Raw genomic sequence first — 56,038 nt, forward strand, 5'->3', positions numbered from 1 at the left:
CGCTACCAACTGCGCATCGCCGCCCGCGCCCGGGAACTCGTCGACCAGGGCACGCCCATCGAGGCCGCCTGCCGCATCGTCATCCTCGAAGACCAGCTCGAGGAAGCCCAGCGCATCAACGCCGAACACCGCCGCGCCGCCGGATCGGCGAATCCACCGGCAGCGGCCTGACTCGGATGGGCGTGATGCGCCGCCGTGAGCAGCAGGTTCTTGGGGAGCCGGGCGTGACCCCAAACCCCTGCCTGGCCGCCCGCCCCCACGCCCGGACCGCTGTCCTGACGGGCCGCTAGGGTCTCACCCACCTCACCGGTGAACCCGACCTGGACACCGCGCCCGCCGTCCGCGACGCAGTCCGCCGATGCCTCGACAACCGCCCCGCCCGCCTACGCATCGCCCTTTTCTCTCCTCCTGATGTCCGTACGGGAGGAGATCAACGGGTTCTGGGCGGGCCAGCGCCCGCTCGGAACGCCCCGCTCCGCCCGCAGGTACGTGACACGGTTCGCAGGCGCGGCAGATCAGGAGGCAACTCGGACTCCTGTTTCTGTTCGTCGCTCGGAGTGCAGACCCCCACCAGGACGGAGCCCGATGTCCTCTCTCACGCAACCTTGAGCGCATCTCCTCGCCGAAGGTTGGTCAAAGGCGCGGAACACACCATGCGGAGACGTCGGCACGCCCGAACGGCCCGACGTTTACCAGCCAGACGCCTCGAACTCCGCAACCTTCGTCCCGTCACCGGGGATGATCAGCTCATCGGGCGGTCCTGCACGACCAACCCGAGCACGTGATTCGAGCAAGTGATTCGAGGGAGTGGCTATGGCGGAGCGGCAGTCCGGCACCGTGAAGTGGTTCAACGACGCGAAGGGGTTCGGTTTCATCACCCCCGAAAGCGGTCCGGACCTCTTCGTGCACTTCAGGGCGATCCAGGGGAACGGCTTCAAGAGTCTTCAGGAAGGCCAGAAGGTGTCCTTCATCGCGGTGCAGGGCCAGAAGGGCATGCAGGCGGACGAGGTCATCGCGGAGGGCTGAGCCCCTGATCAGGGAAGCGCCGAAGCTGCTGTCGGCCCGGAGCTGAAAAATCGGCTGCCGAGCCGTGCGCAGCACACGATGCTGCCGCGGTGGTCAAACATCGGCAGGACGCGCTCAAGGTTGCGTGAGACCAAACACCGATGGCCACACCTGCCCCGCGTTGCACGCTGTCCCGTCTCCGCTGATGTGGTCCGCGTCTCCAGCGATCTGGTCCGACACGCCTCTGATCTCAGGCCTTCGAGTTCAGCGGCAGAGTTCCATGATGGTGTCGTCGAACTCGGGAAACTCTCGTGTGGCCTGCTCGATGACGGCAGTTGCCGGCGCGCGGTGGTCGGGTGCGAATTGTGTCGCGATGGCCGCCAGATCGCGATTGGATCCATGTCTCAACTGATCTGGTCGCCGCAGGTCACTCGCCTGGGCGTGGGCCGGTTCACTTGGGACAGGACACACGCCCGCGACGTGGGCGCCTTCCCAGACCGGTCCGCGCGCACGCTGCCATCTTCTGAGCTGCTGCCGGACTGGTGCGCGGGGCATGACTCCCGTTACGGGACCGGGAAGAGCTCGTTCACCGGGTTATGAGCCTTTCTGATTCCGCGGTGTCTGCAGGTGTGTGTGACGACTCGAACGAAGCCGTGGTCGTGGCGGTGCGGCAGCTGACCCGGAGCACTCCCTGGACGGTGGACGGGCAGGTGCCGCTGAGCTTCCCCGCTCACCACCCTCAAGGCGTCACGCGTGGCCCGGGCCAACGCCTGTACGTGTCAACGGCGGAGATCACCGAGGCGACCCGCTTTTACGACACTCCCGTGGACGGCTACGACCGAACTCCCGGCCAGGGGCAGGGCCATGTGTTCGTCATGGACGCCGACGGTGCGGAGCTGGGCCGTGTGAGCGTGGGCGAGGGGACGATCTACCACCCGGGCGGTATCGACTTCGACGGCGAATCGCTGTGGGTTCCGACAGCGGAGTACCGGCCCGACTCCCATTCCATCGTCTACCAGGTGGACCCCGACACCCTGGAGGTACGGGAGGCCTTCCGGTTCGACGACCACATCGGCGGGATCGTACGCGACCGCCACAGCGGCCTGCTGCACGCCGTCACCTGGGGTTCCCGGCGGCTGCTCACGTTCACGGTCGACGGGAAACTCACCCACCGGGTCGAGAACAAGAGCCACTTCGTCGACTACCAGACCTGTGTGAGCGCGGGCGGCGGCCACATGGTGTGCACGGGCATCGCGGAGTACCCCCTGGCCGGGGCGGGCGTCTTCAGCCTCGGCGGGATCGCCGTCGTCGAGATCGCCTCCGGCCGCATCGAGCACGAAGCGCCGGTGACCGTGCTCTCACCAGCCGGCCGCGTGGTCACGTACAACGCGGTGCACCTGGAGACGGACGGGCACGTCCTTCGGATGCTCGCCGTCCCCGACGACGGGGAAACAGCGGGCGAGTCGCACCTGATCACCCTTGAGACGCCGCTGACCCCATGACGACCCGAACGGCGAGGAAGTACAGCCCCTCGTACATCAGCTCGCCGTCCAGCTCCGAGCCCAGGCTCCGCGGGGTGAACCGGCGCCGGTAGATCGGATACGTGGTGTCGGCCACCGAGCGCAGCTCTATCTTCTCCTCATGCAGGTCGCCGTCGCTGCGCAGGTCGATCACGATCAGCTCGCGCGCCGTACGACGTGCCTCGGCGAGGAACACGGCACGCTCCTCGGGCCGCAGCAGCCCGTAGAAGTTCGCGGTGACGATGCGGTCGAAGGCTCCGGTGGCGAACGGCAGGGGTGGAAACAAGGCCCGCACACGCTCCACCCAGGGCGCCCGGGCGTGCGTCAGCTCCAGCATCTCCGCGCTCTGGTCCAGGGCGACGGCCGGGCCGCGGAGGAACTGGGTCCACAAGCCGGTCCCGCATGCCACGTCGAGCGCCCGACCTTCGGGCAGCGCGGTGAGCAGTTTCCCGATGTCGGCGGTTTCCCGGTCCAGGCCGGCGTTCACCACGGGGTCGCCGCGATAGCTGGTCTCGTCGTACACCGGGGCACGATGCCGGTAGTACTGCTCCCGCACTAAGTCACGCATGCCCCGACAGCTACCCCCGCCCGAACAACAGGCAAACAACAGGCGCTCTCCCCTTGCGGAACGGCCGGAAAGAGTCTTTGGCCGAAGGCGCCCAAGTCCGCCCTCGGGCGGAAGGTTCCCTAGGCCCTGTCGTCAAAGTCCCGCCTGGCCCGCGCCGCCTGGCACCGCACCTCGCCGCGTTGTCGGAGCGCCCAAGTACGTCCAGTACTCGGGCGCTCCTCCGCCTTGCGATGCACGGCGCCAGACGACGCGGGCCTTACCGGCGCTACTTTGACGACAGGACCTAGGGCCGTCCAGAAGTATGCCGTAGAGGGCAGGGCCACCGCAGTAACACCACTGTCACCGTCTCGTTGAACCACGCATGAACAAGATCTCGATGCTCGAAGCACCTGCTGATGGCGCCACCGCGCCGATGCGCTCCCGGGGCCGGCGCCTGGCCACAGCCGTGACCGCTCTCGCCGCCCTCGTACTGCCCATGACGAGCGCGGCACCGGCCCACGCCGTCACCCGCAAGGTCGACGTCTACTACGGACACACGCACTACGAGGTCCACTTCACCGGCACCGTCAAGCCGAAGGGCGCGACCGGTTACATCGTCGAGGGCGAGCTCAACGCGTGGTGCGGTGCCGGCGCAGCGACTTCGCAGTCGGTCAACCTCCGTCATGCCGGCTCGTCCAAGAGCTGGTCGCACAAAGCATTCTGGTGCGATGACATGCCGCAGCACCTCACCTTCGAGGGGAACCGCAAGAGCGGAGAGACGGTGGAATTCCAGGTCGGCGCCACCAGCGAACCCTTCAACCTCTACGGGTACGGCAAGAAGATGGTCTACGACATCGGCACCAGCTGACAGACGGTCGCATCCATGTGGCCAGTGATTCGCGCGCCCGTCCGCTGGCGATCGTCGTGACGGCCCTGCAGTGCACGACGGCCACGATCGGCTGGGAGCAGCACGGTCCGCGCGTGGACCCCGAGCTGCTGGGAGGTCTGGCCGCCACCTGCACAGTCGACTGCTCCAGCAGCAGCCCCCGCAGGGGCGCAGAAGCAAGGCCGCCGTCCGTCCGCCGACTACAGGGTCAGCACCAGCAGGATCGCGGTCGTCGGCGGTACCAGCGCGGCCCATCCCGCCCAACGGCGGGCCCGGGCCAAGGCGGGGCGGCCGAAGGACAGCCGGGAGGTCACCACGAGCAGCGGGGTGGCCGTCCACGACGCCCACCAGCAGGCCATGACGACCGTCACGGTCTCGGGGTGAGCGTCCGTGGCCATCGGGGCCAACGCGCCGAAGAAGAAGGCCACGGGGATCAGGACCACCGTCAAGACCGTGGTCCACACCGGCACCGCGTGGCTGGCAGGCACCCCGGCGGCGCGGCCCGCGGTCGAGGCTGGAGTTGTTTCGTGCATGGGGACAGTCAAGCGGTGTCGAACGCCGGTTCGCCTGCGCGGTCGTACTCAGAGCCGGCCGGTCCCCGTACTCATCACCGGCCGGGCTCGGTCGACGACAGTGTCGTGCGTGCAAGCGAGAACGCCTGTGAAGGCCCACTCGGCACGAACGGTCAGGCGCGTCGCATGGGCGTGATTTCGACATAGCCGCTGGAATGGTCGGCCTGCCGGCTTCGGGCCGCCACCGAACGTGCTGTGCCTGCCGGCCTACCGGCACGACTCCCCGCCCTTCTGCCGCGGGTCTCCCTCACCGAGCGACGCCGCCTGACCTCCGCCCGCGGCGATGTGCGCCCAGCGCGCCGCCACCGGCTACGAGCAGCAGAGCGGCGGTGGCTGCCGCGCTTGCCGTGAGGCCCAGTCGCAGGCCCGGGGGGCGGAAGGTGCAGGAGAGCGATGAGGCGCCGTCGCCCAGGTGCACGGCGATCAGTCCGCCGAGTGTGCGTGGTGTGGTGGCCCGGGCTCCGTCGACCGAACACCGCCAACCTGGTGTGGCCGGTACGGAGACGACGGCGGTCCCCTTGGTCCCTGGCTTGAAGACGGCGTCGATTCCGTGACCGCTCGCGCTGACCCTCTGGGGGCCGGTTGCCTGCATGTGCCGGACGGCGCGGTCAAGCGCGGTTCGGTCCAGGCAGCCGATCGGATTCTGCGGAAGGTACTGCCTGCGTCCCGAGACGACGGTGGCGGTGATCGTACCGTTCGCCGGTACGGGCCCGAGGTCGGCGATGCCGTTGCTGGTCATGCTGTAGTCGCCGAAGCCTTTGACGGTTGTGCCGTGTGCCTCGACCTGTCCGAGGAACCAGGGCGCGTACCAGTACGCCCGTGTGCCCGGGGAGCAGAGCGCGGTGTAGGTTCGGCCGGCGCCGCCTGTCTGGTCGGCGGCGAGCGCCCAGCCCCGGCCACGGACGATTCCGGTGGAGGACCCGCCCGAGGGGCGCAGGTCGGGTACCTCGTACACGCGCGCACCCAGTACGCGCTCCTGGCGGGCGAAGACGGTGGCGTCGTCGTAGCCGGGGCCGTCGAGGAGGGTGCGGGGGGGCCGCAGGGTGACGAGCGGTGGGGCGGGGTGGGTGCTCTGGGTGAAGCCGAGGGGGTCCGTGCTGCGGTCGAGGTGACTGCTGATGCCCATGATCGCCCGGCTGACCGGGTCGGTGAAGCTGCGCGTGTGCCGGCCTTGGATGTACCAGCCCGCGCCGAGCCGGTGCAGAACATCGGCGGTGCGTGCAGGCAGTTGACTGCTGTAGTAGGTGCCGCCCTGGCCGGCGAGCAGCATGGGGTCGTTGTTCGCGAACTCGTGCGGGCCGGGGTCGGTGCGCGTGGCCGACCACTGGTCGGTCGCCTTGAGGCGTTCGTAGGCGGCCCGGGACTGGTCGTCGAAGGTGCGTTTGGGCCGCCACCAGTCGTCGGCGTCGCGCAGGACGGTGGTGCTGAAGACGGCGTAGGCGGTGGTGAGGAAGACCGTTGCGGCCAGGGCCGCGGTCAGGGCCACGCGTCTGCCGCGGTGTGGCCGGTACTTGTCCAGTGCGAGGAGCAGTACGAGGGGGGCGAGCCCGGCGGCGGCCAGCAGCCACGGACCGCGGGACATGTACGCGGTTCCGCTGACGCCGAGGAAGAGGAGGAGCACGAGCACGACGCCTGCCCCGCACAGGAGTTCCCGGGCTCGCGGCTGACGGGCGAGCGCCAGCCAGGCGACGGAGACGAGGACGGCGGTCAGGGCGATGGACGCGCGATAGGGGTTTCCGTTCGGCATCGCCAGTCCGTGCCAGAACAGGATGGTCGGCTGCCAGACCAAGGAGGCGGCCACCGCGGTGATCAGGGCGAGCCAGCCCAGACGTTCCCGGAGGGGCACCCGGCGGATGAAGGGGAAGGCGGCGATGAGCAGCAAGGGCAGCAAGCCGACGGAGATGCGGGGGACTTGCCCGGACAGTCCTCCGGGGAAGAGGTGCGCGAGGTAGTCGGCGAGCGTGGGCGCACCCTTGTAGACCATCGTGGGAGCGGGCTGTGAGGCCTGGCTCGCCCTGAGGCTGACGGTCAGTACGGGGGCGGCCAGCAAGACGCCGGTCGCGGTCATCGAAGCCGCGCGCAGCAGGGCCCTGGCCCGCTCCCGGACCGGCCTGTCGTCGAGGAGGAGGCGTACGAGCAGTACCAGGGCCATGCCGAGGGTGGCCATGGCGGCGGTGTAGTAGTTGCCCGCCCAGGAGAGGGTGACGAGCAGTGTGCCGGCGATCCAGCTGCGCCGGTGCAGGCACCAGTCGTAGGCGATTCCGAGGAGCGGGCAGGCCACCAGCCCCCACATCCACATGGGGTCCGCGAAGCCGTCGGAGATGGTCCAGGCGGACACGGCGAAGCAGACGGAGAGCATCGCGCGCAGCCACGGGGAGCCGGGATGCAGCCGGCCGAGGAAGAGCGTCATCAGGCCCGAGGCCAGGCCGATGCTGAACAGGGTGACGAGGAAGACGGGCAGTTCCACGTGGTCGCGCGGGAAGATCCCGACAAGCCACGAGAACGGGTTCATGAGGTAGGTGAAGAAGTCGCCCAGGAACGGCGCGCCGTAGCCGCTCGACCAGTTGAAGTACAGGTCGCCGGTGGTGTTGCCGTGCATCAGGTCCCACAGGTGGGCATGGAGCGGCACGAACTGGTTACCGAGATCGTTGACCGCACGCGAGCGCCTGCCGAAGGGATAGGTGCCGTGTACGGCCATGGCGAGGCAGTAGGCGCCCATGGAGAGCAGGGCCGCGAGGAATGCGGCCCGGGCCTGACCGGTGAGGGGGCGGAGCGTTTGGCGCCGGCGGTCCAGTGATTCTTGGGAGGGGGACTCCATCCAGCCAGTCTCGGGGAAAATCATATGAAATGACTGAATTGAAACCGCGTTGTTTTCCCAGGCGTTTGGCCGCGTCGAGGCACGGTGGAGGTGCCGGAAACCCGAAACGGGGAGCATTACCTCGAATGCGTCAACAGGGCTGGCGATCGGGTGATGTACGCGCCGACGTCGGCGCCGATGTCAGCGTCGGCGATGTCGCCGGCCGCACGGCCGAACACGGTTCACCCTCCGACGCCGCGTCCCCGCACCCCAGACCATCGCCCCAGCACCGCCGTCGGCTAGTGGCGCTCGCCTTCACGGTTCGGGTAGAGGGAGGTGAGCTTGCTCCAGTACTGGTCGAGGTGGGCGTCAGTGTCGCGCAGTGCCGGGTCGAGGAACTCGGCGTGCAGATCGGTCACACGTTCGTGTGCGGCGTCGGTGTCGGCGCTGGTGGTTCGGGGCGCTGTACGGCGCCAGGGTGCTCTCGCGGTGCTGGCGCCGTACTGGGTGTCCCGCACCGAGCGGGTCGCCCACCATCGGACCGCCAGGATGGCGGTGGTGAGGGCGGCAGCGGTCAGGGCGTGCAGTGCTGGATGCTCAGCCACGGTTTCCTCCCCATGACTTGGGCGGCTACGAGGGGGCGGAACGCGTCCGGCCCGGACGCCGGGGGCGCCGGTCTTCGTGGCCGGCGCCGCCTCGGTTACGTCAGCCGGGCCAGGTACCTGTCAGGCGTCTGGTGGCGGTTGCGCCTGCCCGGTCGACGGCGGCCTTGACCACGGCGAAGATCGCGCCTTGGAAGGCTGCGGCGATGAGGATCTCCCGCCACGTACGGTCTTCGTCGGTGGCGTCGGGGGCGTCCTCTTCGTGCCCGATCATCTTCCACGCCTGCTTGAAGGCCGCGCCGGCGAGCATTCCGCTGACAGCGCCCATGGCCAGACCGACCGGCTTGTAGGCGACCTTGGATGCCTTCATCGATGCCTCCGGCTGCGTCGGACGAGGAGGAAGACGACGAGTGCGCCGACCGCGGCGAGCAGCGGGGTGCGGTTGGCCCGCGCCGTGGCCGTCATCTGGCCGGTCTTCTCCCGTACGGGGTCGGGGGTCTTGTCCGCCGCCAGATGCCCGGCACGGGCGGCGGCGTCACGTACCTGCGCCGCGGCCTGGGCGGCTTTGTCGAGCAAAGGATCGGGCGTCTTGTCCTTCAGTAGCTGTTTGGCCTGCTCCGCCTTGTCGCGGACCTGGCCGGTGACCTGCGCGGCCTTCTGCGCGGCTTGCTCCTTCACGGCGGCGGCCTGCTCCTGAGCTCGCGCCTTCACGTCGGCCTTGCCCGCCAGCGCCTCGACGGTCTGGCCGAGCTCCTCACGGGTGTGCTCGACCTGCTCGCGCAGCTCCTGGGGGGTGGGAGTGGGGTCGTTGCCGGGGGACTGGCTGGTCATCGGTGTGTGTGCTCCTTGATCTCGGCCACGTCGGCCTTGACGCTCTCGATGGTCTGCTGCGGCGCGGGCGGGCCGGCCTTGGCGATCTGCTTCTTCCCGGCCATCGCCATGACGGCGGCGGCCGCTGCCAGCACGGCGGCGACGATCAGGGCCGAAGCCCACACCGGAAGCAGCAGCGCCACGGCGGCGATCACGGCCCCCGTCAGGGCCTGCGCGGCCAGGAAACCGACCAGGCCGGCCCCGCCGACCAGGCCGCCGCCCACGCCGAACCGCTTGCCCTTCTCGGTCATCTCCACCCGGGCCAGCTGCATCTCTTCTCGTACCAGTTCAGAGAGCTGCTGGGACGCACGGGTCACCAGCGCACCCACCGAGTCATCAGAGTCGTGGGCGTGCCGATCAGCGCTGCTCACGAGTCTTCACCTTGCCTTCCTCATGCCGCTCGGAACGGATAACCCTCGATGGCCGCACGCTGGCTGCACGATGGCTGCTGTCCGTACTCCTGTCAGTGGCGCGACTACCCGGCAACCGGCCGGGCACGCGCGCCACAGGCCGGCGCTTCACCCCAGGCGGGCGCTTCACCCCAGGCGGCGCAGCAGCAGGCGCGGCGCGGCCCGCACCAGAGCGGCCGCCGCCGCCCCGATCACCGCTCCTGCCACGACGTCGGAGGGGTAGTGGGCGCCGCTGTGTACCCGCTCGATCGCCACGAGAGCCGTGGGTACGGCGCACGCGGCGCCCGCCCACGGCCACGTCGGAGCGACGGCGGCAGTGAACGCGACGGCGGCGGCGGTGTGTCCCGAAGGGAAGGAGGAGCTGTCCGGCCGCTCCTCCACGTCCCCGTGCGGAATCCACTCCTGCGGCGGGCGGCGGCGCTCGACGAGCTGCTTCGCGACCCCGTTGGAGAGCAGCTGTGCCACCGCCATGCCCGCAACGCCCGCTGCCGCGGCCCTGCGGCCCCTCCAGCCGCCCCCGGCCACCATGAGAAAGGCGGCCGCCCACCACAGCTTCGTATGCTCGGCCGCGTCCTCCACCGGCGGCAGCAGGCCACGCGCCCAGACGGAATCCCAGGACGCCATGCGCTGGGTCAGCCGGTGATCGCCCGCGCGAAGGGAAGCCAGAATCCTCATGCTGATCAGCTACCCCGGCGGTAGCCGTTGAGACGGTGCTCACTCCATGCGGCGGCGCTCTTCAGCACTCCGTTTACGGGCGTCGCGCGGCGGGACGCAGGGCCGCGCGCTGGCGGGCCGTGTCCGCGTCAAACTCCAGCCCAAGGAGGACGGCGAGATCGGTGATCCACAGCCACCCCAGGAAGATGACCGCCCTGGGTCGAGGCCGCGACCTGGGCGATCGTGCCCTCCTCGGGGTGGCGGGCGACGACGGCGGGGGCGCCCTCACGCGTGGGCACGTGGCGCACGGTCCACCCCGCGCTCCGGAAGTACGCCTGCGCGCGTGCCAAGGCCCGTACCGCCTCCTCCTCCGGCAGCGGCTCGCGGTGTGCGCCGCAACCGACATTCCCGTGGCCAAGGGCGGGGTCGACTACCGCGTCGAGGAAGGCGTCAGCACCCTGTGGCAGCTTGCAGTCCATCCCGCATTGCAGTCGTGCGGGATCGGCACGTTCCTTGTCGACGCCAAGGAGCTCTTTGACCTCACGATCGGGATGGCCTCCCGCGTCTTGCCGGACGGCCACCCAGCACATCAGCGACTTCTAAAGCAAGGCCTGGCGCGCCACGCGGTAGCGGAGGTAGACGACTCTTGAGCTGAAAGTGCGGGTCTCGACGAGTTCGAGGTCTACCCGGCGCTCGCGCCGGGGAAAGAACGGAATGCCACCGCCAACCAGCACCGGGTAGACCCTGGCCCGGTACTCGTCGATCAGACCCAACGCGGCCGCCTCGGCGGCGAGAGTCGCGCCGCCGATCGCGATGTCGCCCTGCCCGGGCTCGGCTCGCAACCGCTCGATCTCCTCCGCCAGGCCGCCGGAGGCCAGGCGGGCATTGCCCTGCACCGTCGACAGCGTGGTGGAGAACACCACCTTTGGGAGCGGCTTCCAGATCGCGGCCCACTCGAGCATTGAGTCGTCGAGCGATGGATCCTGGTCGGCGGTCTCCCAGTACAGCATCGTCTCGTACAGCCGTCGTCCCAACAGGTGGACGCCGATCTCTCGGATCTCGTCGGTGACGAAGCGAAAGACCTCCTCGTCGGGCGCCGTCCAGTCGAAGTCGTCGTTCGGCCCGACGATGTAGCCGTCAAGGGAGACGCCCATGGAGTAGGTCACGCTGCGCATCAAAAGTCCTCCTCGGGAACAGGTTCGACACTACGACCGCGGTGGCGTGCCGGATGACACCCCGCTCGCGCAGCTTGCGCACCTGTCGGCGTACTCCTGAAAGTGCACACCTGAGTACGGATGAACGTGCTCAGGCCCAAGCGATTCAATGGAAGGCGTCGGCGTTCTCTGAAGCCCACTGCTGAAACGGGCGGGCCGGCGTTCCGGTGACCTGTGAAACCGTGTCACGCACCATCAGCAGCTCGTCGTTCACGTCTCCGCCCGTCACGTCGAGCACCGCGTCCGCGGCCTCGGCCCCGAAGACCGCGGCCATCTGTGCGTGGGCCTGCTGGCGGCTGATTTCGGCGAAGGGAACCTCCCGACCCAGTGCTGCCGCGATGGTTTCGACCTGCTGCCGGGCGGTCACCGGCTCTGGACCTGTCAAGGCATACGTGCGTCCCCGGTGGCCGGGCTCGGTCAGTGCCACCCGTGCCACCGACGCGATGTCCGCAGGGTGGATGGTTGGCAGTGCGGTCTCGGCGTACGGCGCGCGGACGGTCTCGCGGCCACGGATGGAAGCCGCCCACATCAGGGCGTTCGAGGCGAACTGCGTCGGCCGCAGGATCGTCCAGGCCATGCCGCTTGCCTTGAGCAGTTGCTCCACCGCCAGGTTCTCGCCGGCGGGGCCGAGGTGCGGGTGGGTCTGGACGGTAATTGACGACACCAGCACAACGTGCTCCACACCCGCCTGCCGGGCGGCTTCGAGGATGTGTGCGTCTGAGCCCAGACGCGATACGAGAAACAGCGAGCGCACCCCTTCCAGCGCGGGCTTCAACGACGCTGGGTCCGCGAAGTCGCCCTCCACCGCCTCGACCCGTTCGGGGAAGACGGCTCGTGCGGCGTCACGGGTGAGCCCTCTCAGCGGCCTGACACCGCGTGCGTGCAGTTCCTTCAGCAGGGCACTGCCTATATTTCCGGTGGCTCCGGTCACGAGGATCATGAGCGTGTTTCCCGTCATCAGATGATCAACTAGACGACACGCTAGAACCTCAATCACGCTTCAGGTCAAGGACCCCCTGGCCATTCCCGCTGCTGGATGTCGTTCACGTCATTCGCCGTTCCCATGGCGAGACCATATGCCGTTCTGGCATAGTCGACTCATAGCGAATCACATTCGATATCGGAGCGACTGGGGGGCATCATGTCCGGTGCTGATGGCATACCGCTGTACGAGATCCTGGACGACCGGTTCCGCACCGGACGATGCGCCAGCGGGGATGACCGCCTTGAGACGCTGCACGGCGACTGCCGCTGGGCCGAGGGGCCCCTCTACCTCCCCGCCTGGCGCCAGCTGATCTGGAGCGACATCCCCAACGACCGGATGCTGCGATGGGACGAGGCGACCGGAACGGTCTCCGTCTTCCGTTCCCCCGCCGGGCACAGCAACGGCAATACGCTCGACCGTGAGGGCCGGCTGATCACCTGCGAGCAGGGAAACCGCCGGGTCACCCGCACTGAGCCCGACGGCAGGATCACCGTGCTCGCCGACCGCTACCACGGGAAGCGGCTGAACAGCCCGAACGACGCGGTCGTACGCTCCGACGGCTCGGTGTGGTTCTCCGACCCCGACTTCGGGATCACCAGTGACTACGAGGGCGTCCGCGCCGAGCCCGAGATCGGCGGCCTCCATGTCTATCGGATCGATCCGGACACGGGCGAAGTGCGCCTGGTCGCGGACTGTTTCGAAGCGCCGAACGGGCTCGTCTTCTCGCCCGATGAGCGGCAGCTGTACGTCTCGGACACGCGCGCCGGGGTCATCCGTGCCTTCGACGTCCGCGACGACGGGGCGCTCTCCGATGGAGAGGTCTTCGCCAAGGCGACGGACGGCGTCAGCCGCTTCGACAATCTCCGCTTCGACGACGACGGCCGGCTATGGGCAGCAGCCATCCAGGGCGGGGTGCACTGCTACGACCCGGACGGCACGCTTATCGGCCGCCTGAACATCCCCGAGCCGGTCTCGAACATCGCCTTCGGCGGCCCCAAGAACAACCGCCTCTTCATCACCGCGTCGACCTCGCTCTATTCGCTGGTGATGGCGGTCACCGGGCTGCCGCGAGTGCGGCGTTAGCCGGTCGTGACCGGGATCAGGGGTTCGGCGTGCTCGAGAAAATGCCGTGGAGAACACCCCTGACGTCGTTTCCTCCGGGGCGCGATCGACGATCCGCGCCCACCAGCACGCCGCCGGGCCACCGAAGGTGACCCGCCGCCAGCAACGCCGAGAGGCGGCGTTCGGGAGCGCTACCGCGACGGCGCTCCGCGCAGCTGTACGTCGGTGGCCGCCAGGGTGAAGGAGTGGCCGGCCGGGTCGCTGAACAGGCGGGCCTCGCGCGGGCCGTCCTCGGCGTCGGCCGACACCGGGCGGGCGCCGAGCGAAACGGCCTCCCGCTCCGCCTCGTCCAGGTCCGCGGCGGCGACCAGGATGCGCAGGTGCGCCTGTTGGGAGTCCTCCGGCCGCGGCCAGCTCGGCGGTGCGTAGCCGGTGTCCCTGCGCACCGCGAGGTGGACGCCGGATCCGCCGACGACCTCCACCATGTCGGGTCCCTGCCCCGCCCGCACCTCGGCACCGAGCAACCCGGCGTAGAAGAGGGCCAGTGACTCCGGTTCGGCGCAGTCCAGTACGAGAACGCTCGTCTTCGCGACAGTCATGGGCCGCGCTTACCCGCGCAGCGGCGTGCGATGCGCCGGCCGCCCGGTGCGGGGGTCTGCCGCGCGTACGGATCGGCCGACGGCACGTTGTATCGCCTGACCAACGACCACGACCGGCGCCGCGGGTACCCGCCGCACGAACCGCTTCGCGGAGACCGCGGCGGGCCGCGGGTCGGGGGCCTCGACCCAGCGTTCAGGGCATGACCTCAACCAAGCGCCCCCTCGCCGCCGAAAATCGACCTTGCCCGTCAAATTTTTCTGATTGCTGGAGAATCGTCACGCCTACCGGAAGTCGGCCTGGGAGCTCCGGGACGGTGTGTCCAGGGGCACGACGACCTCGATGCGCTTGCCGCCCTCGGGCATCGGCGTGACGGCGACGCTACGCGTGAGGCGGCAGATCAGAGGCCAGCCGTACCCCCCGGCGGTGAATGCGCCGACCTGCCGCGGGAGGGTGACGGGGGGCTCCGTACTGGCGTCGGTCACGATCAGTCGCAGACCTTCCTCGGACACCGAGGCACTGAACTCGACGATGCCGCCTGCATGGCGTATCGCGTTCGTGGCCAGTTCCGAAGTCACCAGGAGGGCGTCGGCCAGCACCTGTTCCACAGGGTCCGCACCGCCTGCCGCGAACCCAGCTGATTCCATGAGCAACCGTACGCGATCCCTCGCCTGCATCGCGGTCCTGGGGGCGGAGTGCGGTGGCATGCTTGCGTCCTGCACATTCACCTCCCCGCCGCTGCGGTCACCGGCACGACACCTCATCCGAATGCCCCGTACATTCCCTTGCAATCCCACATGCAAAGCTCGGCATCATTCCCTCTCCCCGTTGCCGTCGCGGTGCACCAGTACACCACCGGGGAAGATCTCGGCATGCGAGGCCGCTGCGCTCCTGCCCCACTCCGACCCTTCCCCCTCGAACAGTCTGTCGGCCGCCCCCGGTCGGAGGTCCGTCAGGTGTGCGAGCGTACCCGTATGGGCGAGCAAGCTGTACAGACGGTGACACCGACGGCCCGGAGGGAGTCCGGCGCCCGTGGCGACGATGCGCCACGGCACCATGAGGAGCGCGGAACGCCCCTCCGGTACCGGCTCCGACCGGGCGGCCGGCCGCTCAGTAGGTACGGGGCGGGATGACCATGGTTCTGGCCTCCTCCTCGGTCCGGGCCGAGGCGAAGACCCGGTCGGCCCCGGTGACTTCGAGCAGCCGGGCGAAACGGGGCGGCACCTCGCCGGCCAGGATCACCGGCCGGTTCAGGGCCGGCTGGAGGATGACGCTCAGCGCGGTCGAATCGGCGAAGGTGACCCCCGAGACGTCCAGCACGTAGCGCGAGACGCCCCTCGCTTCCGGCTCCATCGCCCGGCGCAGGTCATCGACGTTGTCCATGTCGAACTCTCCGGCCATCACGACGACCCGAACGTCGTGTTCCGACCGCACCTCGACGTAGCACCGCGCGGCATCCTTGTCCATGTGCTCCATCTTTCCTCCCCCCATGTCAGACGGACCGCGGCAGCTTGACCACGGTGACGAAGAAGTCATCGATCTGCTGGATGGCCCGGATGAACTGATCGAGGTCCACGGGCTTGGTCACGTAGGCGTTGGCGTGCAGCTTGTAGCTGCGCAGGATGTCTTCCTCGGCCGCCGAAGTGGTGAGGACGACCACCGGGATGTGGCTCAGTTCCGGATCGGTCTTGATCTGTTCGAGGACCTGGCGCCCGTCGTACTTCGGGAGGTTCAGATCGAGGAGGATCAGGTCGGGGCGCGGAGCTCCTTCGTGCTCGCCGCGGCGGTAGAGGAAGTCCAGTGCCTCCAGTCCGTCGCGGACGACGTGCAGGGTGTTGCCGATCTTGTTGTCCTCGAACGCCTCGCGCGTCATGAGCTCGTCGCCCGCGTCGTCCTCGACGAGGAGTACTTCCGCGGGCTGGGCCGGGGGCCTGGGGGAGGGGGCGTTCACAGGGTTTTTCCTTCGCTAGACGCAGATTCGGACGCCGGTGCAGGTGCGGAGGCCGGTACTGGTTCGGACGCCGGTGCCGATCCGGACTCCGGAGCCGGTTCGGAAGCGGTCTCTTCGGCACCGATCACGGGGAGGGTGAAGGCCAGCCGGGTACCGGCGGTGTGGGTGCTGTCGATCCAGATGCGCCCGCCCGAGTGTTCCACGATCTTCTTGCACAGCGACAGGCCGATGCCGGTGCCTCCGTAGGTCTCCCGCCCGTGCAGCCGCTGGAAGATGACGAAGACCTTGTCAGCGAACTCGGCGGGGATGCCGTTGTCCGTGACCGTGAAGGTGTGGAACCCCGTGCCAGTCCCGGTCCCGGTCCCAGTCCCAGTCCCGGTCCCGGTCTCGCTCTGCACGGTGATCTCCACGCGGGGCCTGCGGTCGGGGTGGCGGAACTTGACGGCGTTGCCGATGAGGTTCTGCCACAGCATGGTCAGCAGCGTGGGGTCACCCGTCACCTCGGGCATCCGGTCCGGCAGGACGACCTCGGCGGCGCTCTCCTCGATCGCGGCTCCGAGGTTGCGCAGGGCGCGGCCGACGGTGTCGTCGAGGGCGACGGGCTCCCGGGCGTCCTGGACCCGGCCCACGCGGGAGAAGGTGAGCAAGTCGTTGATCAGCACCTGCATCCGCTTGGCGCCATCGACGGCGAAGGCGATGTACTGCGCGCCGCGCTCGTCGAGCTGGTCGCCGTACCGCTTCTCCAGCAGCTGGCAGAAGGAGGCGACCTTGCGCAGCGGCTCCTGGAGGTCATGCGAGGCGACGTACGCGAACTGTTCCAGCTCGGCGTTGGAGCGGCGCAGCTCCACGGTCTGCGCGTCGAGGTCCGAGGCCGTCCGGTTCAGTTCGGCCGCGTTGTGCCGGGAGGCTGCCAGCTCGTCGACCGTCCGCCGGCGCATGGCTTCCACCGCCCGGGCGAGAGCCCTCAGATCGGATGGTCCGCGCTGGGGTATCTCCTCGTCGAACGCACCGTCGGCGACCCGTTGCGACGCCGCGCGGACCTCGCCGAGCGGCCGTACGACGCTGACGTGGAGCAGGATGGCGAGGCAGATGCCGGTGAGCAGGAAGGCCGCGGTGACCGCCATGAGGATCCGGTCACGTTCCGAACGGGCCTGCCCGAAAGTGGCGCGTGCCTCGGCCTGCGTGCGCGTGAGCCCGGCCTGCTGCGCCTCTGCCTGCCGGCGTACGTCGTCGAATCTCTCCTTGCCCAGCTGGACCGCGGGGGCAAGCGCCTGGGACCGTGTCGAGGCGATGCTGGGGACGGCGAAGTCGTCGCGCCAGGCCCGCGCCGCCTTCTCGACGGCCTCGGTGCCGGCCTGCGCGGCCGGATCGTCCCGCAGCAGCTCCGCCAGTCGCGCCACCGAGCGGCGCTCGGCCTCCAGCCCGCGCTCGTACGGTTCGAGGAGGGCGGGATCGCCCGTCAGGAGGTAGCCGCGCACCGCGGTCTCCTGGTCCAGGAGGGCCGCTTCCAGGTGCAGGGCTTCCATCCGGGCGGGGGCGATCCGGTCGAGGAGACGGTCACCCGCTTCGGTCGTGCGGGAGAGCAGGGCAGCGCCCCCGGCGGCCGTGGCCAGGATCATGACGCCGAGCAGGCCGAGCGTGAGCCCGAACCATGCCTGCACGCTCAATCCTCGGCGGCCGGACGGCGTGCCGGCGGCAGGCGCCGGCTGTCGCGGAGTCACTGGTGGTCTTTCCATTCCAGGTGGAGTACGGCTACGTCGTCGGCCAAGCCGCCGCTGTCGGCAGCCAGGCTCTCGGCCTTCTCGATCAGGGCATCCACGAAGCTTTCGGCGGGGAGCCGGTCGTACTGCCGGGCGACCTCGAGAAGTCCGTCCTCGTCGAACCGGTCCGGACCGGATCCGATCCGCACCTCGATCAGCCCGTCGGTGAGGGGCATGACGGCGCTCAGCGGCTCCAGCGCGACTTCCGTCACGGGCCAGGTGGACCCCCAGTCGGGCATCATGCCGATGGCGGGCCCGCCGGGGGCCACTTCGAGCCGTACGCCGGCCGGGGACCGGACGAGGAAACCGGGATGGCCCGCCCGCTGGACGGTGACCCGGTTCTCACCCGGGAGCCGGGTGAGGGAGGTGAGCGTGGCGAAGATCTCGGGTCCGGAGCGCTCGGCCAGCAGGATCTTCTCCAGAAGGTTCAGCAGGTCCTGCCCGCGGGACCCGGCCAGGACGAAAGCGCGCCAGGCGACGCGCAGACAGACTCCGAGGGCGGCCTCGTCGGGGCCGTGCCCCGACACGTCCCCGACCACGGCGTGCGTGGCGCCGTCGGGAGTCTGGACGACGTCGTAGAAGTCCCCGCCCAGCAGCGCCTGGGCGCGGCCGGGCCGGTAGCGGGCACAGACCGAGACGGCCGAGTCCAGCAGGAGGGGCGTCGGCAGAAGCCCGCGCTCCAGGCGTGCGTTCTCCTCGGCGCGCAGCCGGCCGGCCTGAAGTGCGGCCGCCGCGAGCTCCGTCTGCTTGCGCTGGATCGCGTAACGGATGGCCCTCATGAAGACATCGGCCTCCAGCCGGCCCTTCACCAGGTAGTCCTGCGCTCCTGCCGCGACCGCGGCCAGACCCGCCTGCTCCTCCGACAGCCCTGTCAGGACGACCACCGCGGTGTCGGCGGAGGCCGCCAGTACCTGGCCGAGAGCGTCGAGTCCTTGCGCGTCGGGGAGGTGCAGATCGAGCAGCACGCATTGCGGCGCCTGGGTCCGGAGCTGGAGCAGGGCCTGCGCGAGGGACCGGGCCCGTGCGAGCCGGACCTCGGCTCCGCTGTCGGCCACCAGCTCCTCGACCAAGAGCGCGTCGCCCTCGTCGTCCTCGATGAGCAGGACCCGGGGCGGAGCTCCGCTCCACAGAGCGCGGGTACGGTCTCCCTCCAGTAAAGAGGGTTGCCCTGTTCTTCCCACCCCGGCCGAGATCACCCCGGCCGACGTGTTCCCGTCGACGGGGAAGCCTGATTTCAGGCCCCGAACACTCCCCATGGCTGTGTGTGTCTCCTCTCGCCAAGGGGCGCGAAGGCCCGCGGGGCCGCCCGGTGCGTCGGGGACGAGCCTAGAACGATCATTTGCCATAGGGCAACATTTTAGCTGGCGAATCATCATGCCAGGGCCAGACCGGACCACCGCCGCAGCCGGCTCCCGCCCCCCAGGACCCTGACCGCAGGCCTGCCCCGGTGCGCTAGGCGCTGTCCGAAATCTCGGAAGCCGTCTCCCGTAGGGCGGGATCACCTGCGCTGATCCTCGCTTCGGGATCGGCCGCGAACAGCTCGGCCGCCGCTTCCATGAAGCCCGTGAGGCCGACGATGAGCGCTTCGACGACGTCCGGTTCCATCCGGTCCAGTACCGCGGACAGCTCGCGCAGCCGAATGGCCCGATGCTCGTCCAGCAGGACGCGCCCCCGGCCGGTGAGCCTGAGCTCGACCTCACGCCGGCTGGTGGGGCTGGGGCTCCGCTGCAGCAGGCCCATCGCCTCCAGCCGGTCGCAGAGCCGGGTGACCGACGGCGGGCGGGACCCGAGCACGGCACCCAAGGACCGGAGGTTGATCCCCTCGGCCTTCTCGACGACGAGCATGGCCCTCAGCTGGGAGGGGGAAACGGCGGGCGCGGCGGCGTCCTGTCCCCGGGCGCGCAACACTTCGAGCAGTTCCGCGGCAGCGCCGGCCACGGCGGAGGGGGGATCCTTCGCACGTGACCGGCTGCTGGGATGGGCCATGATGCCCACTCTGCCACCGCGGTGCGTCAGATGTCTGTTCGGCACGGGCCCCTCTTACGCGTCACGCATCCGATGAGTTCTGTGGCGCGCCGCACGACCTGGAGCCGGGCCGGCAGGTGGTCCGGGAGGCACCGGCCCTGGAAGGACCCCCGCGTGGCGATCCCCTCGGTCGACATCGCCGGGCGACACAACACTTTCCTCGCGGCAATCGTCTCGTACCCGCAGGCGTGGCGCAACAACGCAGTCCGCCTCCCATGGTCAGCCGGCCCGCGTCTCCCTCCACCCTCCGACCCGTCCGGGCGGCGCTCGCGAGGCGCGCGCCGGGCACCGGCAGAGCGGTGTGTGACGTGATGGGCACAGACCGGTCCTCGGGCATGTGACACTCCCTACCGGACGCACGAGCCACCCGGTCGCCCGGGGCAGGCCCTTGCAGATGTCCAGCCCGACAATTTTTTGAGAAAGCAGGCCCTCCACCCGTGGCAAGACGTGAACCGGTCGAGCGCGTTCTGCGCGCTGCGGCACCGCACGAGCTCCTCGACAAGATCCGCGCCGTGATCGTCGAGCAATACGGAGGAATCTCCGTCGACCTGTTGATGGCCGACTACTCCCTGAAGAAACTGCAGCACGTGGACACGGCTCCGCACACCTCGGAGTCCGTATCGGCGCACGCCACCGCACCGGGACGAGCCTTCGGCTCGCAGGAACCCCACCTCGTCGAAGGCGAGGAGCAGGACACCATCCACCTGCCCGTCAGCGTACGAGGCGACCGGCTGGGGGTGCTCAGCATCGTCCTGCCGAAGAACAGCCTCACTCCTCAGCTCCGGGAGGAGCTGGCGGAAGTGGCCGAAGCCCTCGGCCACGAAATCGTCGTCGCCGAGCGCGACACCGACCTCTTCCTGCGGGCCCGGCGGGCGGACCGGCTCACACTCGCCGCCGAGATGCAGTGGCAGTTGCTCCCCGGACGCTCTTGCTCCCGCCCCGAGTACAGCCTCGGAGCGCAGTTGGAACCCGCCTACGCCATCTACGGCGACAGCTTCGACTGGTCGTCATCGGCCGACCACCTGACGCTGACCGTGAACAACGGCATGGGCGAGGGCATCGAGGCGGCCCTGCTCACCAACCTGGCCGTCAACGCCCTGCGCAACGCGCGTCGCGCGGGGCTGGGCCTGGTCGACCAGGCGTCCCTCGCCGACCAGGCCGTCTACGGGCAGTACCAAGGCGACCGCTACCTGGCGATGCTCCTGCTCGAATTCCATCTGCCGAGCGGTGACGTCCAGATCGTCGACGCGGGGTCGCCCAAGATCTGGCGGCTGCGTGACGGTGCCGTGGAAGCGCTGGAACTGGAGGCTCAGCTGCCGCTGGGCATGTTCGAGGACACGGTGTACACCTCCCAGCACTTCCGCGTCGAACCGGGTGACCGCCTCTTCTTCGTCAGCGACGGCGTGTACGACGTCGCCTCACCGGCGGGGGAGCGCTACGGTGAGCGCGCACTGACCCGTGCCATCACCAACACCCGCCTCCTGCCCCCCTCCCAGGTCCCGGGCGGGATCCTGGAGGAACTCGCAGGTCACCGGGGACGGATCGAGGCCGGTGACGACGCCCTGGTGGTCTGCCTCGACTGGAACGGCCGACCCGAGGCAGCCCCGGAGGGGTGACCCGTCCGGACGGCGGCCGCGCCACCGCACTGCTCGGCACCCTCTGAACCACGCCACCATCCGTCATACCAGCTGGATACCGATCAGGCAGGTGTCGTCGTCGGTGTCGGACTTGCTGTGGGTGAGGAGGCGGTCGAGGCGCCGTTCGAGGTCGTGAGGGGACTCCAGCGTGCGGATGAGGAGTTCCTTGACGGAATCGTTCACCGACAGGTCCCGGCGTTCCACGAGCCCGTCGGTGAACATCAGCAGGGTGTCGTCGTCCTCCAGCCGCATCTCCTGCTCCGGGTAGGTGACGTCGTCGAGCACGCCGAGCAGCATTCCGTCGGAGAGGGGCAGCGACTCGGCGCTCCCGCCGCGGATCAGGACCGGCGGCAAGTGCCCGGCCCGGGCCCAGCGCAGCACGCCGGTCTGCGGGTTGTAGAGGCCGCAGACGGCCGTGGCCGTGACCTGGTCGGTGAGGCGGTGAGCCACCTTGTTGAGCCAGGAGAGCAGCTGCCCCGGACCGGCACCGGTCACCGCGAGCCCGCGCAGCGCGTTGCGCAGGACGACCATCCCGGTCGCCGCACCGATTCCGTGCCCGGCGACGTCGCCGACGCACAGCAGCACTTCCTTGGACGGAAGCAGGACCGTGTCGTACCAGTCCCCGCCGACCAGCGCCTCGGACTCGGCCGGACGGTACCGTACGGCGATCCGCAAGCCGGGAACCTCCAGGGGAGCCGGGGCCGGCGGCATGATGGCCTGCTGGAGTTGCAGCGTCAACCGGATGCGGTCGGCCGACTCGGCCTCGGTGTAGGCCAGTTGATCGCGGGTGGCGGCCAGCGCGACCTCGGTCCAGTGCTGAGCGGAGATGTCCTGGTAGGCGCCCCGGACCGCGACCGGCACGCCGTGGGCGTCGAGGACCGGTTCGGCTACCACACGAATGTGCCGGGTGATGCGGTCCGGCCGTTGGAGACGGAAGTCGACGGACGCGTCGCGCCCGTGGTACATGACGGTGCGCAGGAAGCGCCGGATCTGGACCCTGTCGTCGTCGTGGGCGTGCTCCACCAGCTCTTCCATCGGGATGGGGGCGGCCGTCGCGGGCTGACCGTAGATGTCGAAGAGCTGGCTGTTCCAGGTGATCTCGCCGGTCGCGAAGTTCTCCTCGAATCCCCCCACCCTGCCGAGCCGTTGGGCATGCTGGAGCAGGCTCGCCAGCCGGGCCGTCCGGTCCTCGGCCCTCCAGAGCAGAAGCAGGGCCGTTCCGTGCCGGCTGATGCTGACGTCCGTCACGGTCGGCAGGGTGACCTGCCCGATCCGTGCGGTGAGGGTCGTGCGGTGGGTGCGCAGCGGCTCGCCCGTCGCATAGGTCCGCTCGATCTTCTCGTACAGGCCGTCGTCCCCGGCGGCTGTGGGGTACGCCTCCAGCAGCAGACAGCCGCTGACGGCACCGTGAGGGCGGCCGGCGGGGTCGACGAAGTGTTCGTTGACGTGGTGGATCCGGAAATCGGTGAGGCGTCCCTCGCCGTCCAGTGCCGGGGTGAGGACGAGGGCCGGGTCGTGGAGGTTGTCGGCGAGGTCGGTGAGTTCGGCGAGGTCCGGCGAGGCTCCCGGTGCGGCGGGCGCCTGTTCCGCCGGCGCCGGCGCGGGCAGATCGTTCAGGGTGTGGCCACACAGCTCCGCGAGAGCTTCCAACTGCCGGATGATCTGCGGCGGCTGCGGAGTCGTGTGCGCGGGCCAGCAGACCTCCAGCACGCCGTGGATGCGGCCACCCGCTCCGGAGGGCAGAGCGATACGGCCCCCCTCCGGCCAGGTGTGGCGGCCCACGGAGGGAATGCAGGGCTCGGTGGGGTGGCAGGCCACCGGACCGTGCTCGGTGAGGGCCAGCCGGGCGAAAACCGCCACGTCCGGGGGTACGTAGCGCCAGCGCGCCGCTTCGGCCTCGGGGAAGCCGGCATGTCCGGCGAGGACGAGAGAGCCGTCGGTTCCGGCCCTCCACACGGCGACGGCCACCGCGCCGAGGGGATGCAGTGCGTTGTCCAACAACGCGCGCGCGACCGCCTGCGGATCGTCCGCCGCGAGCACGCCGCTCTCGGCGGTTCGCAGCCGCACCGCGAGCGACGGGGCCTCCGGGTCCGGGGACGGGGGCGCCTTCATCCGCTCGGTGAAGTCGGCGGCGACCTCGCTGACGCGGTCGCGCGATGCCTGGTTGATGATGTCCGCGGCCAGTTCCAGCCGGGAGATCCCGGACTGCGCGGCAAGGGTTCCCAGTTGCGCGTCCGCCTGGGCCGGGCTGCAGCCCAGCCGCTCCACGAGGATCCCCTTGGCCAGTTCGACCAGGGCGCGGCCGTCGGCCGCGGCCTCTGCCTCCCGTACCTCTCGGCGCAGACGTTCCACCGTGGCGACCAGCCGGCCGACCGCCGTAGAGGACGGGGCCGGCAAGGGCGCCGGCTGCTGCCCACCCGCGGGGGTCCGTGCCGGCGGGTGCGGTGTCTCCTCGGTCGTCTGCGATCGGCTGTCCGGGGTGGTCACTGCGTTCCCCATTCCTCGCTGTGGTGGTTCCTGAAGGCGTTCAGCCTCGGGGCCGGCCGGCCGGCCCCGAGGCTACGGGGCCAGCCAGCGGCGCACTCGGGTGATGAGGTCGACGGCGTCCACCGGCTTGGTGACGTAGTCGCTCGCACCCGAGGCGAGACTCTTCTCCCGGTCACCCGGCATCGCCTTGGCCGTGACGGCGATGATCGGGAGGTCGGCGTAGGCGGGCATACGGCGTATCTCGGCAGTAGCGGCGTACCCGTCCATTTCCGGCATCATCACGTCCATCAGGATGAGATCGATGTGGGAGTACCGGATCAGGGCATCGATACCGCGGCGGCCGTCCACCGCGTGGAGGACGTTGATGCCGTGCAGTTCCAGGATGCCGCTGATGGCGAACAGGTTGCGAGCGTCGTCGTCGACCACCAGAACCGTACGGCCGGCCAGTCGTCCGTCGATGTGCGGGGACGTCTGCGGACGGTTCTCCTCGCCGCGCACCAGGGCGAGCGCGTCCCCCGGCTCCTCCGCGGAAAGGTGAAGGGCGATGCGCTCGCGGAGCTCGTCGAGACTGGTCAGCAGTTCCAGTGGCTGCGCCGCGGTGCGCTCGTTCAGGGCCCGTTCCACCGCGGTGCCGAGTCGGCGGTTGTTGTGTGCCAGCACGGGCAGGGTCGTGAGGGCCGCGTCTCCGTCCAGAGCGGTCAGGAAGCGCAGGGCCTCGTCGTTGGGCATGCCGAGGTCGAGGACGACGCAGTGGAAGGGCTGCGACGCGAGGGTGGCGGCGGCGTCCTGGGCGCTGACCGCGGTCACGATGTCGATGCCGTAGCGCTGCCGGTCGGCCCCATGGGCCGCCGGCAGCTCGGCGGCGGCGCTCTGTGCGACGAGCGACAGGAGCCCCTTCGTGTTCTCCTCGATGACGAGCAGGCGGCGTTGTGGGGCGGGGCCGTGAGCGGAGGTACCGGCGCTGGCCCGCAGGGTGGGGGAGGCGGTGGGCGTGGTCCCGGATGCCGGCCCCGCGCCGGCGAAGCCTTCAGGAGCGGAGGCGGAGGCCGAGGTGGCCGGCTCCTCGGCCGGGGCCGCCGGCAGGTAGAGCGTGAAGGTGGAACCGCTGCCCGGGGCGCTCTGCGCCGTGATCGCCCCGCCGAGCAGCTGGGCGATCTCCCGGCTGATGGACAGCCCCAGACCGGTGCCGCCGTACCTGCGGCTGGTGGTGCCGTCCGCCTGCTGGAAGGCGCCGAAGATGACCTCCAGCTGCTGCTCCGCGATGCCGATGCCGGTGTCCGTGACGCGGAAGCCGACCACGGGGCCGCAGTTCTTGAGCCCGGCCGGGCGCTCGGGGGGCTCGACGAGCTCGATGCGCAGCTCCACGTGGCCCCGCTCGGTGAACTTGACCGCGTTGGACAGGAGGTTGCGCAGGACTTGGCGCAGCCGGGTGTCGTCGGTGAGGAGGGTGCTGGGAACGCCGGGGCCGGTGATGATCGTGAAGTCGAGATTCTTCTGGGTGGTCATCGGGCGGAAGGTGACCTCGACGTAGTCGAGCAGCTGCCGCATCGGCACGTGTTCCGGGTTGACGTCCATCTTCCCGGCTTCGACCTTCGAGAGGTCGAGGATGTCGTTGATGAGCTGGAGCAGGTCCGAGCCGGCCGAGTGGATGATGCCCGCGTACTCGACTTGCTTGGGGGTGAGGTTGCGGCCGGGGTTCTGCGCCAGCAACTGCGCCAGGATGAGAAGGCTGTTGAGCGGCGTACGCAGCTCGTGACTCATGTTGGCCAGGAATTCGGACTTGTACCGGGAGGCGAGTGACAACTGGCGGGCGCGGTCCTCCAGTTCCTGCCGGGCCTGCTCGATCTCCAGGTTCTTCGTCTCGATGTCCCGGTTCTGCGCGGCGAGCAGCGCGGCCTTCTCCTCCAGTTCGGTGTTGGAGTGCTGGAGCTCCTCCTGCTGGGACTGGAGTTCGGCGGAGCGGGCCTGGAGCTCTGCGGTCAGCCGCTGGGACTCGCCGAGGAGTTCGTCGGTACGGGCATTGGCGAGGATCGTGTTGACGTTGACGCCTATGGTCTCCATCAGCTGGCCCAGGAAGTCACGGTGGACCGTGGTGAAAGCGGTGAAGGAGGCGAGTTCGATGACCCCGAGGACCTGGTCCTCGACGATGACCGGCAGGATGATCAGACTGCCGGGAGCGGTTTCGCCCAAGCCGGAGGAGATGACGTAACCGGCCGGCACATCGTCACTGGAGATGGTACGGCGGCTGCGCGCGGCCTGACCGACGAGCGACTCGCCGAGGCGGTACCGGCGTGGTCCGGAGGCGTCCGCGGCGACGCCGTACGAGCCGACCCGTGTCAGGACGACGCCCCCGGGGCTCTCCTCGGCGAGGTAGAAGGCCCCGTACTGGGCGGCGACGAGGGGTGTCAGCTCGTCCATGACGAGTTCCGCGACCACGGACAGGTCCCGGTGGCCCTGCATCAGGCCGGAGATCCGGGCGAGATTGGACTTCAGCCAGTCCTGCTCCTGGTTGGCGATCGTCGTTTCTCGGAGCGAGCCCACCATCGAGTTGATGTGGTCCTTGAGTTCGGCGACCTCACCCGAGGCGTCGACCGTGATGGAGCGGGTCAGATCACCCTCCGCCACGGCGCTGGCGACTTCGGCGATGGCCCTCACCTGCCGTGTGAGGTTCCCGGCGAGCTCGTTCACGTTCTCCGTCAGCCGCTTCCAGGTCCCGGCGACGCCCTCGACCTCGGCCTGTCCGCCCAGTCGGCCCTCGCTGCCCACCTCGCGGGCCACCCGGGTCACCTCGGCCGCGAAGGAGGACAGCTGGTCGACCATCGTGTTGATGGTGTTCTTCAGCTCCAGGATCTCGCCGCGGGCGTCCACGTCGATCTTCTTGGAGAGGTCGCCGTTGGCCACTGCCGTGGTGACCTGTGCGATGTTGCGGACCTGACCGGTCAGGTTGTTGGCCATGGAGTTGACGTTGTCGGTGAGGTCCTTCCAGGTGCCGGCCACGTTCGGGACGCGGGCCTGCCCTCCCAGGATCCCCTCGGTGCCCACCTCGCGCGCCACCCGGGTCACCTCGTCGGCGAACGCCGACAGCGTGTCGACCATGGTGTTGATCACCCCGGCCAGAGCGGCGACCTCGCCCTTCGCCTCCACGACGATCTTCTGGGACAGATCACCGCGGGCGACGGCGGTCGCCACCTGGGCGATGGACCGCACCTGCCCGGTCAGGTTCGACGCCATCACATTGACGTTGTCCGTCAGGTCCTTCCAGATGCCGGAGACGCCCCGCAGCGTCGCCTGGCCGCCCAGATTGCCCTCCGTGCCGACCTCACGGGACACTCGGGTGACCTCGTCCGCGAACGCCGAGAGCTGGTCGACCATCGTGTTGATGGTCTCCTTCAGCTCCAGGATCTCACCGCGCGCGTCCACCCGGATCTTCTGAGACAGATCGCCCTGCGCCACCGCTGTCGTCACCTCGGCGATGGAGCGCACCTGGGCCGTCAGGTTGTCGGCCATGACGTTGACCGACTCGGTGAGATCCTTCCAGGTTCCCGACACGCCCTGGACGTCGGCCTGTCCGCCCAGTCTGCCCTCGGTGCCGACCTCACGGGCGACGCGGGTGACCTCTCCCGCGAACGAGGACAGCTGGTCGACCATCGTGTTGATGGTGTCCTTGAGCTCCAGGATCTCGCCCCGGGCCGCCACGGTGATCTTCTGCGAGAGGTCGCCTTCCGCGACCGCCGTGGCCACCTGCGCGATGGAGCGCACCTGGGCGGTCAGGTTTCCGGCCATGAAGTTCACGGAATCCGTGAGGTCACGCCAGGTGCCGGAGACTCCCTTGACGTCGGCCTGGCCGCCCAGAATGCCCTCGGTGCCGACCTCGCGGGCCATGCGGGTGACCTCGTCCGCGAAGGAGGACAGCTGGTCGACCATCGTGTTGATGGTGTTCTTCAGCTCCAGGATCTCGCCGCGGGCGTCCACGTCGATCTTCTGGGAGAGGTCACCGCGGGCCACCGCGGTGGCCACCTGCGCGATGTCACGTACCTGGGTGGTCAGGTTTCCCGCCATCGCGTTGACGGACTCCGTGAGGTCCGCCCACGTCCCTGACACCCCCGGCACGACCGCCTGGCCGCCGAGAGTGCCATCGGTGCCCACTTCCCGGGCCACCCGTGTCACTTCCGAGGTGAATTGCGACAGCTGGTCCACCATGCCGTTGAAGACCGTCGCGATCTCACCGAGCAGGTCGTCGTCCTCGTACCGCAGGCGCGTCCCGAAATCGCCGTCGCGTACGGCCGTCAGCCCTGCCAGCAGCTGACGCAGCTCCGCTTCCCCGACCGGACTGTGCGGGCCTCTTCCGGAACCGCGTTTCCCCGGCGCACTCTGGGCCCTCGCCTCGGCCATCCTGCTACCCCGCCTCTGTATGTCGCAGCTGCCCAGCACAAGACCGCGGAGGCCGCTGGCGCTCCGCTTGTCCTTGCGCGCGTCCTCGTGACGTCCTCCACCTGCCTCGCGGCAGGCATTCGGAAGGCTACCTTGCGCCGATCAGCCGACGCTGGGGGATCGGGGGCCCGGACTGCCACTACGGTGGCCGGTCCGAACGACAGCCCGGCCGGCATCGGCATCGGCATCTGGAGCACCCCCCTCGCATGGAGACCGCACCTCCAGGTCAGCGACGGACCAGCAGGGGCGGCGAGCCGGGCGAACGGGCCAACCCGGTGCGCCGGGTGAGTAAGCACACATCCACCACGTCGGGCACGCAGGCGCCACGGCGCAGCACATCTCCGTACATACCGGTCCATTCCGGCGGAAGGAGGGGCGCGGGGTCCAGCGCCGGGCCCTGGCGAAGCCGGGGCGCCGGACTCCACTCTCCTCGGGCGAACGAGAAGGCGGGGTACGTCCGGCGCCCCACGTCGGCGGTCGGCCGCATTACCGCGGGCGAGACGGCCATCCGGGCCCGCGTCTCTAGAGGCGGCCGCCGGTGAGCCTCGACAAGGGGCCTCGGCGGCGCAGCCCGGCGCGTCGGCCCACCGCGTACGATCCGGCGGTCACGGCGACCGTGGAGGCCATGGCGCCCAGGGCGATGACCTTGCGGCCCTTCACCACCGTCCATGCCACGGCGGCCTTGCCGAGGGTGTGGCGGGTGGCGGAACCCACGGACTTCCGCGCGGTGTGCGCGACGGTCTTGGTTCGCTCGGCCACGGGCGCGACCACGGACGTGAGGTGGCCGGAGCTTTCGGCGGCCGTGCTCACGCCGCGGGTCGCCGACTTGGCGGCGCCGGTCCTCGCCCGCCCGGGCGACGAGCCCTTCTCCTCGGAATCGGCGGTGGACGTCTTGGAGTTGGCGCTTCTGCTGGATTCAGTCATGCTGCGCGTGTGTCCGTCCGCGGCGCAGCCAAACCGTCCTCCCCGCTTCGACCGGACAGGGCGTGCCGCCCCACAGCGGGCGGCCCCCGCGTAGACCGCGAGGGGCCCGGTGCGGGAGTGTCACGGCCCTGGCGGCCTACTCATCCGGCATCCCGGCATCGCGGCCTCCGCTGGAGGCGCGCCGGCCCCGCGTCGCCGCGAGGATGCTCCCCGCGATGGCGATCACCGCGATGGCCAGGGCGATGCTGACCCCGCCCTCGGTGTCCCAGTAAACGTCTTCCAGGCTGATCAGCAGTGCTGCCTCGTCGAGGACCAGGGCGAGGCCGACCCCGTACGTGAGCCCCATCCAGGCGTGCGCCCGCGCCGAGCGTTCGACCAGACCCGCCGCGCCGACCCCCGCGAGCAGCAGGATCCCCCACACGTAGTGGTGAAGGTGGACTCCGCCGGCCTGTACGTCGCCCATTCCGGCCACGTCGATGTGGATGAGCCAGGTGAGCAGTCGCATACCGCCGAAGGTGAAGGCGAACCCCCACCAGGCGAGGACGAATCCGCGGCGCTCGGGGGAGATCCCGGGCAGGAGGCGCAGCCAGGGCGATGGATGACCCGTGTGCCCGTCCGACCGGCCGGGCGTTGCAGATCGCTTCATAGGCCTTCTCCTGCCGTGAATTCCCCGAACTCCCCGATCAGCGTGGCCACGGCGTCGGGTGCGCTGTAGTGGGCCGCGTGCGCGGCGCCCGGTACCTCCACCGCGCGGCCGTCGCCGACGAGTCGGGCCACGTGCCGGGCCCAGGCATCGGAGGCGATCGTGTCACCCGTTCCCCGAACGACGAGGGTCGGCGCGTGGACCTGAAGCAGGTTCCCCTCGAACGATTCGGCGGCGTCCCGCAGGGAGTGGCGGAAGGAGAGGGCGCAGCGGAGGGGCCCGGTCAACAGGTAGTCGGTCGTGGCCACCGCGAGCAGGGAGAGCGGCTCCCGGGGCGCGTCCGCGAGGAGCCGGCCGCACAGGCGCCAGCCGGACACCCCGGGTTCGAGCGCCGGGCCGACCAGCACCATCCGCCGCACCAGGCGCGGGTGGCCGGCGGCGAGGGCCGCGACGACCTGGCAGCCGACCGAGTTGGCAACGAGCAGACTCGGTCCCGGGCACAGCCGCTGGTGCCAGCGTGCCAGGGCGGCGGCGAGTTCACCGGTGCCGGGGGCGCGGGGCACGGCGGCACGTGACCACGCGGTGCCCGGCAGGTCCGGTACGAGTACGGTCGCCCCGCTCGTGGCCAGCCGGCGGGCGAGTGGTGTGAAGTACCGTCCCGACAGCCCGAGTCCGTGCACGAGCACCACGCTGGGGGTGCCCTCCCGAGGCGGCGGCCCGAACCTGCGGGTGAAGAGCCCGGCGTGTGTCGTCTGTTCCATCCTTCCACCATCACCCCTCGGGACACGTGGCCGAAGGCTCCGGGGCTTCGACTCACCGGCGTCTCGTGCGAGCTGAGTCCCCTTGTCCTCCACTTGCAGGGCCTCGGCTCCCGCGGAAAGCGGTGTGCCTGCCCAGCGGCCGGGGCTGCGCTGGGTGGGCGAGGGGGTCTCTACCTCGACGCGCCTGAGCGCCGGGATGAGCCGGTCGTCGCCGGCGCCGGTTCGTCGTGCCACGGCGTCGGCTCGTCTGGTTACGCGACTGCTTCCAGCGGTAGCGGTGCCTCGAACAGTGTCTCCTGCGTGGCAGGGGTGAAGGGCGCGGTTTAGTCTCGTTCCGCATGCCCGCAATGGACACACCGTGCGGTTGTTGGGCTGCTGAGAGGTCCGCGGGGGCGGACCCTTCCGTGACGGGCTCGCGAAAGGACACCCCCATGCGAATAGCCGGCTTTCGCAGTGTCGTCGCCATTATCGCCCTGGGCGTGGCCGTATCGGGCTGCAAGCAAGATCTGTCACCAGAATGGGAATATCCGAAGCTCAAGGCCGCATTGAAAGACTTCGACGCAACATTGGATGGTCGCTGCGCCGCTTCGGTCCCCGACAGTTGCCTAGGTAAACTCGATCGGCTGAGTGCGGTCTCCGAGCAGGCCTTCGAGCACGTTCTAGAATACAAGCTTTTAGACGAAGAATATGTTGATGCGCACAACGAACTCGTGAAAGCGAGAGCGCTGCGCGCCGCCGCATCCAGTGAAGCTGTTTCGCGCAGTGACCCCCGATACCCGCCTTTGGAGCACGCGGTGGCAGCAGAGGTGGCGGCCTATCGGCATGTCTTTGAGGAGTTGGAAAGACTCCGCGTCAGTCCGCCGTCGACTGACGGTTGGTCGCCTGTATGACGCCTGTATGACGGCGATTACGGTTCTCCCCCCAACCCGTCCCTCGGCCGCGGGTGGGGGCTGAACGCCTCTTGCGTTCCCCTCGTTGGACGAGACGTGCGATGTTTCGGCGGGCCACTTCCGCTCGCGAGACACGCTGGGGGACGCGAACCGCTGATGCGTATCAGTCGCGGACCGCGCGGTGCCAAAGGGAGCGTGGGCGAGGGGCATCAGGCTGCGAGGTGACCGACGGCCTCGTCGTGATGTGCAAATCGGCGTCCAGACCGAGGACCGCCATCGAGGCCGGGCCGGCCGCCTCCACCAAGCCCGCCGGGGCGCCCGCGTACAGCACCTGGGACTCGTTCCAGACCGGCGAACCGCCCGTGCCCGCCGTGCTGACCGTACCCGCGCTCCCGCGGCCTGTGAGCAGGGGGCCCGCGACACTCACTGCGCCGTAGCCGGCCCTGCCGCCGGCTTCGGTGACCGGGGAGAGGTCCGGGCCCGGACTGCCTGCAGTGGCCAGGGTGGTACGGACCGCGCCCGAGCCGGGGCCGCGGAAGAACAGCCGGACCCCTTCACCGTCAGGGGACACCGACAACGGGACCGTGGTCGGTGGCAGCTTGGTGGGCAAGGGGCCTTCAAGCGGAGAGTCCGGGGTTTGCTGGATCCAGGCCAGCACGCTCTTGCCTGTGGCCACGTACACGTGGCGCCTGCCCGCCGCATCGATCGCAGTCGCGGGCTCGCCCTGAAGATCGGTGCCGCCCCATTGCTGCCATGCGCCGAACGAGCCGTTCGGCGCTGCCTGCGCGCGGGCGCGCAGCGTGCGTTTCGAATCGCGCACGTACACGGTCATTCGGCCTGTCCGGTCCACCGCGACCGAAGGCCCGCTGATCGCCGAGGTACCCGCTGTGTCCGTTGTCTCCGGGGTGCCAAGTGTCTGCCACGGGCCGAACGCGCCGTTGGGCGAGGCCTGGATGGTGTACACGATGCCACGACCGTACTCCTGCGGCTGAGTGCCCACCGTGGTACGCGTGCCGAACACCGCGATCCTGCCGTCGGACAACCGGACCGCCGTCGCGCCCGGGTCCATGCCTGTGCCGGGCAGAAGCTCGGGCCCCTGCCAGTCTGCCCGCGGGCCGCTGCGGGACCAGTACGCCATCCGCCCGTCCAGGACTGCGAAAGCCCACAGCCGGCTTGAGGCGCCTTCTACCATCCACGAAGTGCTATCACCGCGGCTGTAGCGGATGCTCTGGCTCCAGCCGTAACCGGCGGGCCGGGCGGCTGTCTTGCGGTCGCCGCAGCCTGCGGGGCTACCGCACCACTCCTGGCGGTCCAGCCAGGCGTAGGTCTCAAGGTAGCGGAGCTTCTCCTCGGCCGTCTGCGGGTCGAGCGTCGAGGGGAGGGAGGTGTTGAGGTAGCCACTGTAAGTCTGGACCGAGAAGTGCGGCCGGTCTGTCGACTTCGCGTAGCGCTCGGCGGCCGCTTGTATGAAGCGGGCACCGTACATGTGGTCCTGGTGGTCGATCAGTCCGCCACTGTCTTCCCACGTGCCCGGCGTCGGGTCTTGCAGCCGTATCGTGGTCGGCTTGTACTGCTCAAGCACACCCGCGACGGTGCGTACGACCTGGTCCTTGGTGTAGGAAAACGACTGCTTGACCGGCGTCCCCGAGGTCAGTTGAGCCCCCAGGGCGGCTGTCTTCCCGTTCCACAGACCCCGCAGGCTGTCCGGGTTCTCGCCGTCGATGCTGCGTGCCTCGCGCAGCTGCAGCCACACCAGGTTGATCTGCGGCTCGGCTACGAGCACGTCCACCTCCGCGAACCCGCCGCCGGCCGTGGGTATGGACTTCCGCTCCCAAGGGCTCGTGCGGTCACCGGTGGCCATCTGTGCGTAGGCGCCTCGGATGCCGTTCTGCCGGGCTTCCGCGTACGAGGCGCGATCAGCGGGCTGGACGGGATCCTTGATGTGCAGGCCGCGAGCCTCGTTCCGGCCGTCGGACTCACCGGAGGTGAGGTAGGCGGTCGTCACCTTGATTCCCGCCCGTATGGAGCGGCTCAGATCCGGGTTCATGAAGAAGAGGTCGTCGTCTGGGTGTGCGACGACATGGAGCACGGAGCCCTCGGTCACGCTCGCGCCGACGACCGTCTCGGGCGCGCTGGACGGCTGCACCGTCCCGTGGCCGTAGGCCACGGCTATCACCCCGCCGGTACCGGCGGAGAGCGCGGTGAGCAGGGCGGCGAGACGGATGCTGCGGAGGAGGGACATCTGCGCGCCTTGAGGGTCGATCCAGCGGCGGATTCCGCCGAGCAGGTGAGGTCGATGCATCTACGGGAGATTGGTTCACCGTGTTTGCGGAATCACTGCTTCCGGTGGCGATCCGGGCATGATTATGCACTTGCTTGTGTGATTGACGCACCGTCAAGTCGGATGTGCAGTAGAAAGATAGCGTTAAGGTACTTGATGATAAATCGAGGGCTTAGTGAGGATTCGCGGCTTTGGTCGATTTTGGTGTGAATGTGTCAACCTCAACGCATCGGCGGCGCAGACCGAGCGGCGCAGACCGAGCGGTGGGACCAGGGAGCGTCGGCGGAAGAGGGTACGAACGCGCTCCGCAGCCGGGTCTTGTCCCGGTCGGCCCGCTGGGCGCGCCGCGCCGCCGGGGAGCACAGCCCGGCCGTCGGGCGTTGGACCGTCGAAGGGAGCGATTCGTTGCACACACCGCACGACCCGAGCGATGAGGAGGACCTTATGAGCGCGCCCGATGAGGGACGGCAGTGGCCGGACGAGGTCAGTGTCGACAACGCGAGGACGACGCTGCTGCAGCTCCTCGCGCGGTCGGGGGTCCCTTCCGGTGACGCGTGGCAACTGATCGCGCTCGTCGAGGCGGGTGCGCTGGCTCTCGCGCACGCGGAGCTGAGCGGCGGCGGCCGGGGCGCGCCGGGGGACAAGGGTGCGGCGTACGAGTCGGGCTGGCGCGACGGCGCCGCGGACCTCCTGGAGGAGCTCGGGGCCGTCACCGAGCGGAACCTGGTACGGGTCGTGGGGGCGGACGGGCAGCAGGGCCCGGCCGGGGAGCGTCCTCGGGCCGGGCGTATGGAGGTGGAGCGTGCGCGGGTGGCGCTCACGCCTCTGTACCTGTCGTTCACCGCGGTCTCGGAGCTGGACCCGGAGGTGACCGACGAGGTGCTCGCCGCCGTCCTCGCCACGATGAGCCCCCGGCAGCGGGCCGGGTACGCAGGGCGGCTGGCGGAATTCGCCGCGGCCCACCGCACCCGGCTGGAGCGGTTGTTCACGGCGTACGGACCGGGCAGCGCCATCACGGTCCACGGCCGCTATTCGCTCCTCCACTCCGCCACGAGCATCGCCGTGCTGGAGCGGCTCGACGCCGCGCCGCAGGCACTGCGGGAGGAGTGGGACGCCGCGGAACTGCCGCCCGCGTGGCTGGACGGGCTGACGACCGCCTGGAACGCCCCCGCCTGACCACCGGCGACGGTCGATCAATGACGACGCCGCCTCGGGACGCGGGAGCACCGGCATGCGCCGGTGCCTCCCTCAGGGCGGTGGCTCGATCACCGTCCCTTGTCTTTATTGCCCTTCGCCTTTTCGGGATTGTCCTTGCTCTTTGCCGGCCTCGGTGCCTTCGCCGGGCGGTCACCGCCCGGTTCCTGGGAGTACGAGTCGGCCGGGGTGGCGAACGTCGGGAGTTCCGCAGCGGTGGACGGTGCCGCGACCGGGAGCTCCGGGGTTCCGGACGCCGACTGCGTGGGAATCGGCGGCGCGGGTGACGTCGGTTGGGGGCCTGCACCCTCGGCTTCCTTCGATGCCGGCGGTTGATCGCGGGAGGGCGCGGTGGGAGGTGTCTTCTCGCCTGCCGGAACGCCACCCATCAGGAGCGCGCAGGCGCCGGCGACACTCACCGCCGCCAGGCTCATGACGGCCGCGCGCCGGCGGGCCGGAGTCCTCTTCTCCGTCGGTGCGGGCGGTCCCACGGGTTCAGCGCCGGAGCGGGCGGCGGCGAGGGGCGGCAACGGCGAGCGGTGCGTGGAGGTGTCCGTGCGGGCCGCGCTCACTGAGGCGCGGGATTCCGTTGCGTACGCGATGTCTTGCAGGCGCAGATGGACGCCGGCGGCGTCGGGGCGTGCCTGAGGGTCAGGGTCGGTCATCGCCTTCAGCAGGCGGCCGAGGCCGGTCGGCAGCCCCTCGGGTACCCGGGGCGGATGCAGGAGGTGGGCGGTGCCTGCCTCCACGGGTGTCCCCTGGTAGTCGCGGTAGCCGGTGAGTGCTTCGAGAAGGGTCACTCCCAAGGCGTAGACGTCGCTGGCCGTACTCGCGCCTTGGCCGAGGAGCTGCTCGGGGGCCATGTAGGCGAGAGTGCCGACCAGTGTTTCGGGTGCGCTGTGGGACCGGTCGTGCACGGTCCTGGACAGCCCGAAGTCGGCCAGGTGCGGGGAACCGTCCTCGCGCAGAAGGACGTTGGAGGGTTTCACGTCGTGGTGGATGATGCCGTGGGCGTGTACGTGGTCGAGGGCCGATGAGATCGCGGCGCCGAGCCGTGTCACCTGGACGGGGCTGAGGGGGCCGGCGTCTATCCGGGTGCGCAGGGTGACACCGCGGATCAACTCCGTGACCATGAAGGCGCCTTGGCCGTGGCGGCCGGCGTCGTACACGGTGACGAGGGCGGGGTGGGACAGGCGCGCCAGCGTGCGTGCTTCGTCGCAGAATCGGTCGGCGGTGACCGTGTCCGCGCCGGCGCGGAACACTTTGACGGCTACCTCACGCCCCAGCACCTGGTCGACGCCGCGGGAAACGTCCGCCGTGCCGCCGGACCCTATAGGGGCTTGGAGCCGGTAGCGACCACCCAGCAGGGTGTCGCGTTCGGGCGGCGCTCCGTACGCGGGGACGGGCCGGGCCGGCATGCGGGGTCCTCCTCCACTCGCGGGCAGTGTCGCGCACTTACCCGTCGGGAGCCGCACTACGCACCGGCCTCCGGCAGCGGGCTCGTCCTACCGCTCTGGATAGTCGGGTTGCCGGGCACGTTTGGCAGCTTGCAGGGCGTCACCCTACTGCCGCCACGTGGCGGCTTCCTCTGGCCGGCCGAGGATCTCGAGAACGTAGGCCCGGTGCCAGGCGCCTGCTGGTTCGCCTGCTTCCGCGAGTTGTTTCCAGCACTCTGCGGCTTCCTGCAGGCGGCACTGCCTCAGGAGGAAGTCCCCCAGGGACTCGCGGGCGGACAGGCCGATGTGGCCGGGATCGTTTGTCGCTCTGCGGTACCAGTGTTCCGCTTCAGAGGCCCGTCCCATCTCGTCGAGGACGTCGGCGAGGTCGGACGGCGCCCACGGATCGCCGGTTTCCACGGCTTTCCGGAGCCAGGACTCGCGCTCATCCTGGTCCGCCGCGTACGCATGCATGCTCTGGATCGCTGGGATCCAGCCTGCCTGGGCCGCGCGCCTGCACCAGGACGCCGCCGTGAGGTTGTGGGCCTTGCCGTGCGGGGTCGCGTTCACTGCCCGGTCATGGTGGACGCTCGTCAGGGAGTACATCGCTTCGGCATCACCGGCCTCCGCGGCGGCGAGCAGCCACTTCTCGGCTGGAGCGTTGCCTTCGCTGCCGGTTTCGTAGAGGTACTGTCCGAGCCGTTTCATCGCGGCTACGTCGCCGGCTTCAGCAGCCGGCTCGATCCACGGCTCCAACGGCTCCGGACGCTTCGGTAGTGCCACCTGGTCTCCATCTCGACCTCGTCACCCGGATACCCGGACTTCTCTGATCGCAGTATCCCAACCGGTTGCGGCACCCGCCGAGCAGGCGAATCTCCTCGCCCGCCCGCCCGTCGCTGACGCAAGCGGCCACGCACACGAAAAGAGGTTCCAGCCTTGTGATGCTCGGTTGCTCCTTGAAGGTCAGCTGCTCTTGGATGCTGCGGCGACCGCGTGGGACCTGGCCCGCAAGGCGGTGCTGTACGCGGCCGCCGAGGCGCCCGGGACCGCGGTCGCATTGCTGGGAAGGGAATTGGGAGTGGGACCCGGCTGCGAAAACTCTGCACCTGTGGGTGCCGGGCCCAAACGGCGCCGGACACCGGCGTCTGGTCGCAAGGCTTGACCAGTTCACACTGCCGCTGAGCACGGGCATGACGGGCCCCGGTGTCCTAGGTGTATTGACCGGCAGGGTTGTTCACACAGCTGGTGGGTGGGTTGCCGCCCAGTGCGGTGTGGCAGCGGTGGTGGTTGTAGGTGTGGAGGAAGTCTGCCAGGGCCGCTGTCCGCTCGTCGTTTGAGGTGCAGGGCTGCAGGTAGGCCCATTCGTCGAGGAGTGTGCGGTTGAAGCGTTCGACCTTGCCGTTGGTCTGGGGTCGGTAGGCGCGGGCGAGTTCGCCGGTCGCGCCGAGGCCGGCAAGGGCCTGCTTCCAGGCGAGGCCTTTGCGGTAGGCCCAGGCGTTGTCTGTCAGGACACGTTCGATGCGGGTGATGCCGTGGGTGTGGAAGAACGCGGCCGCGCGGGTGAGGAAGCCCGCGCAGGTCGCTACTTTCTCGTCGTCGTGGATTTCGCTGTAGGCGAGGCGGGTGTGGTCGTCGACGGCGGAATGGACGTAGTCGAAGCCCACCCCGGTCTTGGTGGCCCGGCCGGCCTGGCGGCCCAGGACTTTGTGGCCGCCGCCGTCGGGGATCCTGCCGAGTTTCTTCACGTCGAGGTGGATGAGTTCGCCGGGCCGTTCGCGTTCGTAGCGGCGGATGATCTGGCCGGTGGGACGGTCGAGCCAGGCGAGGCGGTTAAGGCCGTGGCGGGTCAGGATGCGGTGCACGGTCGCGGCGGGCAGCCCGAGGATCGGGCCGATGCTGGCTGGTCCGAGCTTGCGGTCCTGCCTCAGCTGGCAGACCCGGGCCTCGACCGCGGGCACGGTGCGGTGCGGGGTCGAGTGCGGGCGGCTGGAGCGGTCGGCCAGCCCGGCTTCGCCCTCGGCCCGCCACCGGTGCATCCACTTGTGGGCCGTGGCCCGCGAGATGCCCATCTCGGCCGCGACATGCGCGACCGGACGACCAGAGACGACACGTTCGACCAGCAGACGTCTCCCGAAGACGGTCAGCCGGGCGGTACGGTGGGACACGAAGACCTCCGTGCGGTGAGTTCCTAGACAGCTCCCACCACACCGGAGGTCTTCGCCATGTTCAAGACCTACCGCGTGTCAACAACGCTCGTGATCAATACACCTAGCGCCCGGTCTCGCTCCGGTCAGTGGAGAATTGGCTTTGACTTGGCGGGACAAGTTTCCGGCAGTTGAAAGTGTCGCGCATTCGGCGCGACCGCCAGCCCCACTGCGAGACCGACACATCGGGCGCACAGACACTTTAGATCCGGGTCTTCCTCGCCACCGCGAGCTCAGGCAGGCCTTGGCCCTGTCGTTGGGCGAACGCCGCAGGCCGACGTCTGAGGCATCCGCGCCACGGCGAAGCCACCAGCTCCGAGGGCGGTCGGCCCGTGCTGAGAAGCTGAGGCGCGCCGGCATCACGACCGCACTGTTCCGGCAGCCGCGCGGGAACTCGGCGAGGATATGCGGTCGACGAAGGGAGAGCTGTTGCGGCACCATCCGGGGCGAAGGCCGATGTTGAGGAGCATGGTGATAACCCAGGGCGTGAAGATCACAGCGCAGTGCGAGGCATGCAGCGGCGTGTTGATACTCGACACCGGCCAGTTCATCGAACGCGGACGTCTGTGGTGGGGAACCGAGGGGGACTGCCAGTCCTGCCCCGTCGCGTGGTGCGAGCAGGACAGCGGCGACGCGACTCCGGAGGAGATCCGCCAGGCCCTCTTGGCAGAACATGGACCTGCCCGGCTCCGGCTGAAAGAGCCCACGGCGAGTGCAGTGCCCGTCCTTCGCGCTCTTCGAGAGGTGCACGGACTGTCACTGGCACAAGCACTGGCTATGATGGAGGAGTTGAGGACGGCTGGCCTCGTGGGCACGCTCGTCGAGATGGAACTCGTAGCCGCCCGGCTCCGACACCATTCCGTCGAAACGACAATCGAGACATCGTCCAGCTGACTCTCAGGAGCGATCGACACGCCGGACGAGACCCTTTCCGCAGCCGGGACGTCTCCAACCTCCGCGTCAAGGACACTGTCCACATCGCATCGTCCTAGGTCAGGCTCATCCTCATCACGACGGCTCAAGATAAGGGGCGCAAGAGACACATCGCCGTCGACACCCTCGGCCTCCCCTGATGATCACGGTGACACCCGCCGTCATGACCGACCGCGACGCGGCCCGCGAGCTCCGCTGGCGCCTGCGCGTGATGCAGCCGCAGATCACCCAGGTCTAGGCCGACTCACCAGGACGGGCGGGCTTCCAGGGTAGGCGTGCGCAGATGATTTCGCCGCTCCGTGGACCTGCACGACGACCTCTGAGGTACTGCCGTTACCCCGGGCGCAAAACCTGGCCGAGGGCCCGGGCCCGGGAAGACGCTCCGCGCCGGGCCGCGGCCGCTGCTGCCCCGCTGGGCGCGGGGCAGCCATCCGGCAGTGAAATCCGCACGATCCCGGGCGCGCTGCGCCCGGTCCTCGAGGAACTGGCGGAAGCCGGCCAGCTCATAGCGCTCTCCGGTGGCCGAGCCGGGCCCGGGGACGCGGGCCCGGCTCGGCCATGAGCTGCTGAGGCTGGGGCTGCCAGCCGGTGACCAAGACCCGCAGGCCCAGGTACTCCGCACGCCGGTGCAGGTCTAGGAGGTGCAGCAGGCCGTGGGAGTCCATGACCGCGACACCGTGCAAGTCCACCAGGAGATCCCGTTCGCAGGCGGTGACGCTGTTCAGCGCCTGCTGGAGTGTCTCGGCCGCGTCCTCGTCGAGTTCCCCGCTGGCGCTGACCAGGACCGAGCTACCGCAGTGCTGAAGCCCGCACGCGTCGGCGCCCACGGGCCTCCCTCCTGGCGTGGCCCTCCCCCCTGGATCGGTACGAGGCTCGCTGGAGTGCGGGGGACAGGCGAAGCTGCTGCGCTGGCACGCGTACCCGGGGGCCCGGGGCCCAAGGGTCTGTCGTCAAAGTGATCTGGCATTGTGGATCACGGGACCGTGATACGTCACCATGAACTGCCCGATGCCGAGTGGGAACTCGTGCAGCCGTTGCTGTCCCGGCCCTCGTTGGGGCGACCGCGGCTGGACGACCGGACGGTCCTCAACGGGATCGTGTGGAAGTTCAGGACCGGGGTAGCCTGGCGGGATGTGCCCGAGCGATACGGGTCGTGGGCCAGCCTCCACGCGCGTTTCCGCAGGTGGGCGGCGGACGGGACCTTCGAGCGGATGCTTCAGGCGGCGCAGGAGAAAGCAGACGCCGGAGGCGACATCGAGTGGCTGGAATCGGTCGACTCCAGCATCGTCCGCGCCCACCAGCACGCGGCCGGGGCCCGAAAAAGGGGCTCCGAAGCCCCCGGCCCTCGGCCGGTCCCGAGGTTGGGCTGAGGGTGACGCGTAGGCAACTGACCGATGCTCAGTGGAAGTTCATCGAGCCGTATCTGCCGATTCGCAGGTTCGCCCCGTAACCCGAGCGGCTGCGGGAACAATTTGAGGGGGTGACCTGGCGGGTTCCGCTCCAGCGGCCAGTGCCGGGAGATGCCCTCCGCGTTCGGTCCCTGGGCCACTGTCTACGGGCGTTTCCGGGTCTGGCGGGACGCCGGTGTCTTCTCCGCTCTGCTGGAGGGCCTGATCGCCGAGGCGGCCCGCGCGGGGAGAACGGACTTGTCGCTGGTCAGCGTGGATTCCACAACGGTCCGTGCCCACCACGATACCGCCGGGATGCGCGTCGGTAAGGGCCTCATGGAGGCTCTGGAAGAGGCTGCGCGGGGGCAGGAGGAGGCCCGGAAAATGGGGGCTGACCGGAGGAACGGACCGGACAGGCCGAGCGTCGACGCGTCCGACGCAGGCGCAAGCTCCGGCTGAAGGAAGCCCTGCTCGGCAGGTCCCGGGGCGGACTGACCAGCAAAGTCCATCTGGCCGCGGACCGCAAATGCCGTCCGCTCGCGTTCGTCCTGACCGCCGGGCAGGCCGCGGACAGTCCGCAATTCATCCCCGTTCTGCGGAGGGTGCGGGTCCGTCTGCCCGTCGGCCGTCCCCGCAACAGGCCCGGCGCGGTCGCCGCGGACAAGGCCTACTCATCCCGGGGCAACCGCGCCTACCTGGGCAAACGCAACATCAAGGCGGTCATCCCGGAGAAGAAGGACCAGGTCGCCCACCGGAAGCGGAAAGGCGCGAGAGGCGGCCGGCCCGTCAGCCACGACGCCGATCTCTACAAGGAACGGAACACCGTGGAACGCCTGATCAACAAACTGAAGGCCTGGCGCGGCATCGCCACCCGCTATGAAGGCACCCGAGAGCTACCCCGCAGGCCTCCACCTCAGCGCCGCAATGATCTGGATCGACGACCTCCTGAAGGCCGCTGACTGATCACGACGTCAGACAGGCCCTAGCCGCCCATGATCATTCCCGCCGGCCACCGCTGTACCGATGTTCCTCAAGGCCGTCACCGAGGCGGGATCAAAGTCCCTAGGGCTGCTGCACCGCCTGCTCACGAAGGGCTTGGATGAGCGTCGTGACGTGCGGCCGATCCCTGTGGCTGATCGTGGCGATGCCGATGTGCCGGATCGGAGCCGGCGGCTTGATGGGGACGGTGCGTAGGCCGGGGATCTGCGGTGCGTGTGCGATGGAGGGGATCAGGGAGATTCCCATGCCGGCGGCGACGAGGGAGCGGGCGAAGAAGTAGTCGGTGGTGGTGCCGCGCACTTCCGGGTCGAAGCCGGCGCGCTCGGCGTAGCGGCGCAGGTACGCCTCGGTCTTCAGGCAGCCGAGCACCCAGGGCTCGGCTGCCAGCTCGGTGAGGTCGAGCACGTCGCGGTCGGCGAGTCGATGCCTCTCCGGCAGGACGACGTGCAGGGGGTCTTCCAGGAGTGGGGTCCATTCCAGGCTGGAGCCGGGGCCCGGCCCAGCGGGCAGCGGGCCGTCGAAGTGGTAGGCGAGGGCGAGGTCCACGGCGCCCTGGCGGACGAGCGGCAGGGTGTCCTCGGGTTCTCCCTCCCTGACGTGGAGCACGGTGCGGGGATGGGCTGTCATGAGCCGTGTGAGGGCGCCGGGCAGCAGGAGCCTGCCGCCGCTGGTGAAGGTAGCGACGGTGAGCTGTACGCGTCCCGTGCTGAGCTGGTCGACCTGCTGTTTCGCGTGTTCGAGCTCGGCGGCGACGGATTCGGCGGCGCCGACCATGATCTGGCCGGCCGGGGTGAGGGTGACGCCGCGGGTGCTGCGGGCGACGACCTGGGCGCCGAGGCTGCGCTCCAGTGCGGCCACGTGCTGGGAGACGGCCGAGGGGGTGAGGCGCAGGGCGGTGGCCGCCCGGTTGAAGCTGCCGTGCTCCGCCACCGCCCGCAGGACACGGAGCCGCTGCACATCGATCAACAGTTTTCCTTAACCCGTTTCCAGTAAGTCGGCACTTCTGCTGATGACGGTAGCTGTCCAGGATGGAGGGCATGCAAAAGATCTGCGTCATCGGTGGAAGCCGGTACTTCGGAAAGCTCCTGGTGAAACGCCTGCATGCGGCAGGCCACCAGGTCACTGTGATCAACCGTGGCTCCGCCCAGCCGCCCGCCGGTGTCGAGCACCTCGTCATCGACCGGAATGACGAGGCCGCCCTGACGGCCGCGCTCGGCTCCCGCACCTTCGACGTGGTTGTCGATCAGGTCTGCTACACCCCCGTGCAGGCCGCTATCGCCGCCCGCGCCTTCGCCGGCCGCTCCCGGCGCTACGTCATGACCTCCACCATCGAGGTCTACGACCCGGCGACCGCAGCGCTGCCGGCTGTGCCAGCGGGCACGCCGGTACCGGAGGACATCGTGGACCCCGCGACCTGGCTGGTGGCCATGGACCTTCCCTGGCGCGACGACGCGTATCTGGAGGCGCACTACGCCGAGGGCAAGCGCCAGGCGGAGGCCGTCTTCACCCGTGACGGCGCGTTCGCCTTCGCCAGTGTGCGCAGCGCCCACGTGCTCGGCGGCGGCGCCCAGGAATTCACCGGCCGGCTCGCCCACTACGCCGAACGCATCGCCCGAGGCGAAGAGATCACCGTACACGCGCAGGCGCTGCCCACGGTCTTCATCCACTACGAGGAGCTGGCGGACCTGCTGCTGTGGGCGACCACAGCCGACTTCACCGGCCCGCTCAACGCCTGCTCCGACGGCCCGCTGGACGTACACGCCCTCGCCTCGATCATCGCCGCGCAGGCCGGCCGGGAGCCCGTCCACCGGACCGTCCCCGCGGGCGAGGATGCTTCGCCGTTCTCCTTCGACCGCCACTACGCCATGAGCAACGCCCGCGCGAAGGAGCTGGGCTTTCCCTTCTCCCGCACCACCGACTGGCTGCCCGGCGCCGTCGCCGAAGCCCTCACCACCGAGCCGTCACCCACCACCTGAGGAACAGAGCCGCCATGCCGTACCGCACCATCGCAGACACCACCGTCAGCGCCATCGGCCTGGGCGCCATGCCGCTGTCCATCGAGCACCGCCCGGAGCAGGCGCGGGCCATCGCCACCATCCACGCCGCCCTCGACGCCGGCGTCACGCTCATCGACACCGCCGACAGCTACCACTGGCACGCCGGCGAGGCCGGCCACAACGAACTCCTGATCGCCCGCGCCCTTGCCCGCTACGGCGGCGACACCTCCGGCGTCCTGGTCGCCACGAAAGGTGGCCGCGGCTGGCCCGGCGACGGCACCTGGACCGTCACCGCCACCCCCGCCCACCTCAAGCGCGCCGCCGAGGCCTCCGCGAAGCGCCTGGGCGTCGAGGCCATCGGCCTGTACCAGCTGCACAAGCCGGACCCCGCCGTGCCCTGGGCGGAGTCCGTCGGCGCCCTGCGCGAGCTGCTCGACGCCGGCACGATCCGCGCCGCCGGGATCTCCAACGTCACCACCGCACAGATCCGCGAAGCGCACGCGATCCTTGGCGACGGACTCGTCTCCGTGCAAAACCAGTACTCTCCCGCCGTCCGCGACAGTGAGCCCGAGCTGCAGCTGAGCACTGAGCTGGGCCTGGCCTTTCTGCCCTGGAGCCCGCTGGGCGGCATCTCCCGCAGCTCCCTCGACGGCCCCTCCGACCCCACCTCCGCCAGCTCCGCCAGCACCGCCAGCACCGCCTTCCACCGCACCGCCGCCGAGCGCGGCGTCAGCCCGCAACAGATCGTCCTGGCCTGGCTGCTGGCCCGCTCCCCGGCAGTGATCCCGGTACCGGGAGCCAGCCGCCCGGCCTCCATCACCGACTCGGCCAAGGCCGCGGACCTCAAGCTGAGCACGGAGGAACTGGCGCACCTTGAGGACGCTCTTCCCGGCAACCCGAGACAGCGCAAGAAGTGCTGATGAGCGGACACGGCCTGGGCCACGAGCGGCGAGACCCTACAGGCGAGCTTGGACCGTTCGTCGTCGAAGTTGGACAGCCAGTGCGTCACTGCCACCGAAGTTGGACCAGCCTCGCCGAGAGGCCAGGCGGCAGGGTGGGGCACTGGGCCGTGCGTATGGACAGGCCGTGTTAGCAGCCTTGAGCTGGACTTCTTTCTGTGATCGATGTCTGCGGGCGGGCGTGACGCGTGCGCTTCATGTCCTTTAAGGCGTATGGACACGAACACCACTCGCAGAATCGCTGTGCGCTTCGCGTTCGCCGGAGTGCTCGCCCTCACGACCGCTGGCCTGATGCAGGCCGGCCCGGGGACAGGACACCAGGCGGAGGCTCGGGCTATGGAACCGGCCTGTCCTCCGCCGGGCCGAGGCGCATGCTAAGTGGTCGACTCCGGAAGTCCTTCGGGGGTTGATCAGGCTGCCAGGGAGATGGGGGATTCTTCTTGTCGGCGGGTGGGTGTGTGTCGGTCGAGTCTGGCCAGCAGATCGTCCAGGTCACAGGTGGTGAACTTCCACTGGAACGGCTGTGCCGTGGCGTTGTAGCGGTCTTCGAAGGCTCGGATCCGGTCCCGGACCTGGTTGAGGTCCGTGAAGTCGTTGGGTGAGACGACCTTGCGCTGGACGATCGAGAAGACGATCTCGATCTGGTTTGTCCAGGAGGCGTGGACAGGGGTGTGGACCATGACCGCATTCGGAAACGCCTTGGTCAGACGGTCGATGGCCTTCTTCCCCCGGTGGGAGGAGCCGTTGTCGACGATCCAGAAGACGCGTCTGGCGCTCGCGTAGGGCTCGGTGGTCATAACCTGGGTGACCAGGGCCATGAAGGGGACGATGCCGGTCTTCGGCTCGCAGCGGCCGAAGACCTTCGCGCGGTGGCGTCGTAGGCGGCCAGGTAGGCCAGCGCGCCGCCGCGGCCCTACTCGTGGTTGACGCGCATCGCCCGGGCCCGGCCCGGGGCCAGGGTGGGATGGCAGCGGCAGCGGGCCTGGACGGAAGTCTTCTCGTCGCTGGACAGGACGTACTCGTCCGGGCCCAGCGGGACACCATCGAACGTGCGGGCGTACAGATCCAGGAGTCGCTGGGCCTTGGCACGGAAGTCCGGATCGCGGATGAAGATCCAGGACCGGTACTGCCACGGCTGGAGCGCGTCCTCGCGCGGCCAGCGGCGAACCGTGGACGCGGAGACCGTCTCGGTGATCCCGCGCGCGGTCATCTCGGCGGCCATCTCTGGGCGGGACCACCGCGACAACGGCACGCCGGTCTCGGCGGGCAACTGACAGGCCAGCGCCTTGGCCTCGGCGACCTGCACGGGGGTGACACGGGCGGGGCGCCCCGAGCGCTTGCGGTCGGCCAGGGCCGACAGCCCACCATGGGCCAACCGGCCCCGCCAGGCACGAACCGTGTCCAGGTGCAGCCCCGTCTCGTGGGCGATGCGCGCGTTGGAGCGCCCCCGTGCCGCGTGCAGGACGATCTGCGCGCGGACCCGCAGCCGGTGCTCGGTCTTGTGGCCGTAGGCCATCTTCTTCAACCGCTCGCGCTCGGCGGCGGTCGGGACTATCGGGCGGGCCCGGGCAACGGGCATGACAGGCGGGCTGATCGGGAGAAGTGGATCAGGACGGGTCGCACGCCGCCGCATCGACTGATGCGGCAGCATTCACGCCATCCTTGATGACCTCGCCCTGGCCAGCGGGCGGCTCTTGCCGGCGCCGCCGTGGGTCTGCGCTACTTCGCCCGCGTACGTACCCTCACCCAGAAGCAGAAGGTGGACGGTTCGGTTGTGACCGAGGCGTCGCTGATCCGGGAAGCGTGACCACCGACCCTCTGTGGGCTTAATGAGTCCAGGGCGGCGTGATGGTGCTGCCGTCGGCCAGCTTGGCGCTGAGCCCGACACGTGTAGTGACCCACATGTGCGCGGGCTGGTCGGTGGTATTGGCAACCGCCAACTCGGAGCCTGCCGGAGCCACCGCCGCGTCAGCAGCAGGGGCTTGACCTTGCGGTCCATCGGCTTGTTTCCGGGGGAAACCAGCTCGACGACCAGCTGTACGGCTTCGGCGTCGATACTGACCCCGTCCTCGGCGGTCGCGCCGGCGTCGGCGACGACGATGTCCGGGACGACGAGCCCCGACGGCAGGGTCACGTTGATCGCTTCCAGCACCTCGACCGCGGCGCCGGCCGCCTCGGCGGCCGCGTCCAGCGCGACGTGCAGGCGGAAGCTGGCCCGCTGGTGGCACAGGCCCGGAGCGGGGGACATCACGCGGTCCTCGGCGGCCCAGGCGACAAGGGCGGGGCGGTCGAAGGTGCGAAGCGCCTCGGACCAGGCGAGCAGATCGGCCTTCGGCGGGGTACTGAGGACGTATTTGCGCAGGTCGCGGCGTACCTCGGCGGAGCTGACCACGGGCCGGAACCAAGCGTCCATGATCTCGGGCGGCACCGGCCGCTTGGTCATCCAGCCCCAGGTCACCGGGAGTCGGCGCATGGGCTTCAGGCGGAGCAGGTTGAAGGCCAGGGCCAGGCCGCCGGGCAGCCTGGCGGAGGTGACCAGGTTGCTGCCGGGCAGGCCGGGCGGGTAGTTGTCGAAGGCCTCGCAGGAGGTGATGACGAGCCGGCCGATGCGGGCTGCGCGACCGTCGGCGACAAGGCTCTGTGCGCCGCCCCAGTCGTTGAGCACCAGCGTGACATCGCTCAGGTCAAGCCGTTCGAGGAACTCGTCCACCAGCCGGGCGACGCCGAGGATCGACAGATCGGCGTCCGGGCGCATCGGCCGGCGGTGGCCGCCGAGCGGGAGGGTGGGGACGACGCAGCGGAAGTCGTCCCGGAGCCCGGCGACGACGTGGCGCCAGAGCGAACCGTCCATGGCGACGCCGTGCAGCAGGACGACCACGGGGCCGTCACCGCCGGTGTCCTGGTAGTCGATGGTTCCCGCCGAGAGTTCCAGCTCGGGCATGAAGTCCCCCTCTTACGCTCGTGACGATGGACCGGTCGTGCCAAACGCGTGGTGCGGGTCTGTCCAGCGAAACAGTGCGACTCGGTGGTGTTGAGTGAGCGCCGGACGGCGGGGGTCGGCGACGGTCACCGCCTGCTCGGTGCCCCAGGTCAGGGCGATCGCAGTTCGTACCCGGACCTTTGCAGAGAGTCGGCGTCGTGGACGATCGACACGGAGTCGTGGGTGACCGAGTACTGGTAGTCCTTCGGGGGGCCGACGCCCCAGCCCCACCACTTCTGCTGGCGTTTCGTCTCCGGGTCACAGGACTGGTCTGTGGTCAGGCGGAACTCGGAGAGGGTCACCTGCTCACCACGGAACGCGGCGCGGCCGGCGAAGTCGTCGCAGCCGAGCTTGCCGCTGACCGTCCCGTTCTTGCGGAACACGAAGTAGACCTCGTCGCTGTCGCGCGGGCTCAGGAAGCTGTCGCCTGCGATCAGCTGGCTCAGCCGCCACCGTCTGCCGTACAACCCCTCGGGCCACAGGAGCGTGATCCTCACCTGCTCGCCCCGGGGGTTGGTGAGGTCCATGGTGCCGTCGTAGATTGCCGTGACGGAAAGCTGTCCGGTGAGGGCTTTCCGCAGCCGGTCCTCAAAGAAACGGTGCGCCTCCGGGCAGGTGCCGGCATGGTCTGCCGTGGTCTGAGTTTCGGGCAGGGAGACCGTCGACGCCGTCACCGTGACTCGGGCCTGGAAAGGGGCGCAGCCGTCGCTCCCTTCGGCAGTACCGTCATGGTCGAACGTGATCCACGCGCCGGCGTCCGGCGGCCCACTGGTCTTCGTTCCGCCCGAGACCACCCAGTGGATCTTCCAGCGGGCACCCAGGAGCAGGTCTCCGTTCCCACCGGGCCCCTTCGGGGCGGGCGCCTCACTGCCGCCGTATCCCGAGCCGCACCCGGTGCCGACGCCGGCGATCAACGCCGCGAGCAACACGCACGCCGTGACGGGCCGACGGCTCCTGTGCGCCGCGCCGCCCACTGGTGTCTGCATCGCGGTGTACCTGCTCCTCACGGGCCTCGTCGACTCGATGTTGCGCCCAGTGTGCAGCAGAACGCGGTGGAGGGCCGGGGCGGGGTGGGGCGTACGGACAGTCACTGTTGCCCGGGAAGAACGGCATTGGACGGCAGGTTGTGACAGCGGTACACGCACGTGCAGGAGAGACACGGGAGGGGACAGGCATGTCGTATCCGGAGACCCGCTATTCCGGGGACAGGGGTGAGGTCAGCGCGGTGTTCAGGCCCGTAGACACGCCGGCTGACCTGTCGTCGACGAAGGGCGACGCAACGCACTACCTCGCCACGAAAGCGTCCACGAACGGGGAGTTCGGTCTCTACCGGGTGGAGATGAGCGCCGGGGCCGGCGGTCCGAAGACACACTTCCACAAGACCATCTCGGAGTCGTTCTTCATCCTCGACGGGACGGTTCGGCTGTTCAACGGTGCCGACTGGATCGATGCGAAGAAGGGCGACTTCCTGTTCGTGCCGCAGGGCGGCTTGCATGCCTTCCGCAACGCATCGGACGCCCCAGCGGAGATGCTGATGCTTTTCGCGCCAGGGGCACCGCGCGAAGAATATTTCGAAGGGCTGTCGCAGCTCGCCAACGCGACCGACGAGGAGCGTACCGAGTTCTTCATCAAGCACGACTCGTACTTCGTCGAGTAAGACCGGCCGTCAAGTCCGCCGTTCGCGGCACCGTTCGCGAGACCGTCCCGCAAACGGTTTCGCGAACGGATCGCCTTGGTCAGATGCCGCTCCACCGCCCCTCTCAGCTGGTGGCCGCACGTCGCGACGGCGGCGCTGGATGCCGTCCGCCTCGAACGCGCTGCCGACGCCGCCGCGGTGACCGCCGTGTGCAGAAAGACTCCGTGCGGCTTGCCCTGGGGACCCGCAGATCCCCATGGAGCAGGTGGGTGGGGATGGACAGCCACCTCGTCGGTTCAGGGGGCATCCAAGGCGGCAAGGCGGGTGCGGTGCTGGTAGTCGCGGCGGGTGAACTGGACGTCGTCGAGGATGATCCAGGTGTCCGCCGCGAACAGCTTGGCCAGCGTCGTCAGGCGGGGAAACAGGTTGGGCTGGTCGGTCCGGACCCCAGTTCCCGGAGTCGGGGGCGTGAGAGAGCAACGGGGCTTGCGGGACACCGTGGAGGCGCCGGCAGGTTCCTGGCAGCGGCCCATTCCGGTACCCGGCAACCGCGGCCATGGCCAGCGTCGGCACCGGGCGGCCGTCCGCCGCCTTTCGGGCAGCGAACGGCCCGGGCCACTCATTCGTCCGCAGACAGCTCCGCGTCGATCTCCATGGCCGAACGCAGCCGTACGGCCCGGCCGAACAAGTCCCGAATCTCGGGGCACTGTCCGTAGGGATACCGGATGCGCCAGTGCGCGACGACGTACTCCAAGAGGTCGAAGCGACCCGCATGGGCGATCGTCGAGGCGGCCAGCAGACTCTGCCGCACACTGAGCACCGTGGTCGGCGGGTCCTGGTAGTTGTCCTTCCGTACGGTCATCGTGGCCTGCATCGCCAACACCGGCTCGTCGGAGGTGTAGAAGTGCGAGTTGCTGGTCCAACTGGGCAGCTCGACGCCGGAGTCGGGGGTCCAGTCGGCGAAATCGGCCCGCAGTCCGGGCAGTACCGGTACGGGCAGCTCACGCGGCCCGAAGGGACGCCCCGCCAGCACGGCGCTGATCACGGAGGCATCCTTGCTGCTCCCCCGGACGAATTCCTCCCGGGCCAGGCGGGCGTTGAGCCAGGGATCGTCCTGGGCGAGAAGCGCCGGGACGATGACGTCTGCGCGCCGGGACCTGAAGTTCGGGCTGCCCGGCTTCACGATCGGAGGCCGCACGCGGGGGGCGCTCAGCAGCGTGTCCCACACCTGGCGGTCGCCGTGCGCGACCAGGGCTCGCAGCACGTCCGCGCTGACGCTCGTGCGGGCCAGTACGACGCGGGTGGGCACGTCCAGGCCGCCCACGGCGGGACCGACGACGTCACCGGGAGCGAGACCGAGCAGGGCGGCCGGCGCCGCGTGGAGGAAGACGGGCTCTACGGGTAGCTCTGCCGGCGCGGCGTCGAGCAGTTCAGGCAGCGTTCCGTCGAAGCCGGCGGTGAGAAGGCGCACGGCGTTCACCCAGGGGCCGGGGGACCCGCCCAGCCGCTCGCGGACCAGGTCGGCCGCGGAGTCCAGCTCCGGGCCCACGAGGAAGTCGGCGGCAGGCACCACGTCGAGCTGCGCACCGCCCCCGGACAGGCGGACAGCGGTGTCCAGCAGCTGCGGTAGCGGACCCGAAAAGTACCCGGTGAGGCGCCGCAGCGCCAACCACAGCCCCGCCTCGGCCGCCGGATCACCGGCGGCCGCCCGCCCGAAATGCTCCTCGATGATCCGGCCGACGGCTTCGCCTCGTGCGAAGCCGAGGGCGTCCTGTACCGGGCGCACGTACCGCAGTACGTCCTCGGGGCTTACCGCGGGCACCCAGACCGGGGTGCAGTAGTGTCCGGCCGCGAGGTTTCCACGGGTCGGTGTCGTGATGGCGGTATCCCGGTCGGCATACGGCCGCAGCAGGTCGAGCCCGTTGAGCTCGGGATCGGTCAGGACCGCCACAACGTCCGGCGGGCAGTCGGCGTGCGCCAGCAGGACACCGTACTGTTCACGTGCGCGGGTGCGGTGGTGGCGCATCTCCGGATCGGCGAGGCGACTGCGTACGAGATCCCAGTCCACCCGGTACGAGGGGTCGCCGGTGATGGCGCGGCTGGCGGCGGCGAGCTCCGCGTGGGTGAGCAAGCTCAACTGGGAGGGCCTCAGACCCCACTGCAGACGCAGGCCCCAGACGCCCAGTGCCTCGTCCAGGAGGTCCTCCTGCTCCCGGCGCACCGCCGCGGCCGCTTCCAGTGGCTGCACGGAACCCCGGTCCAGCGCGAGCGTAAACGCTTCGCGCACGTCCGCGTCACGGAGGGCGTTGCCTCGTGCGGCCACCAGTGCGCGCAGCTCGTCGACCCGGTCCGCCTCCCACAGCCGTATGCCGGCTGTCAGCTGCTGGTACGGGGTGAGCAGCACGTCCTGGCTCGCGAACGAGGCGCGCAAGGCCTGTAGGACCAGGCCCGGTTCGCGGGAGTCGAAGCACAGCCGCAGCAGGTCTGCGTCCCACAGCGGGGACGCGAGGAGGGCTTGCACGGCGGGGGTGCGCGGAAGCGGGTCCGCGGCGTCCGGTCCGAAGGGACGGCCCTCCAGCAGGGCCAGCCGGATGGCGGGGGCCAGCTCGTATCCCTTGTCCCGTGCCTTGTCGACCAGGCCGGTGAGCAGCCACTCGTTGATCTGAGGATCGTCCCGGAGCAGAAAGGCGCGCTCGATCTCGGCATCATCGTCACTGCCGCGGCGCTTCAGGCGGTAGTCGCCGCCGAACATGCTCTGCCAGACTTGACGGTCGCCGCTGTCGATCAACGGCTGGGCGAGCTCCACTCTGTGGCGCCCGGAGGCGAGCCGGCGCAGCGGCCACGGCGCGATTCGCGCCAGGAGGCGCCGAGGCAGGTCGCCGGGCGCGAGCCGGATCAGCCACGCCACCTCCTTCTTCGGGTCGAAGCGCGCACCCGGGGCCTCGGCGCTGGTGTCGTGGCGTGTGGCGGCATCGAGGAAGGACGGGAAGTCGCCCGTGAAGCCGCTCGCGAGCAGTTGAAACGCCCGTTCCCAGGCCTGCTCGTCGCTGCCCAGTCGGGCTTGTACGCGTCGTTCCACCTCTGGCAACGGCGCACTGTTCGGGCCGGAGGCCTCGAAGCGCCCGATGGGGCCCGCCAGCCACTGAACCTCGATCTCCCCGGCTGCCACGTCCGCATCTCCGGAGCCCGCCGACGCGGTGAGCGCGGGGTCGAGGTCGGCGCGGGCGGCGACGAGAGCGGCCTGGCGGCGGGTCAGTCCCCAGTGTTCGAGGACGGCCGCCACTTCTCCGCTTTCGCCGTGTTCGGCGACCCAGTCGCGCAGCCCCTCCGGGGGCACGTTCCACCGTTGGTGCAGGATGCCGACTCGCCCCCGACGCCCGAGCGCTTCGGCGACCTGCGCCGCGGCGTCCCGTCCGGCGTACTGGAACAGGCGGAGAAACGTACCGTCGGGCTCTTCGATTTCTGGTGTGCTCACGCCATGACACGCTACCCGCCGGAGCCGCCTTGTGGATCATGGGCACCTGCGGGCCGACGGCAGGCGCTCCGGGCACGCCCGGTGAGAGTCCTTGGCTTTGTACACGTCGAAGAGGTTGTGGCACACCTCTTGGGGAGCCGTCGCGGAGTGTTACCTCGGTGTTCGATCGTGAGGGGACTGTTGGCGTGAGACCGCGTACGCCCTGTCGTCCGACAGGCGGAAGTGACGCTCCCTCAGGTGCTTGCCGGTCGATGCTGTGGTCGGCTGTGGACGGTGACGGTGATGGTGATGGTCATGCGGACCGATGCACCGTTCTGGGGCTCGCCGGTGTTCGACGGAATCGACGATGTGGGCGTCGAGGCGGTCACGGCCGCCTTCCGCACGGTCGAGGTGGTAGCGAGAGGCCGCGCGGCCGGGCGGCATGTCCGGACTGCGGCCGCTTCTCGGACCGCGTCCACGACCGTTACCAGCGCAGGCTGAAGGACCTTCCGCTCGCTGAGCAGGGCTTCGTGATCCGGCTGACGGTCCGGCGCTTCATCTGCCGCTACCGGGCCGTCGCCACGGTCCAGGCCGCCGCGGAGCAGGTCCGCGCCTTGACCCGTGGCCTGGGCACCGGTGTACGCCCGGTCGACGACACCACCTGCCGGGTGGACGCCTCGGACGACTCCCTGGTCCGCATCACCCAAACACTGGCGATACTCCCGGCCGCGTACAGGCGTACATCCTGGACGCGGACGAAGCGGTACCGGCATACCTCTGGGCCGCGGCCCAGCGCCTCGTCCGGGCTACCTCGGGGAACGGCGCTTCCTCTGGCGTTGGCGTGATCACCGGCAGGTGATCGACGCGACCGCTTTCAAGTACCGCACCGGAACTCCGCACCGGAACTCCGCACCGGAACTCCGCAAGGGAGTCCCGTGGCGGCATCTGCCGGACCGGTTCGAGAACGGGAACGGGAACGGGAACGGGAAAACGGTCTATGAGCGCCATCGCTGGTCTCCAGCAAGGTGAATCTTGGAGGCTGACCGCCCCGCGAACGGCCAAGCCCCTCGTCGGGGGCTCTGGCACAGCCACCTCAGACTTCGTCCGCGGCCGCCGATGCCCGAGTCCCCCCTGCATCAGTGTTCGGGCGGCATCGCCGCAGTCTCAGGCGGCACGGGGGGCATGCGCTGCGGGTGATGCCTGCGGGTGCGCCTCGGGCTGCCTGTCTGCCGCCAAGATCTCGTCAGCAGCCGCGATCGCATCCGAGATCGATCGGGTGCCTGTCACCACACACAGCGTGTAGGTAACGTCTGCCAGCTCACGTTGCCACGCCGGCACGACCTTCTCCGTGAGCGCGATGCGTGCGCTCGCATAGCGGGCAAGGAGGTTCCGCACACAGCGCGGCTCAGGATTCAACACGACCACAAGTCCCTCCCAGGCACTCTTCAGTGCCGTACGTGTTCCCGCGCAACGCCTCCTCATGCGAGGCGGTGTGGTTCCATCCTCGATGGCGACCCAGCGTTGAGGCCCTTGTTCCAGTGCTTGTAGAGGTCCCGCTTGTATCCCTCACGGTGCTCCGCCTACGGGTAGCCGGTCGATCGCCTCGAACAACGGCAGGGGAGCGCGTACTCAGGCAGGGTCGGCCCGAGCCGCGACCGTTCGTGCTCCGCAGCCTCGCCCAAGCGGGTGCGGAGTGCGCTACCGAGGCGGCGAGGAGGGGGAGAGGGGGCGAACGCGGGAAGACCGCGCAGCGTCAGGTCTTCCGAAAAGCTCCTTGACCGCGCAGGGAGCCGATCGTTCTGGGCTCAGCCGATGGGCACCTTTGCCGCATCCTCAGCACCGGATCAACGGAGGGTAGGGGAGCGCGGCAGGGTGTTTCTCTTCTGCGATCCGCTGCCGGTCCCGGTTCAGCGCATTTCTCGGGCCTCAGGAGAGACAGCCCCGCCGGTGATTGCCGCCGTGTCGGCGACCGAGGCCAGTGAGTACCGGACGGGGGAGCGGGTCGAGCGCGCCGGCAGGTGAAGGCGGGCGACACCGGCTGGCAGTTCAGCACGCAGCGCTCCGTGCGCCATCGGATCCACAGCGCGGGGCGCCCGCGCAGGGCAGCAGCCGACGGGCATGGTGGCGCACCTGTGCGCCGCCATGTGCGTATGCCTCCGGGCTGCACGAGGCACGTTCTGGACGGCAGCCCTGCTTGCTGCCCCCTGGTCCGGGGCGGACTTGCCGACGCGGCCGCCTTCCGGCCATCCGGGAAAACCAGTGTGCCGCCCGTCGCGTAGGCATACCAATGCAGTTGCGTTGCGTAGTTCCGAGGGCTTGGTCTGTCGCGGCACCGCTGCGCCGGGAACACCCCGGTGGGGCGTTTCGTTGGACGTCAGGCCCACTGCTGCGAACCGTGAACCGGGGGAGTGCCTTGCCCGATACCTCGTCTACCGTCACCGTGCCCCCTCTCCCGCCGCTCGCCATCCAGGCAGAGCGCCTGATCGAGCTGGGGGTGCACGAGCTCGCTCGGATACCCGCCGATGACCTGCGCGCCTTCGTCGAAAACGCCGACCGCGCAGATGGTGACGCCCTACTCACCGTCCACCCGGACCTCGCCCCCGCCTCCGTCCTCGCGCCGCTGCTCCACCGCGGCGGCAAGCCCGGCTTCGTCGTCGCCGACATGCCCGACGTCGACCTGTTCGCCCCCTACACCGTCGAGCTGCCCGACGCTCCTCTCTACCTCGTCACCGGCCTCGACCGCGGCGACCGCATGGCCGACTGGAGCCCGCAGGAGGCGCTGCCCGCCCTCACCCAGGAGGACCGCACCCCGCTGCTGCTCACCGAAGGCCTCCACTGGGTGCTCCAGCAGCCGGCGGTCCTCGAGCGGAACCGCTGCTTCATGACCATCGGGTCCCGGCTGCGCAAGGCAAACGGCGCCCTGGACGCCCGCACCCCGGCGATCTGGATCAGCAACGGCACAGGGCGAGACGGCCGCGAGCGACGCAACGCCCCGAAGGTCGGCTGGTGCTGGTGGGGCAACCGCCACACCTGGCTGGGCTTTGCCTCCGGTACGGGCCGCAGGGGCTAGTCGTACGTGGTTACGTAGCTGTTCCGGCACAGAGTTCAGCCCCATCCGGTCTCGATTCGAGCTGATCGGCGCCGTACAGCCAGGGCGCTCAACGGCGTGTCCCGGTGTGGGATCGGGGTGGCACAGGTGGCGGGGATGGGCTGCTGGGCGAGGAACAACGTGTCGGGCAGGGGGTGGAGCGGGGGCTGGATGAGCGGGCGGTCGTCGGTGAGTGAGCGGGCGGCGATGTCGTCGGGGGAAAGCGCTTCCACCTCGGTGCTGGGAGTCGTCTTGTGCC

51 protein-coding genes and 4 pseudogenes (1 of these 55 cut by a window edge) are annotated in these 56,038 nt (G+C 69.6%); 20 read left to right on the top strand and 35 right to left on the bottom strand.

The annotated features are described in order from the left end of the window. The 3 genes and pseudogenes from ABZX75_RS28985 to ABZX75_RS28995 form a co-directional block, all read left to right on the top strand. Window positions 1–171, top strand: a pseudogene (locus tag ABZX75_RS28985) (MerR family transcriptional regulator); the annotation flags it as partial. A 642-nt stretch (window positions 172–813) separates the two neighbouring features. Next, window positions 814–1,026, top strand: coding sequence for a cold-shock protein (locus tag ABZX75_RS28990; RefSeq protein WP_355415636.1), 213 nt, complete (start codon window positions 814–816; stop codon window positions 1,024–1,026). Window positions 1,027–1,622: 596 nt separating this feature from the next. Continuing rightward, a complete protein-coding gene (locus tag ABZX75_RS28995) occupies window positions 1,623–2,507 on the top strand; it encodes a DUF6454 family protein (protein ID WP_355415638.1) in 885 nt (294 codons plus the stop codon). On the opposite strand, the gene ABZX75_RS29000 is transcribed toward ABZX75_RS28995, so the two are convergent. Further along, the gene (locus ABZX75_RS29000; protein ID WP_355415640.1) at window positions 2,479–3,093 is read right to left on the bottom strand and encodes a class I SAM-dependent methyltransferase; all 615 of its coding nucleotides are present in this window, start codon (window positions 3,091–3,093) and stop codon (window positions 2,479–2,481) included. The two genes, ABZX75_RS28995 and ABZX75_RS29000, sit on opposite strands and share 29 nt — an antisense overlap. Window positions 3,094–3,454: 361 nt before the next feature. Here ABZX75_RS29000 and ABZX75_RS29005 point away from each other — a divergent pair, with 361 nt between their 5' ends. After that, window positions 3,455–3,940 carry a hypothetical protein gene (locus ABZX75_RS29005; protein ID WP_355415642.1) on the top strand — a complete coding sequence of 162 codons (486 nt, stop codon included), beginning with the start codon at window positions 3,455–3,457 and terminating at the stop codon, window positions 3,938–3,940. Window positions 3,941–4,158: 218 nt separating this feature from the next. Here the strand turns inward: ABZX75_RS29005 and ABZX75_RS29010 are convergent, their stop codons facing one another. The 7 genes from ABZX75_RS29010 to ABZX75_RS29040 all read right to left on the bottom strand — a co-directional run bounded on the left by ABZX75_RS29010 (window position 4,159) and on the right by ABZX75_RS29040 (window position 9,884). Then, window positions 4,159–4,491: a hypothetical protein gene (locus ABZX75_RS29010; RefSeq protein ID WP_355415644.1), complete on the bottom strand. Its 333-nt coding sequence runs from the start codon at window positions 4,489–4,491 to the stop codon at window positions 4,159–4,161. A gap of 286 nt (window positions 4,492–4,777) precedes the next feature. Then, the gene (locus ABZX75_RS29015) at window positions 4,778–7,348 is read right to left on the bottom strand and encodes a YfhO family protein (RefSeq protein WP_355415646.1); all 2,571 of its coding nucleotides are present in this window, start codon (window positions 7,346–7,348) and stop codon (window positions 4,778–4,780) included. 278 nt (window positions 7,349–7,626) lie between these two features. Further along, entirely contained in the window at window positions 7,627–7,932 is a 306-nt protein-coding gene (locus tag ABZX75_RS29020; protein ID WP_355415648.1) for a hypothetical protein, read from the bottom strand. A gap of 100 nt (window positions 7,933–8,032) precedes the next feature. Continuing rightward, window positions 8,033–8,299 (bottom strand): DUF4235 domain-containing protein, encoded by a 267-nt coding sequence (locus ABZX75_RS29025; protein WP_355415650.1) that lies wholly within the window; start codon window positions 8,297–8,299, stop codon window positions 8,033–8,035. Beyond that, window positions 8,296–8,760, bottom strand: a complete 465-nt coding sequence (locus ABZX75_RS29030) for a DUF3618 domain-containing protein (RefSeq protein ID WP_355415652.1) — start codon at window positions 8,758–8,760, stop codon at window positions 8,296–8,298. Before ABZX75_RS29030 ends, ABZX75_RS29025 begins: the two co-directional genes overlap by 4 nt. Further along, window positions 8,757–9,170, bottom strand: a complete 414-nt coding sequence (locus ABZX75_RS29035; protein WP_355415654.1) for a phage holin family protein — start codon at window positions 9,168–9,170, stop codon at window positions 8,757–8,759. The genes ABZX75_RS29030 and ABZX75_RS29035 overlap by 4 nt, the downstream gene beginning before the upstream one ends. A 165-nt stretch (window positions 9,171–9,335) precedes the next feature. Further along, window positions 9,336–9,884 (bottom strand): phosphatase PAP2 family protein, encoded by a 549-nt coding sequence (locus ABZX75_RS29040; RefSeq protein ID WP_355415656.1) that lies wholly within the window; start codon window positions 9,882–9,884, stop codon window positions 9,336–9,338. 161 nt (window positions 9,885–10,045) lie between these two features. Here ABZX75_RS29040 and ABZX75_RS29045 point away from each other — a divergent pair, with 161 nt between their 5' ends. Then, window positions 10,046–10,513 (top strand): hypothetical protein, encoded by a 468-nt coding sequence (locus ABZX75_RS29045; protein ID WP_355415658.1) that lies wholly within the window; start codon window positions 10,046–10,048, stop codon window positions 10,511–10,513. Here the strand turns inward: ABZX75_RS29045 and ABZX75_RS29050 are convergent. Next, window positions 10,463–11,038 carry a dihydrofolate reductase family protein gene (locus ABZX75_RS29050; RefSeq protein WP_355415660.1) on the bottom strand — a complete coding sequence of 192 codons (576 nt, stop codon included), beginning with the start codon at window positions 11,036–11,038 and terminating at the stop codon, window positions 10,463–10,465. The two genes, ABZX75_RS29045 and ABZX75_RS29050, sit on opposite strands and share 51 nt — an antisense overlap. Before the next feature lie 145 nt (window positions 11,039–11,183). Beyond that, a complete protein-coding gene (locus ABZX75_RS29055) occupies window positions 11,184–12,017 on the bottom strand; it encodes an NAD(P)H-binding protein (RefSeq protein WP_355415662.1) in 834 nt (277 codons plus the stop codon). 201 nt (window positions 12,018–12,218) lie between these two features. On the opposite strand from ABZX75_RS29055, the gene ABZX75_RS29060 reads away from it, so the two are divergent. Further along, on the top strand, window positions 12,219–13,145 hold the full coding sequence (locus tag ABZX75_RS29060; RefSeq protein ID WP_355415664.1) for an SMP-30/gluconolactonase/LRE family protein: 927 nt from the start codon (window positions 12,219–12,221) through the stop codon (window positions 13,143–13,145). 170 nt (window positions 13,146–13,315) lie between these two features. Here ABZX75_RS29060 and ABZX75_RS29065 read toward each other — a convergent pair whose 3' ends face one another. The 7 genes from ABZX75_RS29065 to ABZX75_RS29095 all read right to left on the bottom strand — a co-directional run bounded on the left by ABZX75_RS29065 (window position 13,316) and on the right by ABZX75_RS29095 (window position 19,418). Beyond that, complete coding sequence (locus ABZX75_RS29065; protein ID WP_355415666.1) at window positions 13,316–13,723, bottom strand: VOC family protein; 408 nt, start codon at window positions 13,721–13,723, stop codon at window positions 13,316–13,318. A 282-nt stretch (window positions 13,724–14,005) separates the two neighbouring features. Continuing rightward, the gene (locus tag ABZX75_RS29070; protein WP_355415668.1) at window positions 14,006–14,368 is read right to left on the bottom strand and encodes an ATP-binding protein; all 363 of its coding nucleotides are present in this window, start codon (window positions 14,366–14,368) and stop codon (window positions 14,006–14,008) included. 463 nt (window positions 14,369–14,831) lie between these two features. Next, window positions 14,832–15,197: an STAS domain-containing protein gene (locus ABZX75_RS29075; RefSeq protein ID WP_355415670.1), complete on the bottom strand. Its 366-nt coding sequence runs from the start codon at window positions 15,195–15,197 to the stop codon at window positions 14,832–14,834. Between the two features lie 16 nt (window positions 15,198–15,213). Next, window positions 15,214–15,672: a response regulator gene (locus ABZX75_RS29080; RefSeq protein WP_355415672.1), complete on the bottom strand. Its 459-nt coding sequence runs from the start codon at window positions 15,670–15,672 to the stop codon at window positions 15,214–15,216. Next, on the bottom strand, window positions 15,669–17,333 hold the full coding sequence (locus ABZX75_RS29085; protein WP_355415674.1) for a CHASE3 domain-containing protein: 1,665 nt from the start codon (window positions 17,331–17,333) through the stop codon (window positions 15,669–15,671). The genes ABZX75_RS29080 and ABZX75_RS29085 overlap by 4 nt, the downstream gene beginning before the upstream one ends. Window positions 17,334–17,389: 56 nt before the next feature. Next, complete coding sequence (locus tag ABZX75_RS29090; protein WP_355415676.1) at window positions 17,390–18,688, bottom strand: SpoIIE family protein phosphatase; 1,299 nt, start codon at window positions 18,686–18,688, stop codon at window positions 17,390–17,392. Between the two features lie 196 nt (window positions 18,689–18,884). Then, window positions 18,885–19,418: a MarR family transcriptional regulator gene (locus ABZX75_RS29095; protein ID WP_355415678.1), complete on the bottom strand. Its 534-nt coding sequence runs from the start codon at window positions 19,416–19,418 to the stop codon at window positions 18,885–18,887. 476 nt (window positions 19,419–19,894) lie between these two features. Between ABZX75_RS29095 and ABZX75_RS29100 the strand changes: the two genes are divergently transcribed. Then, window positions 19,895–21,073 carry a PP2C family protein-serine/threonine phosphatase gene (locus ABZX75_RS29100; RefSeq protein WP_355415680.1) on the top strand — a complete coding sequence of 393 codons (1,179 nt, stop codon included), beginning with the start codon at window positions 19,895–19,897 and terminating at the stop codon, window positions 21,071–21,073. A gap of 63 nt (window positions 21,074–21,136) precedes the next feature. On the opposite strand, the gene ABZX75_RS29105 is transcribed toward ABZX75_RS29100, so the two are convergent. From ABZX75_RS29105 to ABZX75_RS29125, 5 genes are all read right to left on the bottom strand, one after another. Next, on the bottom strand, window positions 21,137–23,446 hold the full coding sequence (locus ABZX75_RS29105; protein WP_355415682.1) for a SpoIIE family protein phosphatase: 2,310 nt from the start codon (window positions 23,444–23,446) through the stop codon (window positions 21,137–21,139). 207 nt (window positions 23,447–23,653) lie between these two features. Then, window positions 23,654–27,973, bottom strand: a complete 4,320-nt coding sequence (locus ABZX75_RS29110; RefSeq protein WP_355415684.1) for a HAMP domain-containing protein — start codon at window positions 27,971–27,973, stop codon at window positions 23,654–23,656. Between the two features lie 561 nt (window positions 27,974–28,534). Further along, a complete protein-coding gene (locus ABZX75_RS29115; RefSeq protein ID WP_355415686.1) occupies window positions 28,535–28,936 on the bottom strand; it encodes a hypothetical protein in 402 nt (133 codons plus the stop codon). 136 nt (window positions 28,937–29,072) lie between these two features. Beyond that, window positions 29,073–29,582, bottom strand: a complete 510-nt coding sequence (locus ABZX75_RS29120; protein ID WP_355415688.1) for a hypothetical protein — start codon at window positions 29,580–29,582, stop codon at window positions 29,073–29,075. Beyond that, the gene (locus ABZX75_RS29125) at window positions 29,579–30,340 is read right to left on the bottom strand and encodes an alpha/beta fold hydrolase (RefSeq protein WP_355415690.1); all 762 of its coding nucleotides are present in this window, start codon (window positions 30,338–30,340) and stop codon (window positions 29,579–29,581) included. Before ABZX75_RS29125 ends, ABZX75_RS29120 begins: the two co-directional genes overlap by 4 nt. A gap of 431 nt (window positions 30,341–30,771) precedes the next feature. On the opposite strand from ABZX75_RS29125, the gene ABZX75_RS29130 reads away from it, so the two are divergent. Continuing rightward, window positions 30,772–31,230, top strand: a complete 459-nt coding sequence (locus tag ABZX75_RS29130; RefSeq protein WP_355415692.1) for a hypothetical protein — start codon at window positions 30,772–30,774, stop codon at window positions 31,228–31,230. A 163-nt stretch (window positions 31,231–31,393) separates the two neighbouring features. Here ABZX75_RS29130 and ABZX75_RS29135 read toward each other — a convergent pair whose 3' ends face one another. Then, the gene (locus tag ABZX75_RS29135; protein ID WP_355415694.1) at window positions 31,394–33,532 is read right to left on the bottom strand and encodes a PIG-L family deacetylase; all 2,139 of its coding nucleotides are present in this window, start codon (window positions 33,530–33,532) and stop codon (window positions 31,394–31,396) included. 423 nt (window positions 33,533–33,955) lie between these two features. Here ABZX75_RS29135 and ABZX75_RS29140 point away from each other — a divergent pair, with 423 nt between their 5' ends. Continuing rightward, window positions 33,956–34,687 carry a hypothetical protein gene (locus ABZX75_RS29140; RefSeq protein WP_355415696.1) on the top strand — a complete coding sequence of 244 codons (732 nt, stop codon included), beginning with the start codon at window positions 33,956–33,958 and terminating at the stop codon, window positions 34,685–34,687. Between the two features lie 89 nt (window positions 34,688–34,776). Here ABZX75_RS29140 and ABZX75_RS29145 read toward each other — a convergent pair whose 3' ends face one another. The 3 genes from ABZX75_RS29145 to ABZX75_RS29155 all read right to left on the bottom strand — a co-directional run bounded on the left by ABZX75_RS29145 (window position 34,777) and on the right by ABZX75_RS29155 (window position 38,306). Continuing rightward, window positions 34,777–36,123, bottom strand: a complete 1,347-nt coding sequence (locus ABZX75_RS29145) for a protein kinase (RefSeq protein WP_355415698.1) — start codon at window positions 36,121–36,123, stop codon at window positions 34,777–34,779. Window positions 36,124–36,267: 144 nt separating this feature from the next. Further along, entirely contained in the window at window positions 36,268–36,924 is a 657-nt protein-coding gene (locus ABZX75_RS29150; protein WP_355415700.1) for a hypothetical protein, read from the bottom strand. Between the two features lie 425 nt (window positions 36,925–37,349). Then, window positions 37,350–38,306: an IS481 family transposase gene (locus tag ABZX75_RS29155; protein ID WP_355415702.1), complete on the bottom strand. Its 957-nt coding sequence runs from the start codon at window positions 38,304–38,306 to the stop codon at window positions 37,350–37,352. Window positions 38,307–38,813: 507 nt separating this feature from the next. Here ABZX75_RS29155 and ABZX75_RS29160 point away from each other — a divergent pair. Next, window positions 38,814–39,239 (top strand): hypothetical protein, encoded by a 426-nt coding sequence (locus tag ABZX75_RS29160; RefSeq protein ID WP_355415704.1) that lies wholly within the window; start codon window positions 38,814–38,816, stop codon window positions 39,237–39,239. A gap of 542 nt (window positions 39,240–39,781) precedes the next feature. Here ABZX75_RS29160 and ABZX75_RS29165 read toward each other — a convergent pair. Next, window positions 39,782–40,105, bottom strand: coding sequence for an STAS domain-containing protein (locus ABZX75_RS29165; protein ID WP_355415706.1), 324 nt, complete (start codon window positions 40,103–40,105; stop codon window positions 39,782–39,784). A gap of 156 nt (window positions 40,106–40,261) precedes the next feature. Between ABZX75_RS29165 and ABZX75_RS29170 the strand changes: the two genes are divergently transcribed. Next, a complete protein-coding gene (locus ABZX75_RS29170; RefSeq protein WP_355415708.1) occupies window positions 40,262–40,648 on the top strand; it encodes an IS5 family transposase in 387 nt (128 codons plus the stop codon). A gap of 110 nt (window positions 40,649–40,758) precedes the next feature. Then, a pseudogene (locus tag ABZX75_RS29175) lies at window positions 40,759–41,629 on the top strand (IS5 family transposase). Between the two features lie 99 nt (window positions 41,630–41,728). Here the strand turns inward: ABZX75_RS29175 and ABZX75_RS29180 are convergent. Next, a complete protein-coding gene (locus ABZX75_RS29180; RefSeq protein WP_355415710.1) occupies window positions 41,729–42,631 on the bottom strand; it encodes a LysR family transcriptional regulator in 903 nt (300 codons plus the stop codon). Window positions 42,632–42,702: 71 nt separating this feature from the next. On the opposite strand from ABZX75_RS29180, the gene ABZX75_RS29185 reads away from it, so the two are divergent. Beyond that, the gene (locus ABZX75_RS29185; protein WP_355415712.1) at window positions 42,703–43,641 is read left to right on the top strand and encodes an NAD-dependent epimerase/dehydratase family protein; all 939 of its coding nucleotides are present in this window, start codon (window positions 42,703–42,705) and stop codon (window positions 43,639–43,641) included. Window positions 43,642–43,655: 14 nt separating this feature from the next. After that, window positions 43,656–44,582, top strand: a complete 927-nt coding sequence (locus tag ABZX75_RS29190; RefSeq protein ID WP_355415714.1) for an aldo/keto reductase — start codon at window positions 43,656–43,658, stop codon at window positions 44,580–44,582. Between the two features lie 449 nt (window positions 44,583–45,031). On the opposite strand, the gene ABZX75_RS29195 is transcribed toward ABZX75_RS29190, so the two are convergent. From ABZX75_RS29195 to ABZX75_RS29210, 4 genes are all read right to left on the bottom strand, one after another. Beyond that, a complete protein-coding gene (locus tag ABZX75_RS29195) occupies window positions 45,032–45,598 on the bottom strand; it encodes a transposase (protein WP_355415734.1) in 567 nt (188 codons plus the stop codon). Then, window positions 45,535–46,200 (bottom strand): helix-turn-helix domain-containing protein, encoded by a 666-nt coding sequence (locus ABZX75_RS29200; protein WP_355415716.1) that lies wholly within the window; start codon window positions 46,198–46,200, stop codon window positions 45,535–45,537. Before ABZX75_RS29200 ends, ABZX75_RS29195 begins: the two co-directional genes overlap by 64 nt. 72 nt (window positions 46,201–46,272) lie before the next feature. Then, window positions 46,273–47,562, bottom strand: coding sequence for an alpha/beta fold hydrolase (locus ABZX75_RS29205; RefSeq protein ID WP_355415718.1), 1,290 nt, complete (start codon window positions 47,560–47,562; stop codon window positions 46,273–46,275). Window positions 47,563–47,711: 149 nt separating this feature from the next. Then, window positions 47,712–48,587, bottom strand: coding sequence for an META domain-containing protein (locus tag ABZX75_RS29210; RefSeq protein ID WP_355415720.1), 876 nt, complete (start codon window positions 48,585–48,587; stop codon window positions 47,712–47,714). A 188-nt stretch (window positions 48,588–48,775) separates the two neighbouring features. Here ABZX75_RS29210 and ABZX75_RS29215 point away from each other — a divergent pair, with 188 nt between their 5' ends. Continuing rightward, window positions 48,776–49,258: a cupin domain-containing protein gene (locus ABZX75_RS29215; RefSeq protein WP_355415722.1), complete on the top strand. Its 483-nt coding sequence runs from the start codon at window positions 48,776–48,778 to the stop codon at window positions 49,256–49,258. A 275-nt stretch (window positions 49,259–49,533) separates the two neighbouring features. Here ABZX75_RS29215 and ABZX75_RS29220 read toward each other — a convergent pair whose 3' ends face one another. Beyond that, a complete protein-coding gene (locus ABZX75_RS29220) occupies window positions 49,534–49,734 on the bottom strand; it encodes a WbqC family protein (protein ID WP_355415724.1) in 201 nt (66 codons plus the stop codon). Window positions 49,735–49,856: 122 nt separating this feature from the next. Beyond that, the gene (locus ABZX75_RS29225) at window positions 49,857–52,712 is read right to left on the bottom strand and encodes a hypothetical protein (protein WP_355415726.1); all 2,856 of its coding nucleotides are present in this window, start codon (window positions 52,710–52,712) and stop codon (window positions 49,857–49,859) included. Window positions 52,713–52,985: 273 nt separating this feature from the next. Between ABZX75_RS29225 and ABZX75_RS29230 the strand changes: the two genes are divergently transcribed. The 3 genes and pseudogenes from ABZX75_RS29230 to ABZX75_RS29240 all read left to right on the top strand — a co-directional run. Then, window positions 52,986–53,192, top strand: coding sequence for a hypothetical protein (locus ABZX75_RS29230; RefSeq protein ID WP_355415740.1), 207 nt, complete (start codon window positions 52,986–52,988; stop codon window positions 53,190–53,192). Beyond that, window positions 53,189–53,536, top strand: coding sequence for a hypothetical protein (locus ABZX75_RS29235; RefSeq protein WP_355415736.1), 348 nt, complete (start codon window positions 53,189–53,191; stop codon window positions 53,534–53,536). The genes ABZX75_RS29230 and ABZX75_RS29235 overlap by 4 nt, the downstream gene beginning before the upstream one ends. Continuing rightward, window positions 53,529–53,708: pseudogene (locus tag ABZX75_RS29240) on the top strand (hypothetical protein); the annotation flags it as partial. The gene ABZX75_RS29235 and the pseudogene ABZX75_RS29240, both read left to right, overlap by 8 nt. 147 nt (window positions 53,709–53,855) lie before the next feature. On the opposite strand, the gene ABZX75_RS29245 reads toward ABZX75_RS29240, so the two are convergent. Next, entirely contained in the window at window positions 53,856–54,173 is a 318-nt protein-coding gene (locus ABZX75_RS29245) for a DUF5133 domain-containing protein (RefSeq protein WP_355415728.1), read from the bottom strand. 931 nt (window positions 54,174–55,104) lie between these two features. Between ABZX75_RS29245 and ABZX75_RS29250 the strand changes: the two genes are divergently transcribed. Next, window positions 55,105–55,761 (top strand): DUF5701 family protein, encoded by a 657-nt coding sequence (locus ABZX75_RS29250; protein WP_355415730.1) that lies wholly within the window; start codon window positions 55,105–55,107, stop codon window positions 55,759–55,761. A gap of 249 nt (window positions 55,762–56,010) precedes the next feature. Further along, window positions 56,011–56,038 (top strand): annotated as a pseudogene (locus tag ABZX75_RS29255) (DMT family transporter); its annotated part runs 470 nt beyond the window's last position; the annotation flags it as partial.

This window comes from Streptomyces sp. NPDC003038 (assembly GCF_040611115.1).
Lineage (GTDB): Bacteria > Actinomycetota > Actinomycetes > Streptomycetales > Streptomycetaceae > Streptomyces.

Bases quoted from the DNA above. Each gene is read 5' to 3' on its own strand.
- ABZX75_RS28990 (WP_355415636.1), top strand. From the start codon at position 814: ATGGCGGAGCGGCAGTCCGGCACCGTGAAGTGGTTCAACGACGCGAAG.
- ABZX75_RS29000 (WP_355415640.1), bottom strand. From the start codon at position 3,093: ATGCGTGACTTAGTGCGGGAGCAGTACTACCGGCATCGTGCCCCGGTG.
- ABZX75_RS29005 (WP_355415642.1), top strand. From the start codon at position 3,455: ATGAACAAGATCTCGATGCTCGAAGCACCTGCTGATGGCGCCACCGCG.
- ABZX75_RS29010 (WP_355415644.1), bottom strand. From the start codon at position 4,491: ATGCACGAAACAACTCCAGCCTCGACCGCGGGCCGCGCCGCCGGGGTG.
- ABZX75_RS29015 (WP_355415646.1), bottom strand. From the start codon at position 7,348: ATGGAGTCCCCCTCCCAAGAATCACTGGACCGCCGGCGCCAAACGCTC.
- ABZX75_RS29025 (WP_355415650.1), bottom strand. From the start codon at position 8,299: ATGAAGGCATCCAAGGTCGCCTACAAGCCGGTCGGTCTGGCCATGGGC.
- ABZX75_RS29030 (WP_355415652.1), bottom strand. From the start codon at position 8,760: ATGACCAGCCAGTCCCCCGGCAACGACCCCACTCCCACCCCCCAGGAG.
- ABZX75_RS29040 (WP_355415656.1), bottom strand. From the start codon at position 9,884: ATGAGGATTCTGGCTTCCCTTCGCGCGGGCGATCACCGGCTGACCCAG.
- ABZX75_RS29050 (WP_355415660.1), bottom strand. From the start codon at position 11,038: ATGCGCAGCGTGACCTACTCCATGGGCGTCTCCCTTGACGGCTACATC.
- ABZX75_RS29055 (WP_355415662.1), bottom strand. From the start codon at position 12,017: ATGATCCTCGTGACCGGAGCCACCGGAAATATAGGCAGTGCCCTGCTG.
- ABZX75_RS29060 (WP_355415664.1), top strand. From the start codon at position 12,219: ATGTCCGGTGCTGATGGCATACCGCTGTACGAGATCCTGGACGACCGG.
- ABZX75_RS29065 (WP_355415666.1), bottom strand. From the start codon at position 13,723: ATGACTGTCGCGAAGACGAGCGTTCTCGTACTGGACTGCGCCGAACCG.
- ABZX75_RS29070 (WP_355415668.1), bottom strand. From the start codon at position 14,368: ATGGAATCAGCTGGGTTCGCGGCAGGCGGTGCGGACCCTGTGGAACAG.
- ABZX75_RS29075 (WP_355415670.1), bottom strand. From the start codon at position 15,197: ATGGAGCACATGGACAAGGATGCCGCGCGGTGCTACGTCGAGGTGCGG.
- ABZX75_RS29090 (WP_355415676.1), bottom strand. From the start codon at position 18,688: ATGGGGAGTGTTCGGGGCCTGAAATCAGGCTTCCCCGTCGACGGGAAC.
- ABZX75_RS29095 (WP_355415678.1), bottom strand. From the start codon at position 19,418: ATGGCCCATCCCAGCAGCCGGTCACGTGCGAAGGATCCCCCCTCCGCC.
- ABZX75_RS29110 (WP_355415684.1), bottom strand. From the start codon at position 27,973: ATGGCCGAGGCGAGGGCCCAGAGTGCGCCGGGGAAACGCGGTTCCGGA.
- ABZX75_RS29115 (WP_355415686.1), bottom strand. From the start codon at position 28,936: ATGACTGAATCCAGCAGAAGCGCCAACTCCAAGACGTCCACCGCCGAT.
- ABZX75_RS29120 (WP_355415688.1), bottom strand. From the start codon at position 29,582: ATGAAGCGATCTGCAACGCCCGGCCGGTCGGACGGGCACACGGGTCAT.
- ABZX75_RS29125 (WP_355415690.1), bottom strand. From the start codon at position 30,340: ATGGAACAGACGACACACGCCGGGCTCTTCACCCGCAGGTTCGGGCCG.
- ABZX75_RS29130 (WP_355415692.1), top strand. From the start codon at position 30,772: ATGCGAATAGCCGGCTTTCGCAGTGTCGTCGCCATTATCGCCCTGGGC.
- ABZX75_RS29135 (WP_355415694.1), bottom strand. From the start codon at position 33,532: ATGCATCGACCTCACCTGCTCGGCGGAATCCGCCGCTGGATCGACCCT.
- ABZX75_RS29140 (WP_355415696.1), top strand. From the start codon at position 33,956: ATGAGCGCGCCCGATGAGGGACGGCAGTGGCCGGACGAGGTCAGTGTC.
- ABZX75_RS29145 (WP_355415698.1), bottom strand. From the start codon at position 36,123: ATGCCGGCCCGGCCCGTCCCCGCGTACGGAGCGCCGCCCGAACGCGAC.
- ABZX75_RS29160 (WP_355415704.1), top strand. From the start codon at position 38,814: ATGGTGATAACCCAGGGCGTGAAGATCACAGCGCAGTGCGAGGCATGC.
- ABZX75_RS29185 (WP_355415712.1), top strand. From the start codon at position 42,703: ATGCAAAAGATCTGCGTCATCGGTGGAAGCCGGTACTTCGGAAAGCTC.
- ABZX75_RS29190 (WP_355415714.1), top strand. From the start codon at position 43,656: ATGCCGTACCGCACCATCGCAGACACCACCGTCAGCGCCATCGGCCTG.
- ABZX75_RS29200 (WP_355415716.1), bottom strand. From the start codon at position 46,200: ATGCCCGTTGCCCGGGCCCGCCCGATAGTCCCGACCGCCGCCGAGCGC.
- ABZX75_RS29205 (WP_355415718.1), bottom strand. From the start codon at position 47,562: ATGCCCGAGCTGGAACTCTCGGCGGGAACCATCGACTACCAGGACACC.
- ABZX75_RS29210 (WP_355415720.1), bottom strand. From the start codon at position 48,587: ATGCAGACACCAGTGGGCGGCGCGGCGCACAGGAGCCGTCGGCCCGTC.
- ABZX75_RS29215 (WP_355415722.1), top strand. From the start codon at position 48,776: ATGTCGTATCCGGAGACCCGCTATTCCGGGGACAGGGGTGAGGTCAGC.
- ABZX75_RS29245 (WP_355415728.1), bottom strand. From the start codon at position 54,173: ATGAGGAGGCGTTGCGCGGGAACACGTACGGCACTGAAGAGTGCCTGG.